Annotated in this window: 56 protein-coding genes (1 of these 56 cut by a window edge); 36 read left to right on the top strand and 20 right to left on the bottom strand. The window is 67.3% G+C overall.

The genetic code is table 11. From position 1 onward, the window contains the following. Both grpE and AC07WJ_RS14630 read left to right on the top strand, forming a co-directional pair. On the top strand, window positions 1–34 hold the 3' end of the coding sequence (gene grpE / locus AC07WJ_RS14635) for a nucleotide exchange factor GrpE (protein WP_494935314.1). It extends 611 nt beyond the left edge of the window; the window shows 34 of its 645 coding nt (coding positions 612–645); its start codon lies off the left edge, out of view; the stop codon is at window positions 32–34. Window positions 35–38: 4 nt separating this feature from the next. Continuing rightward, on the top strand, window positions 39–662 hold the full coding sequence (locus AC07WJ_RS14630) for a trimeric intracellular cation channel family protein (RefSeq protein WP_494935313.1): 624 nt from the start codon (window positions 39–41) through the stop codon (window positions 660–662). Window positions 663–682: 20 nt separating this feature from the next. Here AC07WJ_RS14630 and lepB read toward each other — a convergent pair whose 3' ends face one another. From lepB to AC07WJ_RS14615, 3 genes are all read right to left on the bottom strand, one after another. Beyond that, a complete protein-coding gene (gene lepB / locus AC07WJ_RS14625) occupies window positions 683–1,402 on the bottom strand; it encodes a signal peptidase I (protein ID WP_494935312.1) in 720 nt (239 codons plus the stop codon). Between the two features lie 65 nt (window positions 1,403–1,467). Next, entirely contained in the window at window positions 1,468–2,955 is a 1,488-nt protein-coding gene (gene hisS, locus AC07WJ_RS14620) for a histidine--tRNA ligase (RefSeq protein WP_494935311.1), read from the bottom strand. A 476-nt stretch (window positions 2,956–3,431) separates the two neighbouring features. After that, window positions 3,432–4,127 carry a hypothetical protein gene (locus AC07WJ_RS14615; protein ID WP_494935310.1) on the bottom strand — a complete coding sequence of 232 codons (696 nt, stop codon included), beginning with the start codon at window positions 4,125–4,127 and terminating at the stop codon, window positions 3,432–3,434. Between the two features lie 259 nt (window positions 4,128–4,386). Between AC07WJ_RS14615 and AC07WJ_RS14610 the strand changes: the two genes are divergently transcribed. Continuing rightward, complete coding sequence (locus tag AC07WJ_RS14610) at window positions 4,387–5,757, top strand: glutamate--cysteine ligase (protein WP_494935309.1); 1,371 nt, start codon at window positions 4,387–4,389, stop codon at window positions 5,755–5,757. 49 nt (window positions 5,758–5,806) lie between these two features. On the opposite strand, the gene AC07WJ_RS14605 is transcribed toward AC07WJ_RS14610, so the two are convergent. Together AC07WJ_RS14605 and AC07WJ_RS14600 are read right to left on the bottom strand one after the other, a co-directional pair. Beyond that, on the bottom strand, window positions 5,807–6,208 hold the full coding sequence (locus AC07WJ_RS14605) for a GFA family protein (RefSeq protein ID WP_494935308.1): 402 nt from the start codon (window positions 6,206–6,208) through the stop codon (window positions 5,807–5,809). Window positions 6,209–6,212: 4 nt separating this feature from the next. After that, window positions 6,213–7,094, bottom strand: coding sequence for a LysR substrate-binding domain-containing protein (locus tag AC07WJ_RS14600; protein ID WP_494935307.1), 882 nt, complete (start codon window positions 7,092–7,094; stop codon window positions 6,213–6,215). 196 nt (window positions 7,095–7,290) lie between these two features. Between AC07WJ_RS14600 and AC07WJ_RS14595 the strand changes: the two genes are divergently transcribed. From AC07WJ_RS14595 to AC07WJ_RS14585, 3 genes are all read left to right on the top strand, one after another. After that, window positions 7,291–7,623, top strand: a complete 333-nt coding sequence (locus AC07WJ_RS14595; RefSeq protein WP_494935306.1) for a DUF1127 domain-containing protein — start codon at window positions 7,291–7,293, stop codon at window positions 7,621–7,623. A gap of 342 nt (window positions 7,624–7,965) precedes the next feature. Next, on the top strand, window positions 7,966–8,745 hold the full coding sequence (locus tag AC07WJ_RS14590; RefSeq protein WP_494935305.1) for a sulfite exporter TauE/SafE family protein: 780 nt from the start codon (window positions 7,966–7,968) through the stop codon (window positions 8,743–8,745). Continuing rightward, window positions 8,742–9,641, top strand: a complete 900-nt coding sequence (locus AC07WJ_RS14585) for a DMT family transporter (RefSeq protein ID WP_494935304.1) — start codon at window positions 8,742–8,744, stop codon at window positions 9,639–9,641. The genes AC07WJ_RS14590 and AC07WJ_RS14585 overlap by 4 nt, the downstream gene beginning before the upstream one ends. A gap of 15 nt (window positions 9,642–9,656) precedes the next feature. On the opposite strand, the gene AC07WJ_RS14580 is transcribed toward AC07WJ_RS14585, so the two are convergent. Both AC07WJ_RS14580 and AC07WJ_RS14575 read right to left on the bottom strand, forming a co-directional pair. Next, on the bottom strand, window positions 9,657–10,139 hold the full coding sequence (locus AC07WJ_RS14580; protein ID WP_494935303.1) for a PaaI family thioesterase: 483 nt from the start codon (window positions 10,137–10,139) through the stop codon (window positions 9,657–9,659). Between the two features lie 76 nt (window positions 10,140–10,215). Further along, window positions 10,216–10,674 carry a MarR family winged helix-turn-helix transcriptional regulator gene (locus tag AC07WJ_RS14575; protein WP_494935302.1) on the bottom strand — a complete coding sequence of 153 codons (459 nt, stop codon included), beginning with the start codon at window positions 10,672–10,674 and terminating at the stop codon, window positions 10,216–10,218. A gap of 293 nt (window positions 10,675–10,967) precedes the next feature. On the opposite strand from AC07WJ_RS14575, the gene groES reads away from it, so the two are divergent. The 3 genes from groES (at window position 10,968) to AC07WJ_RS14560 (ending at window position 14,736) form a co-directional block, all read left to right on the top strand. Then, window positions 10,968–11,258: a co-chaperone GroES gene (gene groES / locus AC07WJ_RS14570; protein WP_136961041.1), complete on the top strand. Its 291-nt coding sequence runs from the start codon at window positions 10,968–10,970 to the stop codon at window positions 11,256–11,258. A 52-nt stretch (window positions 11,259–11,310) separates the two neighbouring features. After that, the gene (groL, locus tag AC07WJ_RS14565) at window positions 11,311–12,951 is read left to right on the top strand and encodes a chaperonin GroEL (protein ID WP_494935301.1); all 1,641 of its coding nucleotides are present in this window, start codon (window positions 11,311–11,313) and stop codon (window positions 12,949–12,951) included. A gap of 198 nt (window positions 12,952–13,149) precedes the next feature. Then, window positions 13,150–14,736: an ABC transporter substrate-binding protein gene (locus tag AC07WJ_RS14560; protein WP_494935300.1), complete on the top strand. Its 1,587-nt coding sequence runs from the start codon at window positions 13,150–13,152 to the stop codon at window positions 14,734–14,736. 48 nt (window positions 14,737–14,784) lie between these two features. Here AC07WJ_RS14560 and AC07WJ_RS14555 read toward each other — a convergent pair whose 3' ends face one another. Next, entirely contained in the window at window positions 14,785–15,084 is a 300-nt protein-coding gene (locus AC07WJ_RS14555; RefSeq protein ID WP_494935299.1) for a hypothetical protein, read from the bottom strand. 322 nt (window positions 15,085–15,406) lie between these two features. Between AC07WJ_RS14555 and AC07WJ_RS14550 the strand changes: the two genes are divergently transcribed. Both AC07WJ_RS14550 and AC07WJ_RS14545 read left to right on the top strand, forming a co-directional pair. Then, window positions 15,407–17,071 carry an L-lactate permease gene (locus AC07WJ_RS14550; RefSeq protein ID WP_494935298.1) on the top strand — a complete coding sequence of 555 codons (1,665 nt, stop codon included), beginning with the start codon at window positions 15,407–15,409 and terminating at the stop codon, window positions 17,069–17,071. Between the two features lie 150 nt (window positions 17,072–17,221). Beyond that, entirely contained in the window at window positions 17,222–17,632 is a 411-nt protein-coding gene (locus AC07WJ_RS14545; RefSeq protein ID WP_494935297.1) for a DoxX family protein, read from the top strand. A 10-nt stretch (window positions 17,633–17,642) separates the two neighbouring features. On the opposite strand, the gene AC07WJ_RS14540 is transcribed toward AC07WJ_RS14545, so the two are convergent. Next, window positions 17,643–18,809 carry a site-specific DNA-methyltransferase gene (locus tag AC07WJ_RS14540; protein ID WP_494935296.1) on the bottom strand — a complete coding sequence of 389 codons (1,167 nt, stop codon included), beginning with the start codon at window positions 18,807–18,809 and terminating at the stop codon, window positions 17,643–17,645. A gap of 232 nt (window positions 18,810–19,041) precedes the next feature. Between AC07WJ_RS14540 and ypfJ the strand changes: the two genes are divergently transcribed. The 6 genes from ypfJ (at window position 19,042) to AC07WJ_RS14510 (ending at window position 24,343) form a co-directional block, all read left to right on the top strand. Continuing rightward, on the top strand, window positions 19,042–19,950 hold the full coding sequence (ypfJ, locus tag AC07WJ_RS14535) for a KPN_02809 family neutral zinc metallopeptidase (RefSeq protein ID WP_494935295.1): 909 nt from the start codon (window positions 19,042–19,044) through the stop codon (window positions 19,948–19,950). A 190-nt stretch (window positions 19,951–20,140) separates the two neighbouring features. Next, entirely contained in the window at window positions 20,141–20,791 is a 651-nt protein-coding gene (locus tag AC07WJ_RS14530; RefSeq protein ID WP_494935294.1) for a response regulator, read from the top strand. 241 nt (window positions 20,792–21,032) lie between these two features. Then, on the top strand, window positions 21,033–21,647 hold the full coding sequence (locus AC07WJ_RS14525) for a LysE family translocator (protein WP_494935293.1): 615 nt from the start codon (window positions 21,033–21,035) through the stop codon (window positions 21,645–21,647). 20 nt (window positions 21,648–21,667) lie between these two features. Further along, the gene (locus tag AC07WJ_RS14520; protein WP_494935292.1) at window positions 21,668–22,558 is read left to right on the top strand and encodes a c-type cytochrome; all 891 of its coding nucleotides are present in this window, start codon (window positions 21,668–21,670) and stop codon (window positions 22,556–22,558) included. A 35-nt stretch (window positions 22,559–22,593) separates the two neighbouring features. Beyond that, window positions 22,594–23,361, top strand: coding sequence for an outer membrane protein (locus AC07WJ_RS14515; RefSeq protein WP_494935291.1), 768 nt, complete (start codon window positions 22,594–22,596; stop codon window positions 23,359–23,361). Window positions 23,362–23,476: 115 nt separating this feature from the next. Further along, window positions 23,477–24,343 carry an EamA family transporter gene (locus tag AC07WJ_RS14510; protein ID WP_494935290.1) on the top strand — a complete coding sequence of 289 codons (867 nt, stop codon included), beginning with the start codon at window positions 23,477–23,479 and terminating at the stop codon, window positions 24,341–24,343. A gap of 11 nt (window positions 24,344–24,354) precedes the next feature. Here AC07WJ_RS14510 and AC07WJ_RS14505 read toward each other — a convergent pair whose 3' ends face one another. Beyond that, window positions 24,355–25,035 (bottom strand): response regulator, encoded by a 681-nt coding sequence (locus tag AC07WJ_RS14505; protein WP_494935289.1) that lies wholly within the window; start codon window positions 25,033–25,035, stop codon window positions 24,355–24,357. 327 nt (window positions 25,036–25,362) lie between these two features. Here AC07WJ_RS14505 and AC07WJ_RS14500 point away from each other — a divergent pair, with 327 nt between their 5' ends. Next, window positions 25,363–26,151, top strand: coding sequence for a S1 family peptidase (locus AC07WJ_RS14500; protein WP_494935288.1), 789 nt, complete (start codon window positions 25,363–25,365; stop codon window positions 26,149–26,151). A gap of 321 nt (window positions 26,152–26,472) precedes the next feature. On the opposite strand, the gene AC07WJ_RS14495 is transcribed toward AC07WJ_RS14500, so the two are convergent. Continuing rightward, window positions 26,473–28,533 carry a M3 family metallopeptidase gene (locus tag AC07WJ_RS14495; RefSeq protein WP_494935287.1) on the bottom strand — a complete coding sequence of 687 codons (2,061 nt, stop codon included), beginning with the start codon at window positions 28,531–28,533 and terminating at the stop codon, window positions 26,473–26,475. A 120-nt stretch (window positions 28,534–28,653) separates the two neighbouring features. Then, the gene (hydA, locus tag AC07WJ_RS14490) at window positions 28,654–30,135 is read right to left on the bottom strand and encodes a dihydropyrimidinase (RefSeq protein ID WP_494935286.1); all 1,482 of its coding nucleotides are present in this window, start codon (window positions 30,133–30,135) and stop codon (window positions 28,654–28,656) included. A gap of 71 nt (window positions 30,136–30,206) precedes the next feature. Between hydA and AC07WJ_RS14485 the strand changes: the two genes are divergently transcribed. Next, on the top strand, window positions 30,207–30,866 hold the full coding sequence (locus AC07WJ_RS14485) for an aspartate/glutamate racemase family protein (RefSeq protein ID WP_494935285.1): 660 nt from the start codon (window positions 30,207–30,209) through the stop codon (window positions 30,864–30,866). A gap of 8 nt (window positions 30,867–30,874) precedes the next feature. On the opposite strand, the gene AC07WJ_RS14480 is transcribed toward AC07WJ_RS14485, so the two are convergent. Continuing rightward, a complete protein-coding gene (locus tag AC07WJ_RS14480) occupies window positions 30,875–31,882 on the bottom strand; it encodes an ABC transporter substrate-binding protein (RefSeq protein ID WP_494935284.1) in 1,008 nt (335 codons plus the stop codon). Window positions 31,883–32,047: 165 nt separating this feature from the next. Beyond that, complete coding sequence (gene pxpA, locus AC07WJ_RS14475; protein WP_494935283.1) at window positions 32,048–32,776, bottom strand: 5-oxoprolinase subunit PxpA; 729 nt, start codon at window positions 32,774–32,776, stop codon at window positions 32,048–32,050. Between the two features lie 235 nt (window positions 32,777–33,011). Between pxpA and AC07WJ_RS14470 the strand changes: the two genes are divergently transcribed. The 9 genes from AC07WJ_RS14470 (at window position 33,012) to AC07WJ_RS14430 (ending at window position 42,037) form a co-directional block, all read left to right on the top strand. Next, window positions 33,012–34,115 (top strand): microcin C ABC transporter permease YejB, encoded by a 1,104-nt coding sequence (locus AC07WJ_RS14470; protein ID WP_494935282.1) that lies wholly within the window; start codon window positions 33,012–33,014, stop codon window positions 34,113–34,115. Between the two features lie 2 nt (window positions 34,116–34,117). Further along, window positions 34,118–35,293, top strand: a complete 1,176-nt coding sequence (locus tag AC07WJ_RS14465; RefSeq protein WP_494935603.1) for an ABC transporter permease — start codon at window positions 34,118–34,120, stop codon at window positions 35,291–35,293. Between the two features lie 20 nt (window positions 35,294–35,313). Next, a complete protein-coding gene (locus tag AC07WJ_RS14460; protein WP_494935281.1) occupies window positions 35,314–35,541 on the top strand; it encodes a hypothetical protein in 228 nt (75 codons plus the stop codon). 1 nt (window position 35,542) lies between these two features. After that, on the top strand, window positions 35,543–35,998 hold the full coding sequence (locus AC07WJ_RS14455; RefSeq protein ID WP_494935280.1) for a type II toxin-antitoxin system VapC family toxin: 456 nt from the start codon (window positions 35,543–35,545) through the stop codon (window positions 35,996–35,998). 32 nt (window positions 35,999–36,030) lie between these two features. Next, complete coding sequence (locus tag AC07WJ_RS14450; protein WP_494935279.1) at window positions 36,031–37,662, top strand: ABC transporter ATP-binding protein; 1,632 nt, start codon at window positions 36,031–36,033, stop codon at window positions 37,660–37,662. Further along, entirely contained in the window at window positions 37,659–38,609 is a 951-nt protein-coding gene (locus tag AC07WJ_RS14445; RefSeq protein ID WP_494935278.1) for a 2-hydroxyacid dehydrogenase, read from the top strand. Before AC07WJ_RS14450 ends, AC07WJ_RS14445 begins: the two co-directional genes overlap by 4 nt. A gap of 138 nt (window positions 38,610–38,747) precedes the next feature. Beyond that, the gene (locus tag AC07WJ_RS14440; protein ID WP_494935277.1) at window positions 38,748–40,841 is read left to right on the top strand and encodes a methyl-accepting chemotaxis protein; all 2,094 of its coding nucleotides are present in this window, start codon (window positions 38,748–38,750) and stop codon (window positions 40,839–40,841) included. Between the two features lie 93 nt (window positions 40,842–40,934). Then, window positions 40,935–41,627 carry a DsbA family protein gene (locus AC07WJ_RS14435; protein ID WP_494935276.1) on the top strand — a complete coding sequence of 231 codons (693 nt, stop codon included), beginning with the start codon at window positions 40,935–40,937 and terminating at the stop codon, window positions 41,625–41,627. Window positions 41,628–41,698: 71 nt separating this feature from the next. Continuing rightward, complete coding sequence (locus tag AC07WJ_RS14430) at window positions 41,699–42,037, top strand: hypothetical protein (RefSeq protein WP_494935275.1); 339 nt, start codon at window positions 41,699–41,701, stop codon at window positions 42,035–42,037. 30 nt (window positions 42,038–42,067) lie between these two features. On the opposite strand, the gene AC07WJ_RS14425 is transcribed toward AC07WJ_RS14430, so the two are convergent. Then, window positions 42,068–42,937, bottom strand: coding sequence for a C40 family peptidase (locus AC07WJ_RS14425; protein ID WP_494935274.1), 870 nt, complete (start codon window positions 42,935–42,937; stop codon window positions 42,068–42,070). A gap of 33 nt (window positions 42,938–42,970) precedes the next feature. Continuing rightward, on the bottom strand, window positions 42,971–43,321 hold the full coding sequence (locus AC07WJ_RS14420) for a MarR family transcriptional regulator (protein WP_494935273.1): 351 nt from the start codon (window positions 43,319–43,321) through the stop codon (window positions 42,971–42,973). A gap of 162 nt (window positions 43,322–43,483) precedes the next feature. Between AC07WJ_RS14420 and AC07WJ_RS14415 the strand changes: the two genes are divergently transcribed. From AC07WJ_RS14415 to AC07WJ_RS14405, 3 genes are all read left to right on the top strand, one after another. Beyond that, window positions 43,484–43,960, top strand: coding sequence for a YqaA family protein (locus AC07WJ_RS14415; RefSeq protein WP_494935272.1), 477 nt, complete (start codon window positions 43,484–43,486; stop codon window positions 43,958–43,960). A gap of 60 nt (window positions 43,961–44,020) precedes the next feature. After that, on the top strand, window positions 44,021–45,220 hold the full coding sequence (locus tag AC07WJ_RS14410; RefSeq protein ID WP_494935271.1) for a multidrug effflux MFS transporter: 1,200 nt from the start codon (window positions 44,021–44,023) through the stop codon (window positions 45,218–45,220). 108 nt (window positions 45,221–45,328) lie between these two features. After that, on the top strand, window positions 45,329–46,291 hold the full coding sequence (locus AC07WJ_RS14405; RefSeq protein WP_494935270.1) for a complex I NDUFA9 subunit family protein: 963 nt from the start codon (window positions 45,329–45,331) through the stop codon (window positions 46,289–46,291). A 43-nt stretch (window positions 46,292–46,334) separates the two neighbouring features. On the opposite strand, the gene AC07WJ_RS14400 is transcribed toward AC07WJ_RS14405, so the two are convergent. Continuing rightward, a complete protein-coding gene (locus AC07WJ_RS14400; RefSeq protein WP_494935269.1) occupies window positions 46,335–47,138 on the bottom strand; it encodes an undecaprenyl-diphosphate phosphatase in 804 nt (267 codons plus the stop codon). Window positions 47,139–47,348: 210 nt separating this feature from the next. Between AC07WJ_RS14400 and AC07WJ_RS14395 the strand changes: the two genes are divergently transcribed. The 4 genes from AC07WJ_RS14395 to AC07WJ_RS14380 all read left to right on the top strand — a co-directional run bounded on the left by AC07WJ_RS14395 (window position 47,349) and on the right by AC07WJ_RS14380 (window position 50,298). Then, window positions 47,349–48,035, top strand: a complete 687-nt coding sequence (locus tag AC07WJ_RS14395; RefSeq protein WP_494935268.1) for a glutathione S-transferase family protein — start codon at window positions 47,349–47,351, stop codon at window positions 48,033–48,035. After that, on the top strand, window positions 48,032–49,138 hold the full coding sequence (queG, locus tag AC07WJ_RS14390) for a tRNA epoxyqueuosine(34) reductase QueG (RefSeq protein WP_494935602.1): 1,107 nt from the start codon (window positions 48,032–48,034) through the stop codon (window positions 49,136–49,138). Before AC07WJ_RS14395 ends, queG begins: the two co-directional genes overlap by 4 nt. Beyond that, window positions 49,135–50,028 (top strand): SDR family oxidoreductase, encoded by an 894-nt coding sequence (locus AC07WJ_RS14385; protein ID WP_494935267.1) that lies wholly within the window; start codon window positions 49,135–49,137, stop codon window positions 50,026–50,028. The genes queG and AC07WJ_RS14385 overlap by 4 nt, the downstream gene beginning before the upstream one ends. Window positions 50,029–50,142: 114 nt before the next feature. After that, window positions 50,143–50,298 carry a hypothetical protein gene (locus tag AC07WJ_RS14380; protein ID WP_494935266.1) on the top strand — a complete coding sequence of 52 codons (156 nt, stop codon included), beginning with the start codon at window positions 50,143–50,145 and terminating at the stop codon, window positions 50,296–50,298. 8 nt (window positions 50,299–50,306) lie between these two features. Here the strand turns inward: AC07WJ_RS14380 and AC07WJ_RS14375 are convergent, their stop codons facing one another. The 3 genes from AC07WJ_RS14375 to AC07WJ_RS14365 form a co-directional block, all read right to left on the bottom strand. After that, on the bottom strand, window positions 50,307–51,146 hold the full coding sequence (locus AC07WJ_RS14375) for a 23S rRNA (adenine(2030)-N(6))-methyltransferase RlmJ (protein ID WP_494935265.1): 840 nt from the start codon (window positions 51,144–51,146) through the stop codon (window positions 50,307–50,309). Window positions 51,147–51,220: 74 nt separating this feature from the next. Then, complete coding sequence (locus tag AC07WJ_RS14370; RefSeq protein ID WP_494935264.1) at window positions 51,221–52,153, bottom strand: class I SAM-dependent DNA methyltransferase; 933 nt, start codon at window positions 52,151–52,153, stop codon at window positions 51,221–51,223. A 4-nt stretch (window positions 52,154–52,157) separates the two neighbouring features. After that, window positions 52,158–53,537: an AmpG family muropeptide MFS transporter gene (locus AC07WJ_RS14365; RefSeq protein WP_494935263.1), complete on the bottom strand. Its 1,380-nt coding sequence runs from the start codon at window positions 53,535–53,537 to the stop codon at window positions 52,158–52,160. A gap of 384 nt (window positions 53,538–53,921) precedes the next feature. Between AC07WJ_RS14365 and urtA the strand changes: the two genes are divergently transcribed. Beyond that, window positions 53,922–55,217, top strand: a complete 1,296-nt coding sequence (gene urtA / locus AC07WJ_RS14360) for an urea ABC transporter substrate-binding protein (protein ID WP_494935262.1) — start codon at window positions 53,922–53,924, stop codon at window positions 55,215–55,217. Window positions 55,218–55,235 lie beyond the last annotated feature (18 nt).

Below are 55,235 nucleotides of genomic sequence, written 5' to 3'. Positions count from 1 at the left end.
CGCCGCGGCTACGGCGCCCTCCGAAGGCGCATGAGGCCGTGCTGGGGGTCCAGCAGGCCATCGAACTGATGGGTGTGGGCGTCTTCGCCCTCACCGGCGCGCTGGTCGCGGCACGCAAGTCCATGGACCCCTTCGGCTTCATCATGCTCGGCACCGTCACCGGGATCGGCGGCGGCACGCTGCGCGACCTGCTGATCGGCGCCACGCCGATCAGCTGGATCTTCGATCCGACGGCGGTGCTGGTCTGCGCCGCCGTCTCGATCGCCGCCTTCTTCACCGCGCATCTGTTCGAGACGGCGAGCCGCACCCGCATCCTGCTGTGGGCCGACGCGCTGGGCCTCGCCCTGTTCGCGGTGAGCGGCACGGCACGCGGCTTCGCCGCCGGCGCTCCCGCGGTCTCGGCGGTGCTGCTCGGCGTGGTCACGGCGACCTTCGGCGGCATCATCCGCGACATCATGGCCGGCGACGTGCCGCTGGTGCTCAAGCGCGACATCTATGTCACCGCGGCCTTGGCCGGCGCCACCGTCTTCGCGCTGACCTCCGCCGTCGTGCCGCCGCCGCTGCCGACGCTGTTCGGTTTCGCAGTCGCCTTCGCGGCGCGCGGGCTGGCGATCAGCCATGGCCTGTCGATGCCGCAATATGGCGTCAGGCGCGACGAGTAGGTCCGATCGGGCAGCCGATCCTATTCGACCCGTTCGAGCATGCGGCGCGGAGCGCAGCGCAGCCCGGCTTCGCCGGCGCAGCTGGCGAACGAATAGAGGATCGCGTCGGCCCGCCCGATCAGGTTTTCCACCGGCACGAACCCCATGGACGAGAAGCGGCTGTCGGCGGAATTGTCCCGGTTATCGCCGAGCATGAACAGCCGGCCTTCGGGCACGATCGCCTCGGCCATGTCGCTCATCGGGCTGCGCCGGTCGCGCAGCAGGATGGTGTGCGGCTCTGCGCCCGGCAGCGTTTCGCGATAGGCCGTGACCGCGACGATCGCGCCAGACGGATCGCGATAGGTCCAATGCGCGGATTCGGCCAGCGGCACCGCGACGCCGTTCAGCCAGACGCGGCCCTCGCGGATCGCCACCCGGTCGCCCGGCAGGCCGACCACCCGCTTGATGAAATCCTCGCCCGAGGTCGGATGGCGGAACACGGTGACGTCGCCACGCGCCGGCATGGCGGCGGGAATCCGGCCGGTCTCGCCAGGGAAGCGCGGCAGATACTCACCGCCGACCAGCGAGAAACGGCTGTAGCCGAAGGGGAACTTGACCGCCGCGACCCGGTCGCCGACCTCCAGCGTCGGCACCATGCTTTCGCTCGGAATATGATAGGTGGCGAAAGCAAAGGAGCGCAGCACCAGGACAATGGCCAGCGCGCCGATGATGGTGCTGGCGAGGTCGCGAATCTTCGACATGAGATGAGGTCCGAACGGGGGCGGCCGGACCATCCGTGTCGAATGCGGCCAGGATGCGGCGATTTTCAGCCCTGGCTCAACAGGGTCCGGATCGCCTCGACCAGGCCGGCGCGCGGCGCCGCGAACTGGGCCGGCCGCGCCGCCCGCCATTCGGCATTGTCGGTGATGGACTTCGCCGCCTCGGCGCCGGCGACCAGGTCCTTGATCATCACCTCGCCGGCGGCGAGCTCGTTCGAGCCCTGGATGATCACCGCCGGCGCACCGCGCCGGTCGGCATATTTCATCTGCGCCTTCATGCCCGACGACCCGAGATAGATCTCGGCGCGGATGCCGGCCCGGCGCAGCTCGGCGACCATGGCCTGGTAGTCGGCCACCCGGTCCTTGTCCATGACCAGCACGACAACCGGGCCGGCGACCGCCGTGGCACCGAGCTTGCCGAGCGATTTCAGGGCGGCGGCAAGCCTCGACACGCCGATCGAGAAGCCGGTCGCCGGCACCTCTTCGCCGCGGAAACGCGCCACCAGGCCGTCATAACGGCCGCCACCGGCGACCGAGCCGAAGCGGACCACCTGGCCCTCGTCATTGGTCACCGGGAAGGTGAGTTCGACCTCGAAGACCGGGCCGGTATAATATTCGAGGCCGCGCACCACGGAGGGATCGATGGCGATGCGGTCCTCGGCATAGCCACCGGCGGCGAACAGGCCGGCCATGACGTTCAGCTCGGCGACACCAGCCTGCGCCCGCTCGGAACCGGCCACCACCACATCGAGATTGGCGAGCGTTGCCCGCGCATCGGCGCCCTTGGCGGCGGTGAAGGCCAGCACCCGGCCGATCGCCGCCTCGTCCAGGCCGGCGCCCTTGGTGAAGTCGCCGCTCTCGTCCTTGCGGCCGGGCCCGAGCAGCAGCCTGACGCCCTCCGGGCCGAATTTGTCGAGCTTGTCGATGGCACGCAGCACGGTCAGCCGCTTGCCGGCATTGTCCTCGCCCGCGAGACCGATCGCATCGAGCACGCCGTCGAGCACCTTGCGGTTGTTGATCTTGACCACATAGTCGCCGCGCTGGATGCCGAGCGCTTCCATGGTGTCGGCCGCCATCATGCAGATCTCGGCATCCGCCGCCGGCGTCGCCGCGCCGACCGTGTCGGCGTCGAACTGCATGAACTGGCGGAAGCGGCCGGGGCCGGGCTTCTCGTTGCGGAAAACATAACCGACACGGTAGCTGCGATAGGGTTTCGGCAGCGCGTCGAAATTCTCGGCGACATAGCGCGCCAGCGGCGCGGTGAGGTCATAACGCAGCGACAGCCATTGCTCGTCGTCGTCCTGCAACGAGAAGACGCCTTCGTTCGGCCGGTCCTGGTCGGGCAGAAACTTGCCGAGCGCATCGGTGAATTCGAAGGCGGGCGTTTCCACGGCCTCGAAGCCATAGAGCTCGAAGACCCGGCGAATGGTCTCGATCATGGCATTGGTGGCGGCGATCTCGGTCGCCCCCCGATCGGCGAAGCCACGCGGCAGGCGGGCCAGCGGGCCGGATTTCTTTTTCGGATTCTCGGACATGGAGCGGCCTTTTGGCGCGAAACTTCAGGCCCGCTTGCTAGCGCACCCTCGGATCGATGTCGACCTGAAGGCCTGATCCGGGGAGGCCCGCTACGGTTTCACCGGAGCTGACCGCAGGGCCGGCGGGATTAGGTCTTGACGGCTAGTGTTCGCACACATCTCAGAAATCTGCGTCGTTTCAGCGCCTTATGTGGGCTCCTTCCGACCTTGAAGGCGCACCGGAACCACCACTCTTTACCTCTACCCGGCGGGGAGAGGTCGACCGCGAGCGTAGCGAGCGGTCAAGAGAGGGGGCGAGGCACGAGACGGATGTCACCATGCGAAGCGCGTAAAGCGTTGTCCTGAAGCTACAACTCTCCCTCTCCCGGCGCTACGCGCCGACCTCTCCCCGCCGGGGAGAGGTGAACAGTGGTGGTTCCGGCGCGAAATTTCGAAGAGCGGCGCATTCGGGCTCATCTGAAAGATGTGTGCGAACGCTAGGGCTTGACCGTGAACGACAGGTCGAACGAGGTCTGCTTGCTGCCGGCCCGGTCGCGCACCGTGGTGCGCACCACATAATCGCCGGGTTCGACGCCCGAGAACGAATAGGTGACGTAGACGAAGAACTCGCGATTGCGCCGCCGGCTGGCGGTGGCGATGGTGTTGAAGGCCTGCTGGGCGACCAGCGCCTGGCCGTCCTTGGTGCGCAACTCGAAATCGAGCACCAGGTCGGTGCGGAACAGGTCGCCGGACCGGCGCCAGCCCTGGCCATTGAGCTCGACATAGACCAGCAGCGGCTGGCCGGCCTCGAAGCTCGAGGAATCGCGCGGATTGAACACGCCGTAGCCCTGCGGCTCCTCGGCGACGAAGGTCGCGCGGCGCACCGTCAGCGGCATGCGCTCCCAGATCGTCACCGCCGCCTCGTCGAGGGCGTCCAGCGCTTCCGTCGAGCGGCCGGCGCTGGCGGCCTCCTGGGCGCGCTTGATGGCCGCGGAAATATCGACGGCGGCCGGGCCGATGGGCGCCGGCAGCACGGTGTCGGGGGCCTGCTGGACCGGCGGTACCGCCTGCTGAACCGGGGCCGGAGTGGCCGCCGGGGCCGGGGCCTGGGCGTCGGCGGCGGACGCCAAGACGGCGAGGCTCGCGGCAAGGCCTGCCGTCAGCGCATTGCGGATCAGAGCGGTCGAATGCATTGGCGAGACTGGCCTCCGGTCGAATCGCTGGGGTGACGATACCATGGCCGGCCGTCCGACGAGATGACGGCGGCCGGGCAAGGCAGGGCCGGCCATCCAGCCGCTTCGCGGGGCTGCATTGTGTTTGCCGGATGGCAGCACTATGACCGACACCCCTTTCGAAATGGTCGCGTCATCGTTATCTCCCCGGACTATCCCGCCTCCGCGGTGCCGTGGTTTGTTGCCCGGCCCGTAATCGCCTCCCGCTCAGGACATGCCGATGGCTCGTGATACCGTCGACCTCACGCCGATCGAATCTCGCGACGAACTGGTCGCATGGATCGAGAAGGGCGTGAAACCCAGGGATCGCTTCCGGGTCGGGACCGAACACGAGAAATTCGGCTTCTACCGGGCCGATCATCAGCCGGTGCCCTATGGCGGCCCGCGCGGCATCGCCAAGATCCTCCAGGGCATGGAGGGATTGCTCGGCTGGGAGCCGATCCTCGACGACGACAACATCATCGGGCTCGCCGACGTCACCGGCGGCGGCGCGATCTCGCTCGAGCCGGGCGGCCAGTTCGAGCTGTCGGGTGCGCCGCTCGAGACGCTGCACCAGACCTGGATGGAGGCGCATGCCCATTTCGCCCAGGTGCGCGAGATCGCCGATCCGCTCGGCATCGGCTTCCTGGGGCTCGGCATGAGCCCGAAATGGTCGCGCGCCGAGACGCCGGTCATGCCGAAATCGCGCTATCAGATCATGACGCGCTACATGCCGCAGGTCGGCAGCCTCGGCCTCGACATGATGTACCGGACCTCGACGGTGCAGGCCAATCTCGACTTCGGCTCGGAAGCCGACATGGTCAAGAAGCTCAGGGTATCGCTTGCCTGGCAGCCGGTCGCCACCGCCATCTTCGCCAATTCGCCGTTCACCGAAGGCAAGCTCAACGGCTATCTGTCGTTCCGCTCGGCGGTCTGGCTCGATACCGACAACAACCGGGCGGGAATGCTGCCTTTCGCCTTCGAGGACGGCATGAGCTTCGAGCGCTATGTCGACTATGCGCTCGACGTTCCCATGTATTTCGTCAAGCGCGGCGACACCTATCACGACGTCGCCGGCGCCTCGTTCCGCGACCTGATGGCCGGCCGGCTGAATTCGCTGCCCGGCGAGCGCGCGGTGCTGTCGGACTGGGTCAATCACCTCGGGACGATCTTCCCCGAGGTCCGGCTCAAACGTTACCTGGAAATGCGCGGCGCCGATTCCGGTCCCCTGTCGCGCATCGTGGCCATGCCGGCGCTGTTCGTCGGCCTGCTCTATGACGATGGCGCGCTAGACGCGGCCTGGGACATCGTCAAGCACTGGACGGCGGAAGAGCGCCAGAAGCTGCGCGAAGATGTGCCGAAGCTCGGCTTCAAGGCCGAAATCCGCGGCATCACCGTGCAGGAACTGGCCAGGCAGATGCTGACGCTGGCGCGCGCCGGCCTGCGCCGCCGCGACCGGCTCGACATCAACGGCTGCGACGAGACCCGTTATCTCGAGCCGATCCAGATGATCGTCGACGACGGGCGCACCGCCGCCGAGGCACTGATCGAGAAATATCTCGGTCCCTGGCAGGGCCAGATCGACCCGGTTTTCGACGAACTCGCCTATTGACCGGGCTTGGCGGATCGCAGCGCCGGGCGTCGAAACCGTCGGCCGGCGGTCAGGCCAAGGGCTCGCGCGGCCCCGGCCATTGGTCGCGGGCGGCGGGATCGACCACGGACATGCCGATCCCCTCGGTGGCGCGTACCGGCAGGCCGGACGCGTCGAAATCATCCAGGCAAAAGATGTTGACGCCGTAGTGGTCGGGCGCCGCACGCTTGCGATGAAAGGTGTAGATGCCGCATCGGGCGCAGAAATAATGCCTGGCGCGGCGCGTATTCCATTCGTAGAGCGTCAGCAGGTCCGCGCCGGTCAGGATGGTCAGTTCGCTCTCATGGACCTTGGTCATGAGCGCGTTGCGCTTGACGCACAGCGAGCAGTCGCAGGTCGTCAGCTCGACGATGTCGGCGTCGAGCCGGAAGGTCACCGCGCCGCAATGGCATGAGCCGAAATGGCGCCTCATCGGACTATTCGGCGGCCTGCGCGTGTTCACTCAGGTTGTCGAGGCCCGAGACCACGTGGTCGGCCAGCGCATCGGCCAGCGCCGACATTTCGTGCGGGTTGCGCAGCAGCGCGATGCGCACGCTGGGCAGGGCCGGGAAGCCGTCCGCCGCCTGCAGGACGCGCATGCCGGGCCTCAGCGCCGATTCCGGCAAGACCGATACGGCGAGCCCGGCCATGACGGCGGCGCCGACCGCCGTCGAGTTCCAGCTGGCATAGAGGATGCGATAGGCGCGCCCGGCGCTTTCCAGCCGTTCGGTCGCGGCGCGACGCCAGTCGCAGGTCGGCCGCCCGACGGCCAGCGGGATCGGATCGTCGCAGTGGACCGACGAACGCGCCGACGCCACCCACAGAAGCTGCTCGCGCCGGAACACCAGCGCGGGCCCCTTTTCCGGCCGGTGGGTGATGATGGCGATGTCGAGATCATTGGCCTGAATGCGTTCGGCCAGCATGGACGAGGGTTCGCACACCACCGTCACCTCGGCGCGCGGGTTCGAGCGCGAGAAGCGCGCCAGGATTTCCGGCAAATAGCGATCGGCGTAATCGTCGGGCACGCCGAGTCGGACGCGGCCGGTCAATTCGGCGCCGGAAAAGGCCGAGACGGCCTCCATGTTCAATTTGACGATGCGCCTGGCGTAGTCGAGCAGCCGCTCGCCGTCCTCGGTCAGCCGCGACGCGCGGCCGTCGCGCTCGAACAACGGCTTGCCGACCCGCTCCTCCAGCCGCTTCATCTGCATCGACACGGCCGACTGGGTCTTGAACACCACGTCGGCTGCGCGCGTGAAGCTGCCGGTATCGGCGATCGCCATGAAAGTTCGCAATTGATCGATGTCGAGAAGAACGGCCATCGGAGTGCCCACAAGGTTCGCATCAGCGTCTCTGATGAGACACATTAAAAACATTCGCTTCAATGATCAATCTGAATATGAGATCGTCTGCCCATCGGAAAGCGACCAACCGCACGGGTGATTCCCGGCCGCGCGTGCCACCCGGCACGGGCGTCAGGTACTGCTTGTCCGCATGATGTCTGAAAGGAGACACCTCATGGCCATGATCACCGCTACCCTCGCCTCCGCCTTCTTCTCGGTGGTCGCCGTTGCGCGTCGTCAGGTCCAGGCTGTCAATTCCTGGCGTCAGGCGCGACAGGACTATGCAGCCCTGTGCGAGATGGACGACAAAACGCTGGCCGATCTCGGCTTGTCGCGGGGCGATCTTCGAGACGCCACGGCTGCCGGATATTTCGGCGATCCGACTGTGATCGTGGCGACGCGTGCCGCCGAACGCGGCCATGGCCGCCGGCCGCAGGCAAGCGTCACCGGCCCGTCGATCGTTCCCGACGTCGCCGCCCATCTGCCGCGCGCCGCGGCCTACAATTGATCCGCCTGCTCCGTCCCACGGGACGGAGCGCGCCGGTCCGCCACAGCCGATCGGCCTGATGCCGATTTTCTTCAAGCCTGCCGACGCCGTCTGGCTTGAGCCTGCTCTTGCGCGGAGAGCCCTTCCCCGCGCTCCGCACAGCCTGTCCCGAGGGCCGGTCGTCCCCTCGCCCGCCGCTCGGGACAACCTCAAGCCGTCGTGGTCCGCCACGGCGGCTTTTTTCTTGCCGACCGAATGTCGCGGCGCGCCGCAGGCCCTGGGTGATCACAACGATGGATGCCGCATGGTTGCATCGCTCCCGCTGATCTATCGCGCCGCGCATAGCCCGGATAGCAATCGCTGATGACGCTCGCGGCCCTGCCCACCGATCCGATGTTCTATGCCGTGGGCATCACGGCGACCTTCCTGATGGGGCTCGGCAAGGGCGCTTTCGGCGGCGGCCTGGCGATCCTCGGCATCCCCTTGCTGGCGCTCGTCATGGATCCGATCCAGGCGTCGATCGTCACTGCGCTGCTCGTCGCCTTCATGGATATTTTCGCGCTCGGCAGCTTTCCGCGCAGCGCCTGGTCGAAACCCGACCTCGTCTGGCTGCTGCCGGGCCTGGTGGCCGGCACCTTTGTCGGCTTCCTGGTGTTCGAATTCGTCGACCGGCGCATCGTGGCGCTGATCATCGCGCTGATCACGCTCGCCTTCACCGGCCGCTATTTCCTGAAGGCCGCCTCGACCGAACCCGGCATGCCGGTATCGCCGGGACTGGCGCTGGCCGCCAGCGCGGGCGCCGGCTTCACCACCTATGTGGCCCATGCCGGCGGCCCGCCGCTCGCCATGTATCTGTTGCGCCGGGACCTGACCAAGTCGGCCTATGCCGCGACGACGATCGTGGTGTTCACGCTCGGCAATCTGATCAAGCTGCCGGGCTATGTCTATTCCGGGCTCGACCAGCCAGCGGTCTTCGCCAAGGCCCTCGCGCTCGCGCCGATCGTCCCGGTCGGCGTGCTGATCGGCCGGCGCCTGCATGACAGTTTGTCGCGCGAAAAACTCTACGGCCTCTGCTATGGGCTGGTCGGAATCGCCGGTGCCAAGCTGCTGTGGGACGCGGTCAGGGCATTGTGGCCGGCATGACGACGGAAATCTCCGACAAGAGCAGGACCAGCAAGGCCCGGCCCCGCCATGCCCTGCGCATGCCGTTCCTGGTCGCCGCCTTCGGCATTTTCCTGCTGTCGCTGATGGACGGCCTGATCAAGGGCGCGGCCTCCTATCCGACCGCGCAGATCGTGTTCATGCGTTTCGCCTGCGGCATGCCCTGGGCGCTGCTGGCGCTCGCCGTGCTCAGGCCGGCGCCGCCGAGCGCCGCCATGGTTCGGGCCCATCTTTTGCGCGGCGCCCTGGTGGTGGTGACCGCATCGCTGTTCTTCTACGCGCTCGCCCACCTGGAACTCGCCGAAGCGATCACGCTCGCCTTTCTGTCGCCGCTGTTCCTGGCGGTTCTGGCCGCCCTGATCCTCAAGGAGCCGATCCCGCCGGCCGTGCTGATCGCCATTGCCGTCGGCTTCATCGGCATGACCGTGATCGTCGCCGGCAAGGTCGGCGGCGGCGAGTTCGACCTCACCCGCATGCTCGGCATCGCGGCGGCGATCCTCAGCGCCTTGTTCTACGCGGCCAACCTGGTGCTGCTCAGGAAGCGCGCCCAGACCGACGCGCTCGGCCTGATCGTGCTGTTCCAGAACCTGTTCCCGATGCTCATGATCGCGCCCTTCGCCTTCATGGTCTGGCAAACGCCCGAGCCGTCTTCCTGGCTTCTGTTCATCGGCATCGGGCTGCTCGGCCTGGTCGGCCACCTCTGCATGGCCTGGGCCTTCGCCCGCGCCAATGCCGGGCCGCTCGGCGTACTCGAATATACCGCGCTGGTCTGGAGTTCGGCGCTCGGCTATTTCGCCTTCGGCGAGGTGCCGAGCTGGACGACCTGGGCCGGCGCCGCGCTGATCGTCGCGGCCTGCCTGGCGGTGACCCGGCGCTGACCGGGCCGGCCGGCCTCAGGCCGCCGGCGGGCGCGCCTCGAAGATCATGCAGGTCTCGGTGCCATGGGCGATCAGCCGGCCCTTGGCGTCGATGAGGCGGGCTTCCGACGTGGCGATCCGGCTGCCGGCGTGAATGACCTTGCCCTCGCAGCGCAGCAGCCCGGCGTCGGGTTGCAGGGCGCGGACATAGTTCACCTTCATCTCGACGGTGGTGTAGCCCTGCCCCGCCTTGATCAGCGTATGGACCGAGCAGCCGAGCGCCGAATCCAGGATCGTGGCGTGCCAGCCGCCGTGAATGGTGCCGAGCGGATTGTAGAAATCCGCCGTCGGCGTGCCTTCGAACACCGCCCTGCCCGGTTCGACTTCGGTCAGGATGAAACCCATGGTCCTGGCGATCGGCGGCGCCGGATGGCGCCCGGCCAGCATGTCCCGGAGGAAGTCGATGCCATCCTGGGCGGTGGCCTGGGCGGGCGGAACAACACCGTAGTGAATCGTCATCTGTCACCTATCGTGTAATAGCACGTTACGGAGAGTGGGAGCACCGGTCAAGCGCTGTGGCTTTGGGCAAGGCCCACTAAGCCTCGCGCGCCTTCAGCGTCTTGCGGATGGCGCGCAAGCCCTCGCGAGTGTCGTGCCACAGCGCCACGCCGACCGCGCCTTCCATGCGCGCATGTTCGGCCTCCCAGAGTGGGATGGCGGTCGACAGGAGACCGATGCCCGTCTCGGTCAGTTCCGGCTTGACCGCCCGGCCGGGGCCGTTGGAGACGCTGACCAGGCCGGAGCTCTCGAGCCGCTTCAGGTTGCGTGTCATGGTGGTGCGGTCGAGCGCCAGTGCGTCGGACAGCTGGGTCACCGACGCCGTCTGCCCCGCGGCCAGCGCCGCCAGGATGTTGAACTGGGTGACCTCCAGGCCGAGGGGCGCGAGCACCCGGTTATAGGCGCGGGTCACCGCGTGGGCGGTCATCCGGGTCTGGAAACAGATGCAGGAACGCGCGATCCGCGTCAGGGTGGCGTGATCAGGGGCCGTCTTCATGTTGTCACGATCCGGCGGGACAAGACCCACGTCAAGCTTCTGTTGTTGTCCGGCCCGGGCAGAGACACCCCGGGACGCGGCGGCATCGGAGGCCGGCGGAGACTATTTCGACTGTCCCGCAGGCTTCCGGCATTAACCGTATTTCGGCCCGTTCTTGACTCTTCCCGGGCATGCGCCTATCTCCCCGACCAGCTGTTAGCAGTCACCTGATGTGAGTGCCAACAGCTCGGCCGGTCTCGGCCGCCACGACATTTCGCGGCCGTCGCGCCGCTCATTTCAGGGACCATCAACCCATGAAGTTCCGTCCGCTGCACGATCGCGTGGTCGTCCGTCGCCTGGAGTCCGAGGAAAAGACCAAGGGTGGCATCATCATCCCGGACACCGCCAAGGAAAAGCCGCAGGAAGGCGAAGTCATCGCCGTCGGCGCCGGCGCCCGTGACGAGGCTGGCAAGCTGGTTCCGCTCGACGTGAAGAAGGGCGACAAAGTGCTCTTCGGCAAGTGGTCGGGCACGGAAGTGAAGATCGACGGTGTCGACCTCCTGATCATGAAGGAGAGCGACATCATGGGTGTGATCGCGAAGTAATTTCGCTCCACCCGCTATCCCCCTTTAGTTTTTGCCGACAGGAGTAAGCCAGATGGCTGCCAAGGACGTGAAATTCGCCCAGGACGCGCGCGAGAAAATGCTGCGCGGCGTCGACATCCTCGCCGAAGCCGTGAAGGTCACGCTGGGCCCGAAGGGCCGCAACGTCGTGATCGAGAAGTCGTTCGGCGCCCCGCGCATCACCAAGGACGGCGTCACCGTCGCCAAGGAGATCGAGCTCGCCGACAAGTTCGAGAACATGGGCGCCCAGATGGTGCGCGAAGTGGCCTCGAAGACCAACGACCTCGGCGGCGACGGCACCACCACCGCCACCGTTCTCGCCCAGGCCATCGTCCGTGAAGGCGCCAAGTTCGTCGCCGCCGGCATGAACCCGATGGATCTGAAGCGCGGCGTCGACCAGGCCGTTCTCGAAGTCGTCAAGACGCTCGAGAAGTCGGCCAAGAAGGTCAAGTCCTCGGCTGAAGTCGCCCAGGTCGGCACCATCTCGGCGAACGGCGACAAGCTGATCGGCGACATGATCGCCAACGCCATGCAGAAGGTCGGCAACGAGGGCGTCATCACGGTCGAAGAGGCCAAGAGCCTCGACACCGAAGTCGACATCGTCGAAGGCATGCAGTTCGACCGCGGCTACCTGTCGCCCTACTTCATCACCAATGCCGACAAGATGATCGCGGACCTCGAGGATGCCTATATCCTCATCCACGAGAAGAAGCTGACCGGCCTGCAGGCCATGCTGCCGGTGCTCGAGTCGGTCGTCCAGACCGGCAAGCCGCTGATCATCGTCGCCGAAGACGTCGAGGGCGAGGCCCTGGCCACCCTCGTGGTCAACAAGCTGCGCGGCGGCCTGAAGGTCGCAGCCGTGAAGGCTCCGGGCTTCGGCGATCGCCGCAAGGCGATGCTCGAGGACATCGCGATCCTCACCGGCGGCCAGGTCATCTCCGAAGACCTGGGCATCAAGCTCGAGAACGTCACGCTCCAGATGCTCGGCCGCGCCAAGAAGGTGCTGATCGAGAAGGAAAAGACGACGGTCGTCGACGGCGCCGGCAAGAAGAAGGACATCGAGGCCCGCATCGGCCAGATCAAGGCGCAGATCGAGGAAACCACCTCGGACTACGACCGCGAGAAGCTGCAGGAGCGCCTGGCCAAGCTCGCCGGCGGTGTTGCGGTGATCAAGGTCGGCGGCGCCACCGAAGTCGAGGTCAAGGAAAAGAAGGACCGCGTTGACGACGCGCTCAACGCCACCCGCGCGGCCGTGCTGGAAGGCATCGTCCCCGGCGGCGGCGTCGCTCTGCTCCGCGCCAAGGCCAATGTCCAGAAGCTGAAGTCCGAGAATGCCGACGTCCAGGCCGGCATCAACATCGTGCTGAAGGCCATCGAAGCGCCGATCCGTCAGATCGTCGAGAACGCCGGCGTCGAAGGTTCGATCGTGGTCAACAAGATCATGGAGAACAAGTCGGCGACCTACGGCTTCAACGCCCAGACGGAAGAATATGTCGACATGTTCGATGCCGGCATCGTCGATCCGGTGAAGGTGGTCCGTACCGCCCTTCAGAACGCCGCCTCGGTTTCCTCGCTGCTCATCACCACGGGCGCGATGATTGCCGAAGCGCCGAAGAAGGAAAGCGCTGCTCCGGCCATGCCGGGCGGCGGCGGCATGGGCGGCATGGATTTCTGATCCAGCCACCTGTCGTCACGCATACGGAAGGGGCGCCTCGCGGCGCCCCTTTTCGTTTGAGCGGCGGGCCCGGTGATCGCGCAAGGCTGTTCAGCCATTGGCAGCGGCTTTGCGTCATGGGAGGTTGCCGGCCAATCGGCGCCCTCCCCCCGGGGCCGCCGGACCGTCGTCCGAAGACGCATTGAAATGGAGATCGACATGCGACGCCGTAGCTTCCTGACCGGCGCCCTCGCCGCGGCCGCCCTGCCGCGATCGACGCTCGCCCAGACCACCGCCCGCGCCAGCGTGCTGAAATATGTGCCGCAGGCCGACCTGACCATGCTCGATCCGATCGGCACCACGGCCTATGTCACCCGCCACCATGCCTTGCTGGTCTATGATCAGCTCTACGGCCTCGACAGCCAGCTGAAGCCCCAGCCGCAAATGGTCGAAGGCCATACGGTGGACGACGACGGCAAGCGCTGGACCTTCAAGCTGCGCGACGGCCTGCGTTTCCACGACGGCGAGCCGGTACGCGGCCGCGACTGCGTCGCCTCGATCAAGCGCTGGGCGGCGCGCGACGCGCTTGGCCAGGCGCTGATGCTCAGGGTGACCGAAATGTCGGCGCCCGACGACAAGAGCTTCGTCATCCGCCTCACCAAGCCGTTCGGGGCGCTGCTCGACGCACTCGCCAAGGTCGGGCCGCCGGCCCTGGTCATCCTGCCCGAGCGTTTCGCCAATACCGACCCGTTCAAGCCGATCACCGAGGCCATCGGCTCCGGGCCGTTCAAATGGGTGCCCGGCGAACGCCTGGTCGGCGCCCGTGCGGTCTATGAGCGTTTCGACGGCTATCGCCCACGCGAGGGCGGCACGCCCGACTGGCTGTCCGGGCCGAAGGTCGCCCATTTCGACCGGGTCGAGTGGCTGGTCATGCCGGATCCGGCCACCGCCTCGGCCGCGTTGCAGAGCGGCGAAGCGGATTGGTGGGAGAACCCGCCGAACGATCTGCTGGCGCCCTTGGAGCGCAACCGCAACGTGGTGACCGAGCAGCTCAATCCGCTCGGCATCATGGGCACCGGCATCTTCAACTGCCTGCACCCGCCCTTCGACAAGCCGGCGGTGCGCCGGGTCGTGCTGGAGGCCATGTCGCAGGCCGATTTCATGACCTCGGTCGCCGGCACGGACCAGACCATGTGGCGCGAAGGCGTCGGCATCTTCCCGCCGGGGACGCCAATGGCCAGCGATGCCGGCCTCGACGTGATCACGCGCAAGCGCGACATGCCGGCGCTGCGCGAGAAATTGAAACAGGCCGGCTATCAGGGCGAGCGCGTCGTGCTGATGTCGGCGAGCGACCAGTCGTCGCTCGCGGCCATCGGCGAGGTCGGCAACGATCTGCTGCGCCAGCTCGGCATGAATGTCGATTTCGCCGTGTCCGACTGGGGCACGGTGGTGCAGCGCCGCGGCAAGAAGGAGCCGCCGGCCCAGGGCGGCTGGAACATGTTCCACACCACCTGGATCGGCCTCGACGTGGTCAACCCGGCCGTGATGCAGCCGCTCAGGGCCAATGGCGCGAAAGCCTGGTTCGGCTGGCCCGACCTGCCCGACCTGCAGCGGCTGCAGGACGCCTGGCTGGACGCGCCGGATACCGAGACCCAGAAGCGCGTCGCCGCCGATATCCAGAAGGTGGCGCTCGAACAGGTGCCGTTCCTGCCGACCGGCCAGTATTTCTCGAAATCGGCCTACCGGCGTAATATCGCCGGCATTCTGAAGGGCCAGATCGTGTTCTGGAACGCCCGGCGCGTCTGACGACCGGACGAGACCGCGCGCCGGTGTCGCCGGCGCGCGGCGCGCAGATCAGCCGCAGCCGGCGCTGCGCACGATGGCGCGGCCGTCGAGCCCGAAGGTCAGGCGGTTCGGCCGGTAGTCGCGCGTGCACATCTGGCAATACCGCACGATGACGCCGGCCGGCGGGCGAAAGCGGGCGCGCACCAGCCGCTCCGGCCGGCCGACGAAGCGGCGCGCGACCGGCAAGGCCCGGCGGCAGGCCGCCTCGCCTTGGGCGAAACCCGGCATGGCGGGCTGGGCCTCGGCCGGCGACGCCGCCGGCGCCGCGACCAGGGCGGTCAGTATCAGCATGGCGCCCAAGACTTTCATCACAGTCTCCTCAGTCTGTGGCGCGTCCGTGCCCAACGCGCCGATCGGTTTCAGGCACAGCCTATCCGATCACGACGATGTGATGAACAGGGCCACCTTTTAGGTGCGCCGGGCCGCCGCGACAGGCTGCCGCGGCTAGCTGCGACAATTTGTCCAACCTACGGTGTAACAAGCGAATCCAGCATCGGCGTCGAGCCGGGTCGGACCCGATCTCGACACTGCGCCAGGGCTCAGCTGCGGAGCAGCCGCCGCCACGGGAGCACTCCGACACCGACAAGAACCGAACCGTGGCGGAGCAAACGCGGCGGGGAGGTCTCACGCCATGTGGAACCAAGTCTACAATCCCTTCGACAACGTGGTGCTGTCGACGATCGTCGCGGCCATCCCCGTGGTGACGCTGCTGGTGCTGATCGCCAGCGGCAAGGTCAAGGCCCATATCGCGGCGATCATCGCGTTGGTGCTCGCCAATCTGGTGGCGATCTTCCTGTTCACCATGCCGGCCAACATGTCGATCCGGGCCTCGATCCTGGGGGTCGTCACCGGCTTCTTCCCGATCGGCTGGATCGTGCTCAACGTCATCTTCCTCTACCAGGTGACGGTGAAGACCGGCCGGTTCGAGCTGCTGCAACGGGCGATCGGCAACGTCACGCCGGATCGCCGCCTGCAATTGCTGCTCATCGCCTTCTCGTTCGGCGCCTTCTTCGAGGGCGCCTCGGGCTTCGGCACGCCGGTCGCGGTGACCGGCGCCATCCTGATCGGCCTCGGCTTCTCGCCGCTGGCGGCGTCCGGCCTGTCGCTGATCGCCAATACCGCGCCGGTCGCCTATGGCGCGCTCGGCACGCCGATCGCCGGCCTCGCCCAGGTCACCGGCTTCGATCCCTATATCCTGGGCGCCATGGTCGGCCGGCAATTGCCGTTCTTTTCGCTGATCGTGCCGTTCTGGCTGATCTGGGCCTTCGCCGGCTGGCGTGGCATGAAGGAAATCTGGCCGGCCATCCTGGTCACCGGCGTGTCGTTCGCCGTGCCGCAATTCCTGATCTCGAACTACATCAACCCCTGGATCGTCGACATCGGCGCCTCGCTGATCTCGATGGCCTGCCTGATCGGCTTCCTGCGGGTCTGGCAGCCCCGGCAATTGTGGCTGTCGCCGGCGCTGCGCAGCCGCGACGATTCCGCCGGCACCATGGCCGCCGCGCCGGCGCTCGACAAGACGCCGCTCACCCAGCAGCAGCTGTGGAGCGCGCTGATGCCGTGGATCATCGTCTGCATCGTCATGCTGATCTGGGGCACAGGCTGGTTCAAGAACGCGGTCAACCCGATCTTCACCTGGAACTATCCGGTTCCCGAACTGCACAACATGATCAACAAGGTGGCGCCGGTGGCGGCCCGGCCGACCCCGGAGGGCGCGGTCTTCGCCTTCACCTACCTGTCGTTCACCGGCTCCGGCATGCTCATCGCCGCGATCATCTCCGGTTTCATCATGGGCTTCTCACCGGCCCGGATGATCCTGGAATATGGCCGGACCATCCGGCTCTGCGCCTATTCGCTGATCACCATCTCGGCGATGCTGGCCATCGGCACCCTGACCCGGCTGTCGGGCCTCGACGCGACGCTCGGCCTCGCCTTCGCCGCCACCGGCATCCTCTATCCGTTCTTCGGCACGCTGCTCGGCTGGCTGGGCGTGGCGCTGACCGGCTCGGACACGGCCTCCAACGTGCTGTTCGGCAATCTGCAGAAGATCACGTCGGAGCAGTTGGGCATCTCACCGATCCTGATGAGCGCGGCGAACTCGTCCGGCGGCGTCATGGGCAAGATGATCGACGCCCAGTCGATCGTCGTCGCCTCCACCGTGACCAACTGGGTCGGGCATGAGGGCTCGATCCTGCGCTACGTGTTCTGGCACTCGATCGTGCTGGCCTGCCTGGTCGGCGGCCTGGTCATGCTGCAGGCCTATGTCTGGCCGTTCAGCGCCATGGTGCTGCAATAGGCCCGCCGCCGCGGGGTCCGGCTCGCCGGCTCCGCGGCGACATTCTGCCGCAGGCCCCGGCTCTCCGCGCGGCTGCGTCGACTCACCCGGTTCATGACAGAGTTTTACAGACGGGGTGCGCGAAACCGCTCACAGGCCATGGGGATCAGCATGTTCGACAATCTCTTCGACAATCCGGCGCTCAACAACGCCGCCAAGCTCGCCGCCCGCATTCTGCTCGCGGCGATCTTCATCCAGGCCGGCTTCGGCAAGATCACCGGCTATGCCGGGGCGACCGCCTATATGGCGTCCGCGGGCGTGCCCGGCATCCTCCTGCCGCTGGTCATCATCGTCGAATTGATCGGCGGCATCATGATCCTGGTCGGCTACCAGGCCCGGCTCGCGGCCCTGCTGCTGGCCGGCTTCACCTTGTTGGCGGCGCTGTTTTTCCACCTGCAACCGGGCAATGCCGCGCAGATGGGCCAGTTCATGAAGAACCTGGCGATCGCCGGCGGCTTCCTGCAGCTGTTCGCCACCGGCCCCGGCCTGTGGTCGCTGGATGCGCGCAACCGCGGCCGATGACCGAAGGGGGTCAGCGGACCCCCATCTCCTCGCGGATGCGGGCACGCAGCGCGTCGATCGGCGAGAGCCGGCCATTGTCGTTGACGTGCCAGAAGGTCCAGCCGTTGCACGCCTGGGCGCCCTGCACCAGGGCGCCGATCTTGTGGATCGAGCCGACCTGCGGGCCGCTCATCAGCGACCCGTCGGGACGGACGGTGGCGACATAGCGGCGCTTGTCGTCGGTCAGCACGGTGCCTGGTATCACCAGGCCACGCTCGACCAGCGACGAAAAGGCGACCCGCGGCGCTTCGCGCGCCGTGGTGAAGCTCGCCAGCGATGCCTCTGGCAAGGGTTCGATCGAGGCAATGCGCGCCTCGGCCGCTGCGGCATAGGCGGGATCGCGTTCGATCCCGATGAACCGCCGGCCGAGGCGCTTTGCGACGGCACCGGTCGTACCGGAGCCGAAGAATGGGTCGAGGACGACATCGCCTGATTTCGACGATGACAGCAGCACCCGGGCGATCAGCGCCTCGGGCTTCTGGGTCGGATGCAGCTTGCGGCCGGCGCCGTCCTTCAGGCGCTCGTCGCCGGTGCACAGCGGGATGAACCAGTCGGAACGGACCTGGACATCCTCGTTGCCGGCCTTCAGGGCCTCATAATTGAAGGTGTAGCGCGCCTTGGCGTCGCGCGAGGCCCAGATCAGGGTCTCATGGGCATTGGTGAACCGGCGGCCGCGGAAATTCGGCATCGGGTTCGCCTTGCGCCAGATCACGTCGTTGAGAACCCAGAATCCGAGGTCCTGCAGCGCCGTGCCGACACGGAAGATATTGTGATAGGAGCCGATGACCCACAGGGCGCCGTCCGGCTTCAGCACACGTTTGGCGGCCTTCAGCCAGGAGCGGGTGAAGGCGTCATAGGCGGCGAAGCTCTCGAACTGGTCCCAGTCGTCGTCGACGGCATCGACGAGACTATCGTCCGGGCGATGCAACGCTCCCTGCAGCTGCAGGTTATAGGGAGGATCGGCGAAGATCAGATCGACGGAGGCCGCCGGCAGGGCATTCAGGGCCTCGACGCAATCGCCGAGCATGATCCGGCTGCCGAGGCCGAGGCCGGAGCTGTCGCTCGGCACAAGGGAAGGTGAACGGACCGCCCGTACGCGGTCACCTGATCGGGCGGTTCCGTTCAAACTCAAACGCATGAAGGCGACACTCGGTACGCTGAACAAATGTGACGCTGCACACGAGGGGAGATTGGCCCGACAGGGTAAAAGGATACTTAAGTCGACCAAGGAATTTGGTTTTTATTCTGTCACCAAAAGGTAAACCTGAATTATTTGTAAAACTTAAGGCGCAGTAAATCCTTGTTTCATCCTGGGAGTTGCGCGCGCCGGCCTCCAGCGTCATGATCCAGTCGACCCAAGGGGAAGTACCATGCGTTACGATGATTTCCGGCGCTCGGAGAATGTCGAAGACAGGCGCGGCGGCGGCGGTGGCGGCGGCGGCATTCCAGGCGGCCCCGCCGGCCTCGGCATCGGCGGCATGATCGTCATCGGCCTGATCTCCTATATGACCGGCATCAATCCCGCGATCCTGATCGGCGGCTATGATGCGGTGACCGGCGGCGGCCAGCGTCAGGTGCAGCAGCAACAGCAACCGGGCCAGCAGGGCCGCCCCGGCGACCAGATGGGCGATTTCGTCGCCGCGGTCCTCGGCTCGACCGAAGATGCCTGGACCAAGATCTTCCAGGAGGCCGGCCGCCGCTACGAGGCGCCGGGGCTGGTGATGTTCACCCGGGCGACCCGCTCGGGCTGCGGCGCGGCGCAGTCGGCCATGGGTCCGTTCTATTGCCCCAACGACCGCAAGGTCTATCTCGACACGGCCTTCTTCCAGGAGCTGACGACGCGCTTCCGCGGCTGCACCGGCGAGGCGCAGGCCTGCCAGTTCTCCTATGCCTATGTCGTCGCGCATGAGGTCGGCCATCACGTGCAGAACCTGATGGGCCTGCTCGACCGGGTGCATCAAGCCCAGCAGAGCGCCGGCAACGAGGCCCAGAGCAATGCGCTGCAGGTGCGCGTCGAACTGCAGGCCGATTGTTTCGCCGGCGTCTGGGCGTTCCACACCCAGCAGCGTGCCCGCTTCATGGACGAAAACGACGTGCGCGCGGCCATGCAGACGGCGGCCGCCATCGGCGACGACATGCTGCAGAAGCGCGCCCAGGGTTATGCCGTGCCCGACAGCTTCACCCACGGCTCGTCCGAGCAGCGCCAGCGCTGGTTCATGACCGGCCTGAGAAGCGGTCAGATCAGCGCCTGCAATACGTTCCAGGCACAGCAGCTCTGAGCCGGCCCGGGACAGGCCCGCGAACCGCATGCGCGGCGCGGGTCGGCCGGGCGCGCGCCGCCGCCGTTCACGGCCGGAGCTTCAAGACCTGACAATTGCATGACAGCCGGCCCCGCGGGCCGGGACGACAGGGCGACCACGACTTGATATCTGGGGGGTCCCAGGCCGTCGAGGCCGCAATGGACCGAGCATGAAGCGCCCCTTCACCGTCGCTCTCGCCGATGACCACGCGATCGTGCGCGAAGGACTGAAGCTGCTGCTGTCGACGCTCGATGACGTGGTCGTGGTCGGCGAGGCCGCCGACGGCGAAAGCCTTCGCGGCTTGCTCCGGCAAGATCCCGCCGACCTCGTCGTGCTCGATCTCGGCATGCCCGGCGTGACCGGGCTGCAATTCATCCGTTCGCTGCGCGACAGCTTCCCGCGCCTGAAGATCCTGGTTCTGACCGCCAATCTCGAACCGCGCACGGTCCGCGCCGCGCTCGACGCCGGCGTCGACGGCTATCTCACCAAGCAGGACGACCCGGCCGAACTCGCCATCGCCGTCGAGGCGATCCGTCAGGGCAAGTCCTATCTCGCCGCCGCGCTGCGCTTTGCGGCGGACGGCCGCGCCGTGGCCGAGCCCACAGCCGACACGATCTCGCCGATCCCGCTCACCCGCCGCGAGCTGCAGATCCTGGCGCTGGTCGCCCATGGCGCAACCGCGCGCGACATGGCCGAACGGCTCGGCATCAGCCCGCTCACGGCGCGCAAGCACCGCGAGAACCTGATGCGCAAACTCGACCTGCACAGCGCCGCGGAACTGACGGCCTATGCGGTTCGCCTGGGGCTTCCAGCCGGTTGAGGCGCTCGCCCGGCCCCCTTCCGCAAAGGCTGCTTGCCGCGTCAGCTTTCCGCTAACCCTGACACCATGGCCGGCACCCGGCCGGCGCGGAAATACGCCAGCGGGCGTATACGCCCCGGCTCCCCCTTGGGCTTAGTCCTGCTCCCGAACGACGACCGCGACTTCGAATCGCCGGGCGCCGTGTCCCATCGATTCCGCCCGGGACCCGGGCGGCGCGTTCGCGTCGGGAGACAAAGCGAAAATGCCGTCGCCGGACTATTGGATTCCGTTCGCCCTGGCGACGCTGGCTTTCGCCGTGATGCCCGGCCCCGCCATGCTCTACATGACCGCCCAGACCCTGGCGCACGGCCCCAGGGCCGGGCTCAAGGCGGCGCTCGGGGTTCATGTCGGCTGCGCCGTCCATATCGCCGCGACCGCATTCGGGCTTGCCGCGATCCTGCATCACGCGCCGCTCGCTTATGCCGCCGTCAAGCTCGCCGGCGCGGCCTATCTGGTCTGGCTGGGCGCCGCGATGATCCTGAACCGTCCCGGCCCGAGCGAAAGCCCCGCCGCGGCCGCTGCCGGCACATTCCGCGACAGCGTCGTGGTCGAGGCCCTCAATCCGAAGACGGCCCTGTTCTTCCTGACCTTCCTGCCGCAATTCGTCGATCCCGCGGCGCCCTGGCCGGCCTGGCTGCAGCTCCTCACCCTCGGCGTGATCGTCAACATCGCCCTGTCCGCAGCCGACGTCGCGGCGGTCGCCATCGCCTGGACGACGCTCGGCCGGTTCGCCCGGACCATGCCCTGGGCACTGACGGCCAGGGTCTGCGGCTCGCTGCTGATCGGACTCGGCGCCGTGCTGGCCCACCAGACCTGACCAGACCAACCGGAGGCGACATGACGGCTTCGCGATATCTCGTGCTGATGGCGGCGGCGGCGCTGGCCCTTGCCGCCGGACGTTCGGAAGCGGAAACCCTCGCCGGGCGCGGCCGCTACCTCGTCGAGGGCATTGCCGCCTGCGGCAATTGCCACACGGCACGGGGACCGGAGGGGCCGCTGCCCGGCATGGAGCTCGCCGGCGGCGCGGTCATGGCCGAACCGGGCTTTACCGCGCGCGTGCCGAACATCACGCCGGACAGGGAGACCGGGATCGGCAACTGGAGCGATGACCAGATCATCGCGGCGATCCGCGAAGGTCGTCGGCCGGACGGCACGATCATCGGCCCGCCCATGCCGGTCGAGCCCTATCGCGCCATCTCCGACACGGACGCCAAGGCCATCGTCGCCTATCTCAGGACCGTCAGGCCGGTCCGGAATGCGGTCGGCCGATCGGATTATCGGATCGCCCTGCCGGTGTCCTACGGCCCGCCGGTCGGGTCCGTGCCGGATGTCCCGCCGTCGGACCGGCTGGGCTACGGCCGCTACCTCGCGACCGCGCTCGGCCACTGCATCGAGTGCCACACGCCGATGGTCGACGGGCGCCGCGACATCCTGCGTCAAGGTTTCGCGGGCGGCTCGGCCTTCGCGGGCCCGTGGGGCGTCTCGACCGCGCGCAACCTGACCCCGCACGCAACCGAAGGCCTCGGCGGCTGGACCGACGCGGGGCTCAAGCGCGCGATCCGCGAGGGCATCGGCGCCGATGGCGGGCCGCTGCTGCCGCCCATGGGCTTTGCCTATTACCGCACCATGACCGAGGCCGATCTCGACGCCCTCGTCGCCTATCTCAGGACGCTCCCGCCATTGCCGATGGGCCGCGACGTCATGCCTGCCGCGCCCCGTTCCCCCTGACCTGTTCCAAGCCAATCCCAAAAATGGAGATCCCGATGAAGAAGCTCTTGTCCGCCATCGCCATCACCAGCGCATTGACCGCGCCGGCGCTCGCCGCCGACCGGCCGCTCGCCGCCCCGGCGGCCTTTGCCGAGGTCATGTCGGCCTACCGCTGGACCGGCATCTATGCCGGCATCAGCGGCGGCTATGGCAAGGGCGCCTCGCACCAGGGCATGACGACCTCGGCCTATCGGAACCTCGGCCTGTATTACGGCGACATGAACGAGAGCCTGGCGGCCAATGGCGGGCTGATCGGCGCGACGCTCGGCTACAATCACCAGTTCGACCGGCTGGTGCTCGGCCTCGAAGCCGACTTCTCCTATAGCGGCATGCGGAGCCACGGCCGGCAACTCGACGGCAATATCTGGCTGCCCGGCGACAGCGCGGTCCAGACCTGGACGAACTCGCTGACCTGGCTCGCCACCCTGCGCGGCCGGGTCGGCTTCACCTTCGATCGCTTCCTGGTCTATGCAACCGGTGGCTTGGCGCTCGGCAGCATCACCGACCGTACCCGCTACGACTATCAGGACGGCGCCGGCGGCGGCGGCACGAGCATCGACAGCTCGAGCAAGACCCATATCGGCTGGACGCTCGGCGCCGGCGTCGAGGCCGCGATCAACCGGTCCCTGACGGCCAAGATCGAATATCTCCATGTCGATCTCGGCACGCAGACCTACCGCACCGATCTTGGCCCGATCCTGATCCACGCCGATGGCAAAATGACCGCCGAGATCTTTCGCGCGGGCCTGAACTACCGCTTCTGATGCGATGGCGATCGCCGGGCGGCCGCGGTCGTCCGGCGATCGCATCAACGCGGCGGATGCCGTCGATCAGCGAAATCCGTTTGGCCGGGCGCGCGCGCGGCGGCAGTGTTGCGGCATGAAACCGCTCGACGTCGCGCTCGCCCTGGTCGTCACGCTCGTCTGGGGCCTCGCCTTCGTCCTGACCAAGGTCGCGCTCGACAGCCTGTCGCCGCCGCTCCTGATGGCCCTGCGCTTTCTGGTCGCGGCGCTGCCGGTGCTGTTCGTGCCCCGGCCGGCCCTGCCCTGGCGCTGGCTGGCCGGCCTCGGACTGACCCTGTTCGTCGGCCAGTTCCTGTTCCAGTTCATCGGCATTTCACAAGGCGTACCGCCGGGGCTCGCCGCGGTCATCGTGCAAAGCCAGGCTCTGTTCACGGTTGCTTTCGCGGCCGCTCTGCTCGGCCAGGTCCCGACATCCCGCCAGATCGCCGCCCTGGTCATCGCGACGGCCGGCCTCGTTTGCATCGCCGGCACCGTCGGCCAGGATTTCGATCTGCGCGCGTTCGCCCTGATCCTGATCTCGCCGATCAGCTTCGCGCTGGGCAATATCCTGCTGAAACGCGTCGGCGACGTCGACATGTTCGGCCTGATCGCCTGGCTCAGCCTGGTGCCGCCGCTGCCCGGCCTGGCGCTTGCCGCGGCCATCGACGGCCCCGCCGCGGTCTGGCGCTCGGTGCTGGACACCCCCGCGCTCGGCTGGCTCTCGGCCATCTATCTCGGCATCGTCGCGACGACCTTCGGCTATGCCGTCTGGGGCCGGCTGATCCGGCGCTATTCGGCGGCAACCGCCGCGCCCTTCGCCCTGCTGGTGCCGTTTGTCGGCGCGGCCGCCTCCTCGCTCGCCTTCGGCGAGAGCTTCGGCCCGCTGCGCCTTGCCGGCATGGGGCTGGTGCTGGCGGGCCTCGCCCTTCTGCTGATGCCGGCCGCCGGGCGACCGGCGCCCTGACCGTTCGGACCTCAGCCGTTCAAGGCCTGGCCCGGCCAGCCTTCGGCGGCGATCTTCGAGGCGGCGATGACCGCCTGGGTCCGGCTGTCGACGCCGAGCTTGGTCAGGATCGCCGAGACATGCGCCTTCACCGTCGCTTCGGACACCGTCAGCTCATAGGCGATCTGCTTGTTGAGCAGCCCCTCCGACAGCATCATCAGCACGCGCACCTGCTGCGGCGTCAGGCTGGCGAGGCGGGCCACCAGCTTGGCGCTTTCGGAATCGCGGCCGCCGGCCAGATCGATATCGGGCGGCACATAGGTGCCGCCGTCCAGCACCATGCGCACGGCGTCACGCATCGCCTCGGTGCCCAATGTCTTGGGGATGAAACCGGAGGCGCCGAATTCGAAGCAGCGGCGGATGACGTCGGCATCCTCGGTGGCCGAGACGATCACGACCGGCACACCCGGATATTGCGCCCGCAGGTACATCAGGCCGGAAAAACCCTTCACGCCGGGCATGGCGAGGTCGAGCAGCACCAGGTCGACATCCGGATCCGTGCCGATCAGGTCCGACATCTCGGTGAAGGACCCGGCCTCGGTAATGACCAGCTTGACGCCGAGCCCGGTCACCGCCTCGCGCAGCGCGCCACGGAACAAGGGGTGGTCGTCAGCAATGACGATCCGATAGAGCGCGGTCGCCGCATCCAACATCTGCTACCCCCATGGCCGTCTCCCCGATGACCTTCTTACGGATCATTGGCCGCAATTTTCTCAATTCCGGCAAGGGAATACAAGTGCCGTCCGGAGAATGCCGGCATGGCCGCGCGGCAAGGCTGGCCGCGCCAGCGGCGCCGGGCTTTCGACGCGCGGCCGGCTGCTGAAGTACCCTTGGGGAAGCTCGCTACCGGCCAGATGACCTCATCAGACTGTCACAGAGTTATGGGACTGCCCGATTGACAGGCCGCCTCAAGGGAGGTCTGTTAACTCCTGTGAGGTCCGGGTTGGCGGCTCTGCCCGGCTCAGAGCGCGAGGTATCCCGTGGCGCGTCATATCGGTTGGATTGCTGCAGTGGTCGGCGTGCTGGCGGCGATGCCGTCGGCGGAAGCGGTGATGCGGGGCGAACCCGCCCGGGATCCCAACGGCACCAGACGGTCGACGGTTCTGATCGAGACGCCCGAAGGCGTCTGCACCGGCGCCCTGATCGGACCGGATCTGGTGCTGACCGCGGGCCACTGCGTCTCGGCGCGCGGCCGCTATCGGGTGCGCTATCTCGACCGTTCATTCCGGCGCGCCACCGCCGCCGTCGCCCGGGTCCAGGCCCATCCCGGGTTCGACGCCCGCCACGGCTTCGCCTCCGACGACGTCGGGCTGATCCAGCTCGCCCGCCCGATCGGCGCCGATGCCCGCGCCGCGGCGCTGCCCGGCGGCTGGGGCTCCGGCGGCCGCGGCGAAGAAATGATCATTGCCGGCTTCGGCTCGACCGAGCGGGCGCGTGCCCGCGACGGCGTGTTGCGCGAAGCCCTGATGAGGACCGCGCAGCCGAGCGTCCAGGGCCGCGGCTTCGCCGGCCTTTCGGGCGAGGATCGCGCCCATCGCTCCGGCATGTGCGTCGGCGATTCCGGCGGACCCGTCTATCGCCGCGCCGGCGGTACCTTCACCATTGTCGGCATCCTGAAGGGCGGCACCACCGATCCCGGCCGCGAATGCACCTCGACGCCGATCTATATCCCGGTGCGCGATTATGTCGGCTGGATCCGCGGCCAGGCCGCCCAGTGGAGTGCCTCGATCGGACCTGCGACCGGCGGCACGGTGGAGATGCGGCACTGAGACTGCCGCTCGGTCGGCCAAGGCCTGGTCGGCGTCGCGTTGGTCAATCCAGGTGGCATGCGGCAGCACGCCTCCTGAATGTGCGGTTGCCTGCAACAGGTCGGGTTGAAGTCGTGGATGGCCGGGACAAGCCCGGCCAAGACGAAGGGTGGCCCTGGAAGAAGCGCTCAATCGGCGCAACGCGCCTACGCGGCAGTCAGGCTCGCTGCGAGATCGACACGTCGTCTGGCTCGGGCCCGGGCATCCATGACTTTCTTGCGGAGAACTCAACCCGAAATGACAACGGCGCGGCGCCACCAAGACCGCATCCCGCCGTCACGATCATCCCGCCTTGGCGAGCCCACGCTTGACCAGCAGGGCCTGCGGGTCGGGCTCGCGGCCGCGGAAGGCGACATAGGCCTCCAGGGGATCGCGGATATTGCCGGCGGAATAGACGAAATCACCGAGCCGCCGCGCCAGGGCCTTGTCGAAGACGTCGCCCTTTTCCTCGAAGGCGGCAAAGCCGTCGGCATCGAGCACTTCCGACCACATGTAGCTGTAATAGCCGGCTGAATAACCGTCGCCCGCAAAGACATGGGCGAAATGCGGCGTGCGGTGGCGCATCACCATGCCCTCGGGCATGCCGATGCGGGCGAGCTCCTCGCGCTCGAAGGCGATCGGATCGAGGCCCGCCGCGTCCTCGAGCGAATGGAAGGCCATGTCGACCAGCGCCGAGGAGGTATATTCGACCGTGGCGAAACCCTGGTTGAAATTGCGCGCGGCGATCAGCCGGTCGATCAGTTCCAGCGGCATGGCGGCGCCGGTCTCGGCATGCACGGCGAAACGCGACAGCACTTCCGGCCGCGCCAGCCAGTGTTCGTAGAGCTGCGAGGGAAACTCGACGAAGTCGCGGGCCACCGAGGTGCCCGAGAGCAGTGGATAAGTCACGTCGGACAAGAGGCCGTGCAGGCCATGGCCGAATTCGTGAAACAGGGTGCGGGCATCGTCGAAGGACAGCAGCGCCGGCTTGCCCTCCGGCGGCTTGGCGAAATTCATCACGTTGACGATGATCGGATGGATGTCGCCGGACAGTTTCTCCTGGCTGCGGAAAGCGCTCATCCAGGCGCCCGAGCGCTTGGTCGGCCGCGCGAAATAATCGCCCAGGAACAGCCCGACCGGCTTGCCGCCGCGCGACACTTCATAGGCGCGCACATCCGGATGATAGACCGGCACGTCGAGCCGGCGCTCGAAGGTGACGCCGAACAGACGGGTGGCGACGTCGAAGGCCGCCTCGATCATCCGGTCGAGCTGGAAATAGGGCTTCAGCGCCGCCTCGTCGAGCGCATGGCGCTGCTGGCGCACCTTCTCGGCGTAGAAGCGCCAGTCCCAGGGTTCGATCCGCTCATTCATGCCCTCGGCGCGCGCGACCTCGGCGAGCGCCTCGCGCTCCTCGCCGGCGCGCAGCTTGGCGGGACCCCAGACCCGGTCGAGCAGCGCGCGCACCGAAGCCGGCGTCTTGGCCATGGTGTCGTCGAGCTTGAAGGCGGCGAAGGTCGGATAGCCGAGCAGCCTGGCGCGCTCGATGCGCAGCGCCACGGTTTCCGCGACGATCGCGGTATTGTCGGTCGCCCCACCCATCTCGCCGCGCCTGACCCAGGCCTTGAACACCGTCTCGCGCAGGTCGCGACGCGGCGAAACGGTGAGGAACGGCTCGACCATCGAGCGGCCGAGCGTCATCACCGCGCCGTCGAGGCCACGATCGCTGGCGGCCTGGTGCAAGGCGGAGACGAGATAATCCGGCAGGCCTTCAAGATCGGCCTCGCTGAGCTGCAAGGTCCAGGTCGCCTCGTCCTTCAGCACGTTCTGGGCGAACTGGGTGCCGAGCGTCGCGAGCCGCTCGGTGACCGCACGCATGCGTTCCTTGGCCGGGTCATCGAGCTCGGCACCGGAGCGGATGAAGTTCTTATAGGTTTTTTCCAGCACGCGCCGCTGTTCGGCGCTCAGATCGAGGCTGTCACGCGCATCGTAGAGCGCCTTGACCCGGGCAAACAGCCTGGTGTCGAGGCTGATGGCATTGCCGTGTTGCGCCAGGATCGGCGCCATGTCGCGCTGGATCGCCTGGATCGCCTCGTCGGCATCGGAAGAGGCGATGTTGAAGAACACGCCGCAGAGCCGGTCGAGCGCATGGCCGCCCTTTTCCAGGGCGTCGATCGTGTTGGCGAAACTCGGCGCCTCCGCCTGGATCGCGATCGCCTCGATCTCGGCGCGGTGCTCGGCGAGCGCGCGGTCGAAGGCCGGGCGATAATCCGCGATGGCGATCTCGCCGAAGGGGGCGATGCCGAAAGGCGTGGTCCAGGAACGGAAGAAGGGATTGGCGGAGGCAGGCTGGCTGGCTTGGGTCATGCCGCCAATGTGGCGGCCCGGGATTGATTGCTCAAGACCCCCGATCGCCCGGGGGTACGGCCGACGGAGGCCCCCGTGGCTTGGGGGCCGCCGCTCCGGCCCACGTGATCGGGCGACGGATCAGAGAATTTTCGCGCCGAAATTGGTCGCCGGATCCATGTCCGGGGTCAGCTTGCCGCTCGGCTCGGCGGCCCAGCCGCCGGTCCGCTTCAGCCATTTGCCCGAACCGGCTTTCGCCGTGAGCGCGCCGCCGGCCACCACGTCGCGGCCGCGCACCAGCACATGCTCCGGCCAGCCCTTCACGGTGCGGCCGGCAAAGGGCGTGAAGCCGGTCTTGTCGTGCATCAGCTCGTCGGTCATGGTCACCGACTTCTCGGGATCCCAGAGGACGATATCGGCATCCATGCCCGGGGCGATCGCCCCCTTGTTCGGCAGGTTGTAGATCGAGGCCGGCGCCGTGGCGGTCAGGTTGACGAAGGCCTCGAGCCCCTTGCCCTCGAATTCCGGCCGGCCTTTCGACACCATGGCGTCGAACATCAGCGGCAGGCGCACCTCCAGGCCCGGCAGGCCGTTGGCAATCTGCTTGAAATTGGGGTTCGGCCCGGCCGACAGCTTGCCCGTCTCGTCGAACCGGTAGGGCGCATGGTCGGAGGTGACCGTCTGGATGTCGCCAAGTGCCAGGGCCCGCCACAAGGCGTCCTGGTCGGACGCCTCGCGCGGCGGCGGCGAGCACATCCACTTGGCGCCTTCGAGGCCGGGCTTGTCGAGATCGTGCCTGGTCATGAACAGATATTGCGGACAGGTCTCGGCGAACACCTTCAGGCCCTGGCCGCGCGCCTGGCGAACGACCTCGGCGCCCTCGGCGGTGGACACGTGGAAGATCATGATCGGCTGGTCGATCAGGGCGGCGGCCGTGATCAGCCGGGTGAACGCCTCGGCCTCGGAGCCGCGCGGATGGCTGATCGCGTGGTATTTCGGCGCGGTATAGCCTCTGGCGACCAGCCGCTTGCCCATCCAGGAGATCATGCCGTGGTTCTCGGCATGGACGCAGACCATGGCGCGGTTCTCGCGTGCGGCCAGCAGCACGTCGAGCAGCGGCTCGTCATCGACCTTGATCAGGTCATAGGTCATGAACACCTTGACCGAGGCATGGCCCTCCCTGATCAGCGCCGGCAGATCGGTCTCGATGGTCTTCCGGTCCGGGTTCGCCACGATCATGTGGAAGGCGTAGTCGATCAGCGCGCCGCGTTCGGCGAGCACTGAATAGTCGTCGACCACTTTCCTCAGATCGAGCCCACGGTGCTGGGCCGCAAACGAGATCACCGTGGTGTTGCCACCGAAGGCCGCGGAGGTCGTGGCGCTCTCGAAGGTGTCGGCGTTGAGCAAACCGCCGGCCGAGACCTGTTCGATATGGGTGTGGGTGTCGATGCCGCCGGGCAGGACGAACTTGCCGGTGGCGTCGATCTCGCGGGCGCCGGCAGGCAGATCCAGGCCGAGCGCGACGATGGTTTCACCCTTGACCGCCACGTCGGCCTTGAAGCGGCCGGTCGCGGTGGCGACCGTGCCGCCGCGAATGACGAGGTCATAGAGGGAAGCGGGCATGTCTTTCTCCGACTGGACGGGGTTCCGGTTCGGCCCGACAATAGACACGCGATCAGCCCGAGCGGAACTCCATGACACGCAGACCCCGTATCCTCGTCATCAATCCCAATTCCAACGAGGCCGTCACCGAGGGCCTGCGCCAGGCGGTGAAGCCGCTGAGCTATGCCGAAGGGCCGGAGATCGTCTGCACGACGCTCGCCGAGGGGCCGTTCGGCATCGAGACCCAGGAACATGTCGACAGCCTGGCCATTCCGCTCCGCCGCAAGATCGAGGCGACCAACGACGCCGACGCCTTCGTCATCGCCTGCTATTCCGATCCGGGCATTCATGTGGCACGCGAGGGCACCAGCCGGCCGGTCTTCGGCATCGCCGAAAGCGGCGTGCTGGCGGCGCTGGCGCGGGCCGAGCGCTTCGGCGTGATCGCGATCAAGAGCCGGTCGATCCCGCGGCACCTGCGCTATCTCCGCCAGATGGCGCTGATGGACCGGCTCGCCGGCGAGCGGGCGCTCGAAATGTCGGTCGCCGAGACCGCCACCGGCGACAAGACCCTCGACCGGATGATCGAGATCGGCCGGCAGTTAAAGGACCTCGACGGCGCCGGCGTGATCGTCATGGGCTGCGCCGGCATGGCCCGGCACAGGAAACCGCTCGAAGACGCGCTCGGCGTTCCCGTGATCGATCCGACCCAGGCCGCCGTCGCCATGGCGATCGGTACGCTGGCGGTCGGCTGAGCCTGCGCTCAGGCGGCGAAATCGCTTGCCTTCAGGATGATGCCGCTGGTGCGCGCCGACGAGCGCACCGCGCGCTCGGTGACCAGGGTCTCGACAAAGGCCTGGTAGGATTTGTGGTCGGCCTCGCCGAGGTCGCGCCAGCCCTTGAGATAGGGCTGCGGCACAAGGCCGGCCTGGTTGGCAGTGACCGCCGTGCAGCTCGCCAGCAGCGGCCGGTATTTGTCGAAATCGGCCTCGACCAGGCGGGTTGCCTCATCCAGCACATCGACGACCCGGCGGGCGACCAGCGGCCGCTCGCGGACGAATTTGGTGTTGAGCAGCGACACGCCGGCAAAGAACGGATCGGCGATCGCGGTCGCGCAGAGATTGGTCATCACACGCTTGGCGGTGCCGCCGGCAACCGCGAGCGAGACGGTCGGCTCGACCGACAGGACCGCCTCCACCGTTCCCGAAACGAGCGCCTGGGCATGCAGGTTGGCCGCCAGTTCGACGAAACGGACGTCGCGATCCGGATCGAGCCCGGCCCGGCGGATCATGTGGCGGGCAATGGTGCGCCATGACGCGCCCGGCAAATGCCCGAACGAACGGTCGCGCATGTCCTTGAGCGCGGCGATCGGCGAATTGCCGAGGGTGATCAGACCGTCGGCGATGCGATTCAAGGCATTGCTGCCGCCTTGCAGGCCGGAGAGCTTGAGACTGCCGGGCGTATTGGCTTCGGCAATGGTCGAAAGCCCGGCGGAGGCCCCCGGTGCGCTGCAATCGGCGCGGCCGGCGACCAGCGTCTCGACCAGATGAGCCTGGGCCTGCAGACGGATCACTTCGATATCCAGGCCAGCCTTGTCGAACAGGCCTTCCTGGCGGGCCACGACAAAAGGCATGGACTGGAGAAGCGGCATCCAGGCCAGCGTCACCCGATCGCGCGCGACCTGGCCAAGCGCCGGTGCGGGCAAGCCGGCCGCGAGCGCCAGCAGGCCTGCGCCCTTCAGGAAATCGCGACGTCCGGACTGCTTGTTCAAGACCTTGTCCTCATACGCGGCCCATCAAGGCCGACATTGGCGGCCCGATATCAGACCAACCATTGCAGCAGCATGAATGAGCCAGCGGCGGAGCCCTGGCTTGACCGATCGGGATCTTAACAGACCCGCCTTGCAGAAGGCTGATAGGCCCGCGCCGGCCGGATCTCAGCCCGCCGGCAAATGATCCGCGATGGCGGCGCGCACGGCCCGCAGCACGTCCAGGGCATTCGGCGTATCGGAATGGATGCAGATCGTCTCGGCCCTGACCGGAATATCCTGGCCGCCCTGAGACGCGACCTTGCCCTCGGTGATTGCCCGCAACGACCGTGCCGCGGCGCGCGCCGGATCGATCGCGCCGCGCGAACGCACGATCACCAGCTGGCCGCCGTCGGCATAATCGAGGTCGGCGTAGAATTCCGAAACGAGCTGGTGCCCGCGGTCGCGGTAGACGGTTTCGTGCAGGGTTCCGGCCATGCCGTAGAGCGGCACCCGGAAAATGTCGGCGGCGTCCGCGATCGCATGGGCGACGTGGTCCTGCCGGGCCGCCATGCCGTAGAGCGCGCCATGCGGCTTGATGTGGTTGAGGCTCATGCCCTCGGCGTCGAGAAACCCTTTCAGCGCGCCGATCTGGTAGATGATGCAATTGGCCAGTTCTTCCCGGCTCATCGCCATCTCGCGCCGGCCGAAACCCTGCAGATCGGGCAAGGAAGGATGCGCGCCGACCCGGATGCCGTGCCGGCGCGCCAATTGCACCGTGCGGCGCATATGGTTGAAGTCCGAGGCATGGAAACCGCAGGCGACATTGGCGGCCGAAATCAGCGGCATCAGCGCTTCATCGTCACCCATGCCGTAGAGGCCGAAACCTTCGCCCATGTCGCAATTGATCTCGGTCATGCCTGCTCCACCGCCTGAATTCGGCCACCCGGCCGGCGCCGCCTGAAACAGCCCCGGGCCGGAACGAAATCCAGGATCGTGCGGCATGGCGTCGATGTGAAATGCTAAATTCCTCTCATTCCCGGCTATTTGCGGATATTGAGCAGATCCCGAACGATCGAAAATCACCCGGCCGTGTCGTTCGGCCACGGCCGGCCCCATTGACGCCAGACTCCGGGCGTCCGAGTCTCGCCCCATGCTGACCTACATCGTCCGCCGCATCCTCCTGATGATCCCGACCTTGCTCGGGATCATGCTCGTGTCCTTCCTGGTCATCCAGTTCGCGCCCGGCGGACCGGTCGAGCGGGTCATCGCCCAGCTCACCGGCAACGATGTCTCGGCGTCGCAGCGCATATCGGGGGGCGGGGCCGACGCCGCGCGGCAGGCGGCCTCGACCGCCGCGGAGGCCGCCGCGAGCCGCTATCGCGGCGCCCAGGGGCTCGATCCGCAATTCATCGCCCAGCTCGAGAAGCAGTTCGGCTTCGACAAGCCGGCGCATGAACGCTTCTTCCTGATGCTGAAGAACTACGCCACCTTCGACTTCGGCAAGAGCTATTTCCGCGACGTCTCGGTGATCAGCCTGATCAAGGAAAAGCTGCCGGTGTCGATCTCGCTCGGGCTCTGGCTGACCTTGCTGACCTATGCCATTTCCATTCCGCTCGGCATTCGCAAGGCCATCTCCGACGGTTCGCGCTTCGACGTCTGGACCTCGGCCGTCATCATCGTCGGTTATGCCATTCCCGGCTTCCTGTTCGCGATCCTGCTGATCGTGCTGTTCGCCGGCGGTTCGTTTCTCGACTGGTTCCCGCTGCGCGGCCTGCATTCCGACAATTACGCCGAGATGAGCCTGATCCAGAAAGCCGTCGATTATGCCTGGCACCTGACCCTGCCGCTGACCGCCATGGCGCTCGGCGCCTTCGCCACCATGACGCTGCTGACCAAAAACTCGTTCCTCGACGAGATCCGCAAGCAATATGTGATGACCGCCAGGGCCAAGGGGCTGGACGACCGGCAGGTGCTCTACGGTCACGTCTTCCGCAACGCCATGCTGATCATCATCGCCGGCTTTCCCGGCGCCTTCGTGCATGCCTTCTTCACCGGCTCGCTGCTGATCGAGACGATCTTCTCGCTCGACGGCCTGGGGCTGCTCGGCTTCGAGAGCGTGCTCAACCGCGACTATCCCGTGGTCTTCGCCACCCTGTTCATCTTCTCGCTGGTCGGACTGGTGGTGAACCTGATCTCCGATCTCATGTATACCTGGGTCGATCCGCGCATCGACTTCGAGGCGCGCGAGGTCTGATGATGGATGCGATCGCCAGGACCGCCGAAGCGCCCGTCGATGCCAGGCCGAAGCCCGGCCGGCTGTCGCCGCTGAACCAGCGCCGTCTCGCCAATTTCAAGGCCAATGGCCGTGGTTTCTGGAGCTTCCGGATCTTCATGGTGCTGTTCGTGGTGACGCTGTTCGCCGAACTCATCGCCAATGACCGGCCGATCTATGTGAACCTCGAAGGCCAGCATTTCTTCCCCGTGCTGTTCGACTATTCGGAAAAAGCCCTGGGCGGCGAATTCGAGACGCCCGCCGACTACAAGGACGCCTTCCTGCTCGACCATTTCGAGGAGAAGAAGGCTTTCCTGATCTGGCCGCTGGTGCGCAACAACGCCTCCTCGACGGTCAAGGATCCGGTCACCCCCTTCCCTTCGGCACCGACCTGGATGCAGCGCGACAAGCTGCCGGACTGCGCGGCGGCCGAACGCCTGCCGCGTGGCCAGCGACCGGCCGGCTCCAGCTATTGCGCGCTCGGCAACTGGAACTGGCTCGGCACCGACGACCAGGGCCGCGACGTGGTCGCCCGGGTCATCTACGGCTTCCGCATCTCCGTGCTGTTCGGCCTGACGCTGACCATCATCTCCTCGCTGGTCGGGGTCGCCGCCGGCGCCGTGCAGGGCTATTTCGGCGGCTGGACCGACCTCCTGTTCCAGCGCTTCATCGAAATATGGACGGCGATCCCCTCGCTCTACCTGCTGTTGATCATTTCCTCGGTGCTGGCGCCGAGCTTCTTCGTGCTGCTCGGCATCCTCCTCCTGTTCTCCTGGGTCGCGCTGGTCGGCGTGGTCCGGGCGGAATTCCTGCGCGCCCGCAATTTCGAATATGTCAACGCGGCCCGCGCGCTCGGCGTCTCCTCGCGCACCATCATGACGCGCCATCTCCTGCCCAACGCCATGGTCGCGACGGTCACCTTCCTGCCCTTCGTGCTGTCGGGCAGCGTGATGACCCTGACCGCCCTCGACTTCCTCGGCTTCGGCCTGCCGGTCGGCTCGCCCTCGCTCGGCGAATTGCTGCAGCAGGGCAAGTCCAACCTGCAGGCGCCCTGGCTGGCGCTGACCGCCTTCGTCACCGTCGCCGTCATGCTGTCGCTGTTGATCTTCGTCGGCGAAGCGGTGCGCGACGCCTTCGATCCGCGCAAGACCTTCACGTGAACCGGGAGCAGGACTGGGCCATGGACGCGCAGACCAGGAAGATCGTGTCGGTGCGGGACCTGCCGGAGGCGCTCCGCGACGGTTTCGATCCGCATCGGCCGGTCGAGTTCATCCAGCGCAAGGCGCCGGTCCAGTCCGCTTCCGAGCGATTGCGCGCCAGGATGGCCGGGCTCGACTTCAAGCGGCTGCGCTCGCCGGCCGAGGCGGTCGAACGGGTCAGGCGGATTCGTGACGGCGGGCCGATCTGACGTGGCGCCATCGATTTATCTCGACGCGAATTTCTTCATCCGGCTGTTCGAAAGCGCAGCGGAGGGCATCTCGGCCCATGACCGGCTGTGGGACATCATCGAAACCGGCCGCGTCCGGGCGGTGACCAGCTGGCTGACCTATGGCGAAGTGCTGGTTCAGCCTTTGCGCGACGCCAGCGAGGGCCTGGTGCTGGCCTATGAGGACCTTTTCGCCGGCCGCATGCTGCCGCTCGCCTGCGTCGGTGTGTCCGAACAAATCCTTCGCGCCGCGGCCGTCCTGCGGGCACGATGGCCGGCGCTGAAACTGCCCGACACGATCCATCTGGCCACGGCGGCGGCCGCCGGCTGCACCGCCTTCGTTTCCGGCGACCGAAAGCTTGGAGTGCTCGACCACGTGAGCTTCATCGACCCGGACTCCCGCCATGACCTCGACCGCTTCCTGACGGCGCTGCCATGATCAATAGAACGTCCGATCATCCGTCCGCCCCCATGTCCGACCTGCCGCTCCTGTCGGTCCGCGAGCTCTCGGTGGCGTTTCGCCAGATGGGCAAGGAAACGCTCGCCGTCGATCGCATTTCCTTCGATCTGCGCAAGGGCGAAACCGTCGCGCTGGTCGGTGAATCCGGTTCCGGCAAGTCGGTCTCGGCCCTGTCGGTGATGAAGCTGCTGCCCTATCCGGCGGCCTCGCATCCCTCGGGCGAGATCCTGTTCCGCGGCCGCGACCTGCTCAGCGCCGACGAGCCGACCATGCGGGCGGTGCGCGGCAACGACATCACCATCGTGTTCCAGGAACCGATGACCTCGCTCAACCCGCTGCACACGGTCGGCAAGCAGGTCGCCGAGGTGCTGATCCTGCACAAGGGTTACGCCGAGCGGGCGGCCCGCGCGCGCGCCGTCGAATTGCTGGCCAAGGTCGGCATTCCCGATCCGGAAGAGCGGCTCGAAAGCTATCCGCACCAGCTTTCCGGCGGCCAGCGCCAGCGCGTCATGATCGCCATGGCGCTCGCCAACGAACCCGACCTGCTGATCGCCGACGAGCCGACGACCGCGCTCGACGTGACCGTGCAGGCGCAGATCCTGGCCTTGCTGAAAGACCTGCAGCGCGAACAGGGCATGGCCATCCTGTTCATCACCCACGACCTCAGCATCGTCCGCAAGATCGCCGACCGGGTCTGCGTCATGCGCTACGGCAAGATCGTCGAGCAGGGGCCGGTCGCCGACATCTTCGAACGCGCGCAACATCCCTATACCCGCGACCTGATGGCCGCCGAGCCAAAGCCGATGGAGCGCATCGACAAGGGCGACGGGCAAGTGATGATGGAAGCCAATGACCTGAAGGTCTGGTTTCCGATCAAGCGCGGCCTGCTGCGCAGGACGGTCGGTCACGTCAAGGCGGTCGACGGCATCTCGATCGCGGTCCGGCAGGGCCGCACGCTCGGCATCGTCGGCGAATCCGGATCGGGCAAGACCACGCTCGGCCTGGCGCTGCTGCGGCTGATCTCGTCCGACGGGCCGATCATATTCATGGGCAAACCGTTGCAGGGGCTCGGCTTCAAGGCCATGCGGCCGAACCGCCGGCAGATGCAGGTGGTGTTCCAGGATCCCTATGGTTCGCTGTCGCCGCGCATGTCGGTCGGCGAGATCGTCGCCGAAGGCCTGACCGTGCACCACCCGCAGCTCTCCGAGGCGGAGCGCGAGCGGCGGGTGGTCGCGGCGCTGACCGATGTCGGGCTGGATGCCGAGACGCGCCATCGCTACCCCCACGAATTCTCCGGCGGCCAGCGCCAGCGCATCGCGATTGCCCGCGCCATGGTGCTGGAACCCTCCTTCGTGCTGCTCGACGAGCCGACCTCGGCGCTCGACCGCATCGTCCAGGCGCAGATCGTCGACCTGCTGCGCGACCTGCAGGCGCGGCGCAACCTGACCTATCTGTTCATCTCGCACGACCTGAAAGTGGTCGCGGCGCTGGCCGACGACATCATCGTCATGAAGAGCGGCAAGGTGGTGGAATCCGGCCCCGCCGCCCGGGTGTTCAAGACGCCCGAGAACGACTACACCAAGGCGCTTTTTGCCGCCGCCTTCGATCTCGAAACCGCCGGATATGGAAGTGTCGCACCGTGAATAACCTGCTGCTCGGCATCACCGCCTGGGACCCGGAACCCTGGCGCGCCCGTTTCCAGAAGGCCCTGCCGGGCTGGAACGTCGTCCTCCACAGCGAAAGCTACGATCCCGCGACGATCGCCTACAGCGCCGCCTGGAAACAGCCCGAAGGCGCCTTTGCCGGCTTGCCCAACCTGAAGGCGATCTTCTCGCTCGGCGCCGGCGTCGACCACCTGTTCAAGGACCGCAAGCTGCCCCCCGGCGTGCCGGTGGTGCGCGTCGTCGACCCCGACCTGACCACCCGCATGTCGGAATATGTCGTCATGCACTGCCTGATGGCGCTGCGCCGGGTGCGTGTCTATGACGGCTTCCAGCGCGAGCGCTCATGGACCGACCTGCGCGACCAGCCGCAAGCCAGCGACATTCGCGTCGGCCTGCTCGGCATGGGCAAGCTCGGCCAGGACGCGGCCCACAAGCTCGGCGTGATGGGCTTCAAGGTGGCCGGCTGGAGCCGCCGCCCCAAGGCGGTGACCGGTGTCGACATGTTCGACGGCGATGACGGCCTCGCCGCGATCACCGCATCGTCCGACATCCTGGTGGCGATCCTGCCGCTGACCCCCGATACCGCCGGCTTCCTCAATGCCCGGGTGTTCGCGCGCATGCCGAAGGCGGAGGCCCTCGGCGGCCCGGTGCTGATCAATGTCGGGCGCGGCGGATTGCAGGTGGAGGCGGATATCGTGTCGGCGCTCGACAAGGGCCAGCTCGGCTCCGCCGTGCTCGACGTGTTCGAGACCGAGCCGCTGCCGCAGGCGAGCCCGCTCTGGCTCCATCCGAAGGTCACGGTGACCCCGCACAACTCGGCGATTTCCTCGCCGCCGGCGATCGCGACCTATGTGGCGCAGCAGATCCTGGCCCATGAGAAGGGCGAGGCTCTGGTCAACCTGGTCGACCCGCAGCACGGCTATTGAGGACAGGGCTGTCCTGACGTTGCGGCAAGGCCGATTTACCATCTCGATCATGGCAAATCGCCACATTTCTTAGCTGTTCGTTTACGCACTCCCTAGAAATTGCGGCTCCAGGAAAGACCCGTCTCCTGGAGCCGCTGAATGTTGAATCGCCTGTCGGTGAATGCGCTGCTCAAGGCGGTGATATCGATCCTCGTCCTGGGCGTCGTCGGGCTCGTGGCCAATGGCGCCTGGACATCCTGGACCCAACTGCGCACCGCAAGCCGCATCGCCACCGTCAGCGAAGCGACCGCCCATCTGTTCACGGCGCTGCACAATCTGCGTGTCGATCGCTCGACCACCAATCGCGACCTCGTCGGCGAGGCGCGCCTGACCGCTCCGAACCCGCAGACCGTGCAAAACCGCGAAGCCGAGATGCCGGCCCTGAAGGCAGCCCTCGTGGCGCTGCGCAGGCTCGATTTTGCGGCCGGCGCGCCGCTCGTCGCCAATCTCGACCAGTCGGTGACCCGGCTTTCCGCCCTGCATGCCGAGGCCGCCCAGGCGGTGCAGCAGCCGAAGGCCGAGCGGCGGGCGGGCCTTGCCCAGGAGTTTTTCGCCCACGCGACCGGCATGATCGAACTGCTCGACAAGCTGTCGGGACAGATGACCAACCTGGTCAAGCTGGATGACGCCTTCATCGACCAGCTGATGCAATTGAAACAGCTCGCCTGGGTCGCGCGCGAGGCCGCCGGCGACGCTTCGGTGTTCATCTCCAATCCGCTGGCGGGCCAGGCCCTGCCGGCCGATCCGCTGGTGAAATATGCCGTCATCAACACCCGGCTCGAGACCGCCTGGGCCGAACTCGAAAAGCTCGCCGCCGGCCTGCCGCTGCCGCCGCAATTCGCCGAGGCGGTCGCGGCCGCCAAAAAGGGCTATCTCGATCCGGATTATGTCGCCTATCGCCTGAAGGTCCTGACCGCGCTTGCCGCCGGCCAGCCGCCCGGGGTGACGGCGGCGCAATGGACGCCGGCCGCGGTCGGCAAGCTCGCCACCTTGCTCGGCGTCGCCGATGCCGCGCTGAACGCGGCCAAGGACCACGCCGCCCGGCAGCAGGCCGCGGCGACCGCCAAGCTCTATTTCGAACTCGGCCTTCTGGCAGCGGTGATCGTCGCCGCCGCCGCCATGACCATGATGGTGTCGCGTCGCGTCACCGGCCCGCTCAAGGTCATGCAGGAGGCCATGCTGAAGCTTGCCGGCGGCGACCTGACCGTCGAAACCGCCTATGCCGGCCGGCGCGACGAGATCGGCGCGCTCGGCGGTGCCATGCAGACCTTCAAGGACAGCATGATCGAGGCCGACCGGCTGCGCGGCGAACAGAAGGCCCTCGAACTGCGCTCGGCCACCGAGCGCAAAACGCAAATGGCCCGGCTCGCCGACGAATTCCAGTCGGCGGTCGGCAATATCGTCGCAGCGGTTTCCAGGGCGTCGGGCGAACTCGAAACGGCGGCCGGCCAGTTGACCCGCACCGCCGAGAGCACCCAGCAGCTCGCCGGCGTGGTCGCCGGCGCCTCCGACGATGCGTCGAGCAACGTCCAGTCGGTGGCGAGCGCCGCCGAGGAGATGAGCAGCTCGGTCGCCGAGATCGGCCGGCAGGTCGAGGAATCCAGCAAGATCGCCTTCGAGGCGGTGAAGCAGGCCGAATTGACCGATACCCGCATCGCCGAGCTGTCGCTCGCCGCCAGCCGGATCGGCGACGTGGTGAAGCTGATCACCGCGATCGCCCAGCAGACCAACCTTCTGGCGCTCAACGCCACGATCGAGGCGGCGCGCGCCGGCGAATCCGGCCGCGGCTTCGCGGTCGTCGCCCAGGAGGTCAAGGCCTTGGCGACCCAGACCGCCAAGGCGACCGACGAGATCGGCGCGCAGATCGCCACCATGCAGACGGCGACGCAGGATTCGGTGCTCGCGATCAAGGAGATCGGCGGAACGATCGGCCGGCTGTCGGAGATCGCCGCGGCGATCGCCGCCGCCGTGGAGCAGCAGGGCGCGGCGACCGAGGAGATCTCCCGCAACGTCCAGGAGGCCGCCCAGGGCACGGCCCAGGTCGCGGCCAATATTTCCGATGTCAGCCGCGGCGCTGCCGAGACCGGATCGGCCTCGGCGCAGGTTCTGGGCTCTGCCCAGGACCTGTCGCGCGAAAGCAGTCACCTGCGCCACGAGGTCGAGAAATTCGTCACGACGGTGCGCGCGGCCTGACGCGACCGGCCATGCCGTCGTCACGCAGGCGTGACTTGCCTGGCGCGGCGCGGCGGCCATGGTGCCGCCACCTGGCCAGACAATGATGTTGCAATGATCCTGACCCGCCGCCGCCTGCTCGCCGCCGCCGCCCTGTCCGCCACGGCTCCCATGCTGCTCTCGTCGGCGGTCGCGGACGAGGCCTGGTTTCCGATCCGGGGACCGGACGGACGCGAGGTCTCGAATTTTCGCGTGCCGGTCGAGCTGGAGACCGAGATCGCCGAGCTCGACAACGGCTTCTCCATCGGCTCAGACAGCGCCGACATCACCTTGACCGAGATCTATGATTCCAATTGCGGCTATTGCCGGCGCGCGGCCGGTGACGTGAAGGCGATGGCCGAGGCCGATCCGGACCTGCGCATCCGTTTCGTCAACGCGCCGAGCCTCGGCTTGCCGTCGTTCCAGGCCGCGCGGGTCGAATATGCCGTGAAGCTGATCGGCGGCGACGCCAAGGTGCGGCAGTTCTTCGATATCTCGATGGCGGCGCGCGGCGTGTTCGACGGCCTGCGCGCGCTCGACGCCGCCAAGGACCTGGGGCTCAATGTCGACGAGGTCGAGGCTCTCGCCGACAAGCCCGAAACCGGCCAGATGCTGGCCCAGGCGGTTCGGCTGGCCAATGCCACCAATCTCGCCGCGACACCGTCCTGGCTGATCGCCGGCGTCGCCGTCATCGGCTGGCCCGGACGCGGCACGATCGAATCCGCGGTACGGGCGGTGCGCGAATGCGACAAGCCGGTCTGCAGCTGACGCGGCTTGCGCGCGGCGTGGCCGCACGGGACAAAGACCCCGGTGGGGCGATTCGCGGACGGAGAATCGGAATGAGGAAGACGGCTCTCGCGCTGGCATCGCTGCTGGCCCTGACCACCGCGGCGGCTGCCGCCGAACGCCTGCCCAACCTGACCCGGGGCACGCCCTATGCCAGCGTCCGCAACATCCTGCTGGCGGTCGGCTGGCGACCGGTGACCCTGCCCGGCGCGGATCGCTGCTCGGGCCGCGACTCACGCTGCAAGGACCGGCCGGAAATGCTGTCCTGCGCGGGCACCGGCATGGCCAACTGCCTGTTCACCTGGCAGCGCAACAATACCGTCATCGGGATCTCGACCATCGGCGAAGACGCCACCTTCGACGGCTCGGAATGCCGGTCCGGCTGCCGCTGAGACCAGCCGTCGCCAACGCCGGCGGGACGGTCAGTCCCTGACGCCGCCGGCCAGGCGCCGCACGCTGGTCACCGCACCAAAGGATTTGTCGGCGATGCGCCGGATGGCTTCGGCCACCGGCTCGCAGGCCACCGCCATGTGATAGCCGTTGGCATGGATGAGGTCGGCCGGGCTCGTCATGATGCCGACATGGCCCTTCCAGAACACGAGGTCGCCCCGCCGGAGGTTCGACAGGTCCGGCGCCAGGGCGAAGGCCTCGCCAAGCTGCTTTTCCTGCATGTCGGAATCGCGCGGCGCGGCAATGCCGGCGGCCTCCAGCGCGGTCTGCAGCAGGCCCGAACAATCGAGCCCGAGGCTGGTGCGCCCGCCCCACAGATAAGGCGTGCCGAGATAGCGCTCGGCGACGGCGACGAAATCCGGCTCATGCGTGTCGCGGCCGGCGAGATGGCGGGCAAAGACATGGGCGCCGCTGTCGGTGACCGCGAAATCGCCGCTCAAGCCCGTAACCGTGACCCGGGCATTCATCGGGATCAGGCCGAGCACCGGCAATTTGATGCTGGCGCCCGGATAGAGGAAGGTCCGCAGCACCGCCACCCGATGGGTCGCCGGGGCAGCCGCGCTCGCGAAAGCGCCGGCCGGCGCGTAGCCGACATAACCGTCGCGGGTGGACTGGAGATAGGCCCAGCCGTCGCGCTCGTCATAGATCGAGACCGGCTCGCCATAGGTCAGCTCGGTGTCGAGCATGGCGTCGGCGCGCGGCACGGCGCGCAGCGGCACGACCGGTTCGGCGACGCGCGCGGCACGGCCCTCGACGAAACGCTCAGCCTCGACCAGCCCCTTCAGGCTGGCGGCGGCGAGGTCGGAGCGGGCGGGGGTCAGGCGGCGATCCATGGCATTCATATCCGTCCTCTTAGCACGGCCGGCGTCAACGCCTCACGGCGGCAGGGTCTTCGCCTGCTCGACGACCAGGTCGCCGATCCGCTCGACCGCCAGCGCGCCTTTGACCGTGCGCTGAATGATGACGTCGCGCCGGTCGCGCTCGTCGCGGCGACGCGAGACCAGCTCGAGCTTGCCCATGCTGTCGAGCGCTCGGGTGATCACCGGCTTGGTGACCTTCAGCTTGGCGGCGAGGTCGCGCACATGATGCGGCGGCGGCTCAAGATAAATGGTCAGCAGGATGGCCAGCTGGCGCGCGCTCAGGTCCGGCTCGCCGTCGTGCACCAGGGCCAGCGACAGGTCGTGCATCAGCTTGATCGCCTGGGCGGGACGCAACTGAACGGCCATCGACACCCACCAACTCGTTACGGAGCCGTATTAAACGGCGGTGAAAGTCCCTGTGCAAGAGGGACCCGAAATGGCAAGAGAGCGCGCCGGCCGCTGGCCGGGCGGCCCGAGCCGCCGCCAGGCGGGCCCAGGTCATCCTCCCCGCCGCCCACGGAGCCCTGCTTGATCACCGATCTCGCCACCCTGTCCACCATGGCCTTCGCGGCCTTCTCGGCCGCGACCTTGCTGCCGGGTGGATCGGAACTGGTCTTCATCGGATTTCTCGCGGCCGGCTATCAGCACCCCCTGGCGCTGTTTCTGGTCGCGACCGCAGCCAATACCGCGGGTGGCCTTACCAATTGGTGGATCGGCACGCTGATTGCGCGCGGCGCCGACAGTCAGGCCGGCCACGCCTGGCTTGCCCGGTTCAAGCTGCCGCCCGACATGGTCGCCCGGGTCGAGCGGCTGTTCGGTCGCTTCGGCTGGGCCGCCCTGCTGCTCTGCTGGGTGCCGGTCGTCGGCGACCCGATCACCGTGGTTGCCGGCATGGCCCGCTATCCGCTGCTGCCGACGGCCGTGCTGACCGGCATCGCGCGGACCTTGCGTTATGCCGTCATCTGGCTCGGCGCCGCAGGGCTGCTCGGCGCCTTCGCCGGCTAGCCGCGGCTCGACACCCCGACGGCGGACGCGTAGACCCGGCGCCGTTCCCGGAAACCGCCAATGCCGTTGCGCCCCGATACCTTCGCCCTGACCGCCCTGCTGGCGGTGCTGATCGGGCTCGGGCCGATGTCGACCGACATGTATCTGCCGTCGCTGCCGGATATCGGCCGCCTGCTCGGCGCGAGCACCGCCCAGGTGCAGATGACCCTGTCGGCCTTTCTCGCCGGCTTCGCGGTCGGCCAGATCTTCTACGGCCCGATCTCCGACAAATATGGCCGCAAGCCCGTGCTGGTCGCGGCCCTGCTGCTCTACGGCATCGGCACCACGGTCTGCGCGGCCGCGACCTCGATCGAGATGCTGACCGCGGCGCGCTTCCTCCAGGCGCTCGGCGCCGGCGGGCCGATCGTCGTGGCGCGCGCCATCGTGCGCGACCTCTACGAAGGCCGCAGGGCGGCGCGGGAACTGGCCGTCATGGGCACGATCATGAGCGTGGTGCCGGCGCTGGCGCCGATCGCCGGCGGCCTGTTCCATGTCACCTTCGGCTGGCGCTCGACCTTTTTCGCGGCGCTCGCCTTCGGGCTGGCTGCGCTGATCCTGGTCGTGTTCAGCCTGCCGGAAACCCTGAAGCAGCGATCGGCCGCGCCGATTTCGCCGCTCGGCATTCTCAGGACCTTCGGCCAGATCATCGTCAACCGCACCTTCATCGCCAATACCGCGATCTTCGCGGCGGGCTATTCCGGGCTGTTCTCGTTCATTTCCGCATCGTCCTTCGTGCTGCAAGGCGTCTATGGCCTGAACCCGGTGGCGGCAGGCGCCGCCTTCGCCAGTAGCGTCATCGGTTTCGTCTCGGGCAGCCTCGGCGGCACCCGGCTGGTCATGCGCAAGGGCGAAGCCTGGACGATCCGCGCCGGCGTCTCGCTGCTCACTCTAGGCGGGCTGAGCATGGCGGCGGCGCTCGCCATCGGCCATCTCGGCCCGGCCGGCATCCTGGTGCCGATGGCGATCTATACCTGCGGTTTCGGCCTGACCATGCCGCAGGCGCTGGCCGGCGCCATGAAACCTTTTCCCGACAAGGCCGGCGCGGCATCGTCGCTGGCCGGCTTCATTCAAATGGCCTCGGGCGCGGCGACCGGCATCCTGGTCGGCCACGGCCTCGGCAACAGCGCCTGGCCGTTGGCCATCGCGATCAATGCCACCGCGCTGATCGCACTCGGGGTGTTTCTCGTGTCGGGCCGCGCCCGGCGCAGCCAGGACGTCTGAGCCAGGGGGTTGAGCCGATCGGCGTCCGGCCATGCCATGTCGCTCTGTACGGCTGTTTGGAAATGGACTAATCACCCGGCATTCGATGCGATTGCAAAGGGGCACGAGATGCAGACCTTCGACCGGCTCGTGACGGTTTACGGCGGTTCGGGTTTCATCGGACGACATGTGGTCAGGGCGCTCGCCCGGCGCGGCTTCCGCATCCGCGTCGCGGTGCGCCGGCCGGATCTCGCCGGCCATTTGCAGCCGCTCGGCGCGGTTGGCCAGATCAACGCGGTGCAGGCCAACCTGCGCTACCCCGACTCGGTGCGCCATGCCGCCGAAGGCGCCGAGGTGGTCGTCAACTGCGTCGGCATCATGCATGAATCCGGCCGGCAGAAGTTCGACGCCGTGCAGGCGCGCGGCGCCGAGACGGTGGCCCGCGCGGCGGCCGACGCCGGTGCGCGCATGGTCCATCTTTCGGCGATCGGCGCCGATGTCGAGGCGGAAGCACTCTATGCCCGCACCAAAGCCGCGGGCGAAGCCGGCGTGCTGCGCCAGCGCCCCGACGCGGTGATCCTGCGTCCCTCGGTCGTGTTCGGCCCCGAGGACGATTTCTTCAACCGCTTCGCCGCCATGGCGCGCATGCTGCCGGTGCTGCCGCTGATCGGCGGCGGCGAGACCCGGTTCCAGCCGGTCTTCGTCGGCGACGTCGCCGACGCGGTCATGGCGGCCATCGACGGCAAGACCAAGCCCGGCGCGGTCTACGAGCTCGGCGGCCCGGCGGTGAAGAGCTTCAAGGACCTGATCGAATTCATCCTGGAGACGACCGGACGCAAGCGGCTGCTGATGTCGCTGCCGTTCGGGCTCGCCGCGTTCCAGGCGAAGTTCCTGCAATATGTGCCGGGCGCGCCGCTGACCCCCGACCAGGTCAAATACCTGAAGTCGGACAATGTCGTGAGCACCGGCGCCAGCGCCGACGGCCGCACGCTCGAGGGCCTCGGCATCCGGCCGAAATCGGTGGAAGCGATCGTGCCGAGCTATCTCTGGCGCTTCCGCAAGCGCGGCCAGTTCACCGAGCAGGCCCAGTGAGGCGATTGCCCGCGCGCGCCTGCCCGGCCGCGCGGGCCGGCGCTCAGTGGAACACGAAGAGCCCGATCAGGCCGAGCGTGCCGACGATGATCCGCCACCAGGCGAACAACGCGAAGCCGTGGCGGCTGACATAGTCGAGCAGGACGCGGACGACGAACAGGCCGGCGATGAAGGCGGCGACGAAGCCGACTCCGATGGTCGTGACATCGGCGAAATCGAGCAGCTTGTAGTTCTTATAGAGGTCGTAGGCGAAGGCCCCGGCCATGGTCGGCATGGCGAGAAAGAACGAAAACTCGGCCGCCGCCCGCTTGGTGGCGCCGAACAGGAGCGCGCCGACAATGGTGGAGCCCGACCGGGAAACGCCGGGAAACAGCGCCGCGCACTGGCAAAGGCCGATCTTCAGCGCCAGCATCGGCGAAAAGCGGAAGGCATTGTCCTCGGTCGGCTCGAGCTTCAGCCGATCGACGAACAACAGCACCACGCCGCCGACGATCAGCGCCACGCAGACGAGATCCGGCCGCTCGAACAGCGACTTGATGGTGCCGTGCAGGGCTGCCCCCAGCACCGCCGCCGGCAGGAAGGCGACCAGCACCGAAATGACGAAGCGGCGCGCCCAGGCATCGGTCGGCAGGCACAGGACGACGCCCAGGAGCCGGGTGAAATAGACCAGCACGATGGCCAGGATGGCACCGAGCTGGATCAGCACCTCGAAGGTCTTGCCGGTCGACTGGAAGCCGAGGAAATGCCCCAGCAGGATCAGATGGCCGGTCGAGGAGACCGGAATGAACTCGGTTCCCCCCTCGACGACGCCGAGGACCAGCGCCTTGGCAAGATTGGCGATGTCCATGGTTCTCTCCGAATGAGCAAGGCCGGCATGGGCGGTGTCATAGCGCAACCACCTTCATGAACGGTTAAGCATGACACGGCGTTAAACTCGCCATGCAAATCCCGAGGTTGTTTCGCCGGCGCGGGGAGGTTATTCACGCCACTTCCGAACCACATGTCATCGAAAAACCACATCGGGTCCGTCGATTGCGGGCCGTCCAGGTTTGATCGTATGCAATTGCACCATCGATTCTTCTGTCCTCATTCTCGCTTCGTCAGATTGATTCTGGCCGAACGCGGGGTCGAGGTGGAACTCATCGAGGAACGGCCCTGGGAGCGGCGCGAAGAGTTCCTTCGGCTCAATCCCGAAGGCACCACGCCGATCCTCACGGTCGGGAGCGGGCTTGCGATCCCGGGCTCCGAGATCATTGCTGCCTATTTCGACGAGCTCGACCAATCCGAGACCGATCGCCGCCTGATGCCGCAGGGCGCCATCGCGCGGGTCGAGGTCCGTCGCCTGATGCATTGGTTCAACGTCAAATTCTTCGAGGAAGTGTCGGGCCCGCTGGTCGCCGAGAAGATCGACAAGCGGTTCATGAAGCCCGAGCACGGCGGTGGCGCCCCGGACACCAACGCCCTGCGCGCGGCGCGGGCCAATATCCGTTATCATATTCGTTATATCGGCTGGCTCGCCGCACGGAACGACTGGCTTGCCGGACCCGAATTGAGCTACGCCGATCTCGTCGCGGCCGCCCACCTGTCGGTCGTCGACTATCTGGGCGACGTGCCGTGGAACGACGACGAGACAGCCAAGGATTGGTATGCGCGGGTGAAGTCGCGCCCGTCCTTCCGCCCGCTCCTGGCCGACCGGGTGGTCGGAACACCCGCGAGCGCGACCTACGCCGATCTCGACTTCTGAGCGATCCGGCCGCCCTGCGCCAGGCGATCACCGACGAGGCGCGTGCCCAGGGCTTCACCGCCATCGGCTTCACCACGCCCGCGGCCATCCCCGAGGCCGCGCCGCGGCTGGCCGAGGCGATCGCCGACGGCTTTCACGGCGCCATGACCTGGATGGAAGAAACCGTCGCGCGACGCGCCGATCCGGGCGTGCTCTGGCCGGCGGCGCGCAGCGTCATCATGCTCGGCCTCAACTACGGACCCGACGAGAACCCCCTGGACGGGCTCGCCGACCGCTCGGCCGGGCTGCTCTCGGTCTATGCCCGCGGCGACGACTATCACGATCTCGTCAAGTCGCGGCTGAAGGCCCTCGGCCGCTGGCTCGCCGAGCAGACCGGCTGCGAGCTGAAAGTGTTCGTCGACACCGCACCGCTGATGGAAAAGCCGCTGGCGGCGGCCGCCGGCCTCGGCTGGCAGGGCAAGCACACCAACCTGGTGTCGCGCGAATTCGGCTCCTGGCTGTTTCTCGGCTCGATCATGACGACGCTCGAACTTGCCGCCGACCAGCCGGAGACCAACCGCTGCGGCTCCTGCCGGGCCTGTCTGGACGCCTGCCCGACCGCGGCCTTCCCCGCCCCCTATCGCCTCGATGCCCGGCGCTGCATCAGCTACCTGACCATCGAGCACAAGGGCCCGATCCCGCACGAATTCCGCGAGGCGATGGGCAACCGCATCTATGGCTGCGACGATTGCCTGGCGGTCTGCCCTTGGAACAAGTTCGCCAGGCAAGGCCAGGAGATGAAGCTCGCCGCGCGCGACGGCTTGCGCCGGCCGGCGCTCGCCGATCTCGCCAGGCTCGACGATCCGGGCTTCCGCCTGCTGTTCTCGAAAAGCCCGGTCAAGCGGATCGGCCGCGACCGCTTCATCCGCAATGTGCTGATCGCCATCGGCAATAGCGGCGACCTCCAGCTGGCGGCCGAAGCCGAGCGCCTGATGACCGATGCCTCGGCCCTGGTACGCGGCGCCGCCGTCTGGGCGCTGCGCCAGCTTGCCCCCGAAAGGCTCGCCGGTTTCGACCGGCGCGCCGAAACCGATCCCGACGTGCTGCAGGAATGGACTTCATGACGACGCTTCTGATCTTCGGACTGGGCTATTCCTCGCTGGCCACGGTGCGCGCCGCGAACGGGCGCTACCAGCGTATCGTCGCGACCGTGCGGTCGCCGGAGCGCGCGGCGGCCCTCACCGCCCAGGGGGTCGAGGGTCAGCCGATGACGGTCCTGCCGTTCGACGGCACCGGCCTTTCGCCGGAACTCGCCGCGGCCATCGCGGAGGCCGGCCACGTCCTCGTGTCGGCCCCGCCGGATGAAACCGGTGACCCGGTGCTCAAGACGTGCCGGACGGCGCTCGCCGCGCGCAAGCCGGACGCGATCGCCTATCTCTCGACCGTCGGCGTCTATGGCGACCACCAGGGCGGCTGGGTCGACGAAACGACGCCACCCAAGCCGGTCAGCCCGCGCAGCGTCGAGCGGCTGGAGGCCGAAGCCGCCTGGACCGCGCTCGGCAGGGCGGCGGGCGTGCCGGTCGCCTTGCTGCGCCTTTCCGGCATTTACGGCCCGGGCAACAATGCCCTGGTCAATCTCCGGCGCGGCACCGCGCGGCGTATCATCAAGCCGGGCCAGGTGTTCAACCGGATCCATGTCGACGATATCGCAGCCGCTGTGCTCGCCGCCTTCGACAAGCGCTACGACGGCGTGATCAACGTCACCGACGACGAGCCCTCGCCGGCCCAGGATGTGGTGAGCTATGCGGCCGACATGCTCGGCCTGCCGGTGCCGCCGGATATCCCGATCGACCAGGCCGGGCTGTCGCCCATGGGCCTGAGCTTCTACGGCGAGTGCAAGAGGGTGTCGAACGCTCGCCTGAAAGGTGAACTGTCTGTTAAGCTGTTACATCCAAACTTCAGGATCGCGCTCCAGGCCTTGGCCGCCGGGGGCGACGGGCAGGCGCATCGGTAGGCATCGCAATGTTGCATTGCAGCACATCGAAAGCATCATTGCTGCAACGCACAAATCGCGAAACCATACCCCTGTCGTGAGCCGCAGGCGAAACCCCGACGGCCGAAGCCGCGGATGACGACCGTCACCCGAGCCTTTCAGGGGTTTGTCATGATCGAACTTGCCTTAGCCGATCTCGCCATCGTCGCCATCGGTCTTGCCGTCGGTGCGGCACTGGCCCTGTTCGTCGTCGACACGGCGAAGCAGCTGAACCTGCGCACGGATCCCTGACGGCCCGGCTAATCCGCGTCGCCGGTGACGGTCAGCCGTCCGTTCGGCACACGCAACGCGTCCCAGAGCAGGCGGGCCGCCGCCCGGCATGTCGGCGCCAGCGTGAACGGCGCATTGACGGTGACGAGACCGGCGCCCGACAGGCGCTCGCCGTCGACGGCGCGCCAGGTCGCCTCGATCGTCTGGCATTTCGGCAGGCCGAGATCTGCGATCATCCGGTGGAAGCGCCGGACCTCGGCGCCGTCCTTGACCGGATACCACAGGATGAACACGCCGCCGGCCCAGCGCTTGTGGCCGAGGCTCAGCGCCTCGACGAGCCGGTCATAGTCGGCGCGCTCCTCGAAAGGCGGATCGATCAGCACCAGCCCGCGCTTCTCCTTGGGCGGCAGGAAGGCCTTCGGCGCCAGCCAGCCGTCGAGATTGATCACCTTGATGCGCTTCTCACGGCCGTAGAGCGCGGCCAGCGACGCGCCATCCTCCGGATGCAGCTCGCAGCAGGTGATGCCGTCGGTCGGCCGGGTCATCAGCCGGGCGATCTCCGGACTGCCGGGATAAAACCGCAGGCGGCCGTCGGGATTGAGCCTTGCGACCAGGTCGAGATAGGGGCCGAGAAAGGCCTCCAGGTCATCAGGAATGGCCTGGCCCCAGAGCCGGCCAATGCCCTCGACCCACTCGCCGGTGCGCTCGGCGGCATCCGAGGTCAGGTCGTAGCGGCCGATGCCGGCATGGGTGTCGATCACCCGGATCGGCGCCGGCTTCTGCAGGAGATAGTCGATCACGAAGGCCAGGACGGCGTGCTTGATCACATCGGCCGGGTTTCCGGCATGGTAGGCGTGGCGATAGTTCATGCAGCGATGCTGTGGCCCCGCCGCGGTCCAGCGTCAATCGGGGACATAATGATCCGGACGCGGATCGCCCACGCTCACGCCGATCGCTCGGCCACGACGACCAGGCCGGGAACCGGCATCTTGCCCTCGCGCCGGGTCGAAACCTGCTGGCAGACGACGATATCGAGCGGCAGGCCGGTCATGGCCAGACGCAGGTAGGCCTCGGTATGGGCATAACGAAGGCCGGCGCCGAGCACGACGCCGTCACCGCCATGAGTCTCGACCGTGAAGGCGAGCAGCCCGCCCGACCGCAATGCCCGCGCGCTTTCCGCGAGGATGGTGCCAAGATCGGCGCAATAGACGAAGACGTCGGCGGCGACGACCAGATCGGCGCCCGCCTCCGGCTGGCGGCCGAGATAGGCCAGGAGATCGCCGGCCTCGACCTTGGCATAGAGGCCCTTGGCCGCGGCGATCTCGACCATCTTGCCCGAGAGGTCGACACCGTCGATGGCCGCGACATGCGAGCGGAAGGCCTCGGCGGCGAGCCCGGTGCCGCAGCCGAGATCGAGCATATGGGCGAACCCGGCCGGCCGGCCGCGCAGCCGGCAGGCCTCGGCGACGGCCTCGACCAGGATTTCCGGCCCGCGATAGCCGAGCCCCTCCCGCAAGGCCTGGTCAAAACGCGTCGCATATTGGTCGAACAGGGTCTCGACATAGGCTGAAGACATGGCGGTGGCGCTGTCGGCCGCGGCGAGGCGCGCCAACATGAGGCCGGCGCCGAGCGCATCGGCCGGATCGTGCTCGCGCGCGGCCCGGAATGCCGCGATCGCCTGATCGGTCAGCCCTTGCGCCTGCTCGACCTCGCCGAGCGCGAACCAGGCAGCGGCCCAGCCGGGCGCGATGTCGAGCACCTGGCGCAGCAGGTCGGCGCTGGCGACCCAATCGCCCTCGTCCTTCGACGCCATGGCGTAGTCGTAACGGCGGTCGGCAATGAGGTCGCCGGAGGAACGGAAGACGGGGCTGGCCATGGCGTCAGTCGTCGGCCGATAGCGGGCCGGTCGGCCGGGCCAGCGCATCGAAATGGCCGCGCGCCTGCAGCCACCAGAGCAAGAGGAAACTCGGAATGGCGGTCAGGCAGGACAGGACGAAGAACCAGAACCAGCCGGTCTGGCCGGCGAGCCAGCCGGCCGGCGCCGACAGATAGGTGCGCCCGACCGCGGCCAAGGCCGCCAGCAGCGCATATTGGGTCGCCGTGTGCAGCGGCGAATTGCACAGGGAGGAGAGATAGGCGACGAAGATCACCGTGCCGATGGCGCCGGTGAAATTCTCCACGACGATGACGAAAGCCAGCATGCCGTAGCTGACGCCGGCCTGGGCCTGCAGCGCGAAGACGAGATTCGAGGCCATCTGCAGGAAACCGGCGAGCCAGAGGCTGGTCCTGAGATCCAGCGCGCGCGCCACGAAGCCACCGGCGAAACCGCCGCCGAGGGTTGCCACCAGCCCGACCCCCTTGACGATCGCGGCATATTCCTCGCGGCTGTAACCCATGCCGCGGATGACGAAGGGGCCGGTCATGGCGCCGACAAAGGCGTCGCAGAACTTGAACAGCACGACGAAGGCCAGCACGACGAAGGCCATGTCGCGGGTCAGGAATTCGGAGAAGGCGCCAACAGCGGCGGAGGAGACCCGCGCCAGCGGATTGCCCTCGGCGCGCGCGCGCTCGACCGCCTCGGCCGAGCGCGCGGGTTCGCGGGCGATCAGCGTCGTGATCATGCCGACCAGGACGAAACCGGCCATGACGCAATAGCCGAGCGACCAGGAGGTCGCCTTGGAGAAGCCCTGGATCTTCTCGAAATAGGAGACGATCAACAGCGCGCCGGCCGTCGAGACCAGCATGCCGATGCGATAGGCCGCGACATAGGAGCCCATGCCGGCGGCCTGTTCGGAGGTGTCGAGCTTTTCGACGCGATAGGCGTCGATCACCGTGTCCTGGGTCGCGGACGCGGTCGCCACCAGCACGGCGCCGACCGCGATCATGAAAGGCGAGACGTCGGGGTTCTGGAAGCCGAGGAAGACGATCGCCGCCATCAGCAGGATCTGGCTGAAGATCAGCCAGCCGCGCCGGCGGCCGAGCCAGGCGGAGAGAATGGGGATGTCGAGCGCGTCGACGACCGGCGCCCAGAGGAACTTGATCGTGTAGGGCGTGCCGACCAGGGCGAACAGGCCAATGGTGGTCAGGTTGACCGAACTCTCGGCCATCCAGACCAGCAGCGTCGAGCCGGAGAGCGCCAGCGGCAGGCCGGCGGCGAAGCCCAGGAACAGCACCACCAGAACGTCGCGCCGGAAATAGACGGCGGCGGCCTCGCGCCAGCCGGCCTTGTCCGGGACCCTGACGGTCTCGCTGACGCTCATGAGGCCTCTCCTGGCTCGGGTCCGAATTCGAGGTGACCCCGTTATGGTTAAAGAAAATTGAAGACCGGGTCATCGGCGCCCCGCCTCAGCCGGGCGCCATTCATTCCCCAGCGTTATCTGCCCGAAATATCCGCAACACATACCGGTGCCGCATAATTATGCAGAATCTGCCGATGAATTATTAGGCAGCCGCTTTGCATTGCAGCAAGGAGGACCCCCGCATTTTCCCGTAAGCCGCCCCCGATCTCCAACCGATTCGATAGTTCCGTCAATGCCTTGGTCGCACCGGCCGGGGCTGGCACAGCGGTTGCGAGACAAACCCGCTGACCGGCGGTCCACAGGCCTTCCAGAGCCGACGGCAAACACGAGAAACGGGAAACCTCCATGTTGAACCTCAAGTCAAAAGTGCTCGGCCTGGCGGCCAGCGTAGCACTTGCGGCGGGCCTCTTCGCCGCGCCGGCCAAGGCGCAGGAAACGATCAAGGTCGGCATCCTGCATTCGCTCTCTGGAACCATGGCGATCAGCGAGTCGACGCTGAAGGACGTCATGCTCATGCTGATCGACGAGCAGAACAAGCGCGGCGGCCTGCTCGGCAAGAAGCTCGAAGCGGTGGTGGTCGACCCGGCCTCGAACTGGCCGCTGTTCGCCGAGAAGGCGCGCGAGCTGATCACCCGCAACCGCGTCGCGGTCACCTTCGGCTGCTGGACCTCGGTGTCGCGCAAATCCGTGCTGCCGGTGTTCGAGGAACTGAATTCGATCCTGTTCTACCCCGTGCAATATGAGGGCGAGGAATCCTCGCCGAACATCTTCTATACCGGTGCCGCGCCGAACCAGCAGGCCATTCCGGCGGTCGACTATCTGCTCGCCGAAGGCGTCCAGCGCTTCGTGCTCGAGGGCACTGACTACGTCTACCCGCGCACCACCAACAAGATCCTGGAAGCCTATCTCCTGTCCAAGGGCATCAAGCCCGAGGACATTTCGGTCAACTATACCCCGTTCGGCCATGCCGACTGGCAGACCCGGGTCGCCGCGATCAAGCGCTTCGGCGCGGCCGGCAAGAAGACCGCCGTCATTTCGACGGTGAATGGCGACGCCAACGTGCCGTTCTACAAGGAACTGGGCAACCAGGGCGTCAAGGCCACCGACATTCCGGTCATCGCCTTCTCGGTCGGCGAAGAGGAGCTCGCCGGTTTCGACACCAAGCCGCTGGTCGGCCATCTCGCCGCCTGGAACTATTTCCAGTCGGTGGACAATCCGGTCAATCGCGACTTCATCGCCCGCTGGCGCGCCTTCAAGAACAACCCGCGCGCGGTGACCAACGATCCGATGGAGGCCCATGTCATCGGTTTCGCCATGTGGGTAAAGGCGGTGGAAGCGGCCGGCACGACCGACCCGACCGCGGTGCGCGACGCCATGATCGGCATCGCCGTGCCCAACCTGTCCGGCGGCCTGTCGACCATGATGCCGAACCATCACATCACCAAGCCGGTGCTGATCGGCGAGATCCAGGAGAACGGCCAGTTCTCGACGGTCTGGCAGACCCCCGGCACGGTGGTCGCCCAGGAATGGTCGCCGCATCTGGAAGGCTCGCGCGACCTGATCGCCGATCACCGCGCGCCGATGCGCTGCGGCAATTTCAACGTCAGGACCGGACGCTGCGGCGGCGCGGCCCAGCGCTGACCGGCGGCATCTCGATCA

The organism is Phreatobacter sp. GW821-FHT04C01, from assembly GCF_059420385.1.
The sequence above is the reverse complement of the archived record's forward strand: the minus strand, read 5'-3'. Positions and strand labels throughout refer to the sequence as shown.

Bases quoted from the DNA above. Each gene is read 5' to 3' on its own strand.
- lepB (WP_494935312.1), bottom strand. From the start codon at position 1,402: ATGTCGAAGATTCGCGACCTCGCCAGCACCATCATCGGCGCGCTGGCC.
- hisS (WP_494935311.1), bottom strand. From the start codon at position 2,955: ATGTCCGAGAATCCGAAAAAGAAATCCGGCCCGCTGGCCCGCCTGCCG.
- AC07WJ_RS14615 (WP_494935310.1), bottom strand. From the start codon at position 4,127: ATGCATTCGACCGCTCTGATCCGCAATGCGCTGACGGCAGGCCTTGCC.
- AC07WJ_RS14610 (WP_494935309.1), top strand. From the start codon at position 4,387: ATGGCTCGTGATACCGTCGACCTCACGCCGATCGAATCTCGCGACGAA.
- AC07WJ_RS14605 (WP_494935308.1), bottom strand. From the start codon at position 6,208: ATGAGGCGCCATTTCGGCTCATGCCATTGCGGCGCGGTGACCTTCCGG.
- AC07WJ_RS14600 (WP_494935307.1), bottom strand. From the start codon at position 7,094: ATGGCCGTTCTTCTCGACATCGATCAATTGCGAACTTTCATGGCGATC.
- AC07WJ_RS14595 (WP_494935306.1), top strand. From the start codon at position 7,291: ATGGCCATGATCACCGCTACCCTCGCCTCCGCCTTCTTCTCGGTGGTC.
- AC07WJ_RS14590 (WP_494935305.1), top strand. From the start codon at position 7,966: ATGACGCTCGCGGCCCTGCCCACCGATCCGATGTTCTATGCCGTGGGC.
- AC07WJ_RS14585 (WP_494935304.1), top strand. From the start codon at position 8,742: ATGACGACGGAAATCTCCGACAAGAGCAGGACCAGCAAGGCCCGGCCC.
- AC07WJ_RS14580 (WP_494935303.1), bottom strand. From the start codon at position 10,139: ATGACGATTCACTACGGTGTTGTTCCGCCCGCCCAGGCCACCGCCCAG.
- AC07WJ_RS14575 (WP_494935302.1), bottom strand. From the start codon at position 10,674: ATGAAGACGGCCCCTGATCACGCCACCCTGACGCGGATCGCGCGTTCC.
- groES (WP_136961041.1), top strand. From the start codon at position 10,968: ATGAAGTTCCGTCCGCTGCACGATCGCGTGGTCGTCCGTCGCCTGGAG.
- groL (WP_494935301.1), top strand. From the start codon at position 11,311: ATGGCTGCCAAGGACGTGAAATTCGCCCAGGACGCGCGCGAGAAAATG.
- AC07WJ_RS14560 (WP_494935300.1), top strand. From the start codon at position 13,150: ATGCGACGCCGTAGCTTCCTGACCGGCGCCCTCGCCGCGGCCGCCCTG.
- AC07WJ_RS14555 (WP_494935299.1), bottom strand. From the start codon at position 15,084: ATGAAAGTCTTGGGCGCCATGCTGATACTGACCGCCCTGGTCGCGGCG.
- AC07WJ_RS14550 (WP_494935298.1), top strand. From the start codon at position 15,407: ATGTGGAACCAAGTCTACAATCCCTTCGACAACGTGGTGCTGTCGACG.
- AC07WJ_RS14545 (WP_494935297.1), top strand. From the start codon at position 17,222: ATGTTCGACAATCTCTTCGACAATCCGGCGCTCAACAACGCCGCCAAG.
- AC07WJ_RS14540 (WP_494935296.1), bottom strand. From the start codon at position 18,809: ATGCGTTTGAGTTTGAACGGAACCGCCCGATCAGGTGACCGCGTACGG.
- ypfJ (WP_494935295.1), top strand. From the start codon at position 19,042: ATGCGTTACGATGATTTCCGGCGCTCGGAGAATGTCGAAGACAGGCGC.
- AC07WJ_RS14530 (WP_494935294.1), top strand. From the start codon at position 20,141: ATGAAGCGCCCCTTCACCGTCGCTCTCGCCGATGACCACGCGATCGTG.
- AC07WJ_RS14525 (WP_494935293.1), top strand. From the start codon at position 21,033: ATGCCGTCGCCGGACTATTGGATTCCGTTCGCCCTGGCGACGCTGGCT.
- AC07WJ_RS14520 (WP_494935292.1), top strand. From the start codon at position 21,668: ATGACGGCTTCGCGATATCTCGTGCTGATGGCGGCGGCGGCGCTGGCC.
- AC07WJ_RS14515 (WP_494935291.1), top strand. From the start codon at position 22,594: ATGAAGAAGCTCTTGTCCGCCATCGCCATCACCAGCGCATTGACCGCG.
- AC07WJ_RS14510 (WP_494935290.1), top strand. From the start codon at position 23,477: ATGAAACCGCTCGACGTCGCGCTCGCCCTGGTCGTCACGCTCGTCTGG.
- AC07WJ_RS14505 (WP_494935289.1), bottom strand. From the start codon at position 25,035: ATGTTGGATGCGGCGACCGCGCTCTATCGGATCGTCATTGCTGACGAC.
- AC07WJ_RS14495 (WP_494935287.1), bottom strand. From the start codon at position 28,533: ATGACCCAAGCCAGCCAGCCTGCCTCCGCCAATCCCTTCTTCCGTTCC.
- hydA (WP_494935286.1), bottom strand. From the start codon at position 30,135: ATGCCCGCTTCCCTCTATGACCTCGTCATTCGCGGCGGCACGGTCGCC.
- AC07WJ_RS14485 (WP_494935285.1), top strand. From the start codon at position 30,207: ATGACACGCAGACCCCGTATCCTCGTCATCAATCCCAATTCCAACGAG.
- pxpA (WP_494935283.1), bottom strand. From the start codon at position 32,776: ATGACCGAGATCAATTGCGACATGGGCGAAGGTTTCGGCCTCTACGGC.
- AC07WJ_RS14470 (WP_494935282.1), top strand. From the start codon at position 33,012: ATGCTGACCTACATCGTCCGCCGCATCCTCCTGATGATCCCGACCTTG.
- AC07WJ_RS14465 (WP_494935603.1), top strand. From the start codon at position 34,118: ATGGATGCGATCGCCAGGACCGCCGAAGCGCCCGTCGATGCCAGGCCG.
- AC07WJ_RS14460 (WP_494935281.1), top strand. From the start codon at position 35,314: ATGGACGCGCAGACCAGGAAGATCGTGTCGGTGCGGGACCTGCCGGAG.
- AC07WJ_RS14450 (WP_494935279.1), top strand. From the start codon at position 36,031: ATGTCCGACCTGCCGCTCCTGTCGGTCCGCGAGCTCTCGGTGGCGTTT.
- AC07WJ_RS14440 (WP_494935277.1), top strand. From the start codon at position 38,748: ATGTTGAATCGCCTGTCGGTGAATGCGCTGCTCAAGGCGGTGATATCG.
- AC07WJ_RS14435 (WP_494935276.1), top strand. From the start codon at position 40,935: ATGATCCTGACCCGCCGCCGCCTGCTCGCCGCCGCCGCCCTGTCCGCC.
- AC07WJ_RS14430 (WP_494935275.1), top strand. From the start codon at position 41,699: ATGAGGAAGACGGCTCTCGCGCTGGCATCGCTGCTGGCCCTGACCACC.
- AC07WJ_RS14425 (WP_494935274.1), bottom strand. From the start codon at position 42,937: ATGAATGCCATGGATCGCCGCCTGACCCCCGCCCGCTCCGACCTCGCC.
- AC07WJ_RS14420 (WP_494935273.1), bottom strand. From the start codon at position 43,321: ATGGCCGTTCAGTTGCGTCCCGCCCAGGCGATCAAGCTGATGCACGAC.
- AC07WJ_RS14410 (WP_494935271.1), top strand. From the start codon at position 44,021: ATGCCGTTGCGCCCCGATACCTTCGCCCTGACCGCCCTGCTGGCGGTG.
- AC07WJ_RS14405 (WP_494935270.1), top strand. From the start codon at position 45,329: ATGCAGACCTTCGACCGGCTCGTGACGGTTTACGGCGGTTCGGGTTTC.
- AC07WJ_RS14400 (WP_494935269.1), bottom strand. From the start codon at position 47,138: ATGGACATCGCCAATCTTGCCAAGGCGCTGGTCCTCGGCGTCGTCGAG.
- AC07WJ_RS14395 (WP_494935268.1), top strand. From the start codon at position 47,349: ATGCAATTGCACCATCGATTCTTCTGTCCTCATTCTCGCTTCGTCAGA.
- AC07WJ_RS14385 (WP_494935267.1), top strand. From the start codon at position 49,135: ATGACGACGCTTCTGATCTTCGGACTGGGCTATTCCTCGCTGGCCACG.
- AC07WJ_RS14380 (WP_494935266.1), top strand. From the start codon at position 50,143: ATGACGACCGTCACCCGAGCCTTTCAGGGGTTTGTCATGATCGAACTT.
- AC07WJ_RS14375 (WP_494935265.1), bottom strand. From the start codon at position 51,146: ATGAACTATCGCCACGCCTACCATGCCGGAAACCCGGCCGATGTGATC.
- AC07WJ_RS14370 (WP_494935264.1), bottom strand. From the start codon at position 52,153: ATGGCCAGCCCCGTCTTCCGTTCCTCCGGCGACCTCATTGCCGACCGC.
- AC07WJ_RS14365 (WP_494935263.1), bottom strand. From the start codon at position 53,537: ATGAGCGTCAGCGAGACCGTCAGGGTCCCGGACAAGGCCGGCTGGCGC.
- urtA (WP_494935262.1), top strand. From the start codon at position 53,922: ATGTTGAACCTCAAGTCAAAAGTGCTCGGCCTGGCGGCCAGCGTAGCA.